The organism is Variovorax sp. GW823-FHT04B03, from assembly GCF_058796495.1.
In genome coordinates this window covers 745558-801637 of record NZ_JBXAIT010000001.1, presented here as the reverse complement: position 1 = coordinate 801637, position 56080 = coordinate 745558, and the positions used below count along the sequence as shown (strand labels likewise).

Annotated in this window: 51 protein-coding genes (2 of these 51 running past the window's edge); 11 read left to right on the top strand and 40 right to left on the bottom strand. The window is 69.2% G+C overall.

Translation table 11 applies throughout. The features are described 5' to 3' along the window. The 4 genes in view from tldD to AC1RAD_RS03570 are tightly spaced (at most 48 nt apart) and all read right to left on the bottom strand, a layout consistent with a single transcriptional unit that may run on beyond the window. Positions 1-512, bottom strand: partial view of a metalloprotease TldD gene (tldD, locus tag AC1RAD_RS03585; RefSeq protein ID WP_139703016.1) — the start only. Its footprint begins 949 nt before the window's first position; 512 of the gene's 1461 nt are visible here — the first part of the coding sequence; it begins with the start codon at positions 510-512; the stop codon falls past the left edge of the window. 48 nt (positions 513-560) lie between these two features. Next, positions 561-1715, bottom strand: a complete 1155-nt coding sequence (gene rodA / locus AC1RAD_RS03580) for a rod shape-determining protein RodA (RefSeq protein ID WP_492733934.1) — start codon at positions 1713-1715, stop codon at positions 561-563. Positions 1716-1750: 35 nt separating this feature from the next. Further along, positions 1751-3586 (bottom strand): sensor histidine kinase, encoded by a 1836-nt coding sequence (locus AC1RAD_RS03575; RefSeq protein ID WP_492733933.1) that lies wholly within the window; start codon positions 3584-3586, stop codon positions 1751-1753. Between the two features lie 6 nt (positions 3587-3592). Next, positions 3593-4336, bottom strand: a complete 744-nt coding sequence (locus AC1RAD_RS03570) for a response regulator (protein WP_062481220.1) — start codon at positions 4334-4336, stop codon at positions 3593-3595. Positions 4337-4626: 290 nt separating this feature from the next. Here AC1RAD_RS03570 and AC1RAD_RS03565 point away from each other — a divergent pair, with 290 nt between their 5' ends. The 5 genes from AC1RAD_RS03565 to mtgA are packed head-to-tail and all read left to right on the top strand — an operon-like array spanning position 4627 to position 9875. After that, positions 4627-5220 (top strand): YqiA/YcfP family alpha/beta fold hydrolase, encoded by a 594-nt coding sequence (locus AC1RAD_RS03565; RefSeq protein ID WP_159273879.1) that lies wholly within the window; start codon positions 4627-4629, stop codon positions 5218-5220. 52 nt (positions 5221-5272) lie between these two features. Continuing rightward, positions 5273-7342 (top strand): ribonuclease catalytic domain-containing protein, encoded by a 2070-nt coding sequence (locus AC1RAD_RS03560; protein WP_492733932.1) that lies wholly within the window; start codon positions 5273-5275, stop codon positions 7340-7342. Positions 7343-7391: 49 nt separating this feature from the next. Next, complete coding sequence (locus AC1RAD_RS03555) at positions 7392-8243, top strand: energy transducer TonB (RefSeq protein ID WP_062481214.1); 852 nt, start codon at positions 7392-7394, stop codon at positions 8241-8243. Positions 8244-8277: 34 nt separating this feature from the next. Then, positions 8278-9135 (top strand): shikimate dehydrogenase, encoded by an 858-nt coding sequence (aroE, locus tag AC1RAD_RS03550; RefSeq protein WP_307583035.1) that lies wholly within the window; start codon positions 8278-8280, stop codon positions 9133-9135. Next, on the top strand, positions 9132-9875 hold the full coding sequence (gene mtgA, locus AC1RAD_RS03545) for a monofunctional biosynthetic peptidoglycan transglycosylase (protein ID WP_307583033.1): 744 nt from the start codon (positions 9132-9134) through the stop codon (positions 9873-9875). The genes aroE and mtgA overlap by 4 nt, the downstream gene beginning before the upstream one ends. Here mtgA and AC1RAD_RS03540 read toward each other — a convergent pair. Then, a complete protein-coding gene (locus tag AC1RAD_RS03540) occupies positions 9820-10257 on the bottom strand; it encodes a ribosomal maturation YjgA family protein (protein WP_492733930.1) in 438 nt (145 codons plus the stop codon). The two genes, mtgA and AC1RAD_RS03540, sit on opposite strands and share 56 nt — an antisense overlap. 9 nt (positions 10258-10266) lie before the next feature. Here AC1RAD_RS03540 and AC1RAD_RS03535 point away from each other — a divergent pair, with 9 nt between their 5' ends. Together AC1RAD_RS03535 and AC1RAD_RS03530 are read left to right on the top strand one after the other, a co-directional pair. Further along, entirely contained in the window at positions 10267-11127 is an 861-nt protein-coding gene (locus tag AC1RAD_RS03535) for a lysophospholipid acyltransferase family protein (protein ID WP_492733928.1), read from the top strand. Between the two features lie 4 nt (positions 11128-11131). Further along, positions 11132-12121, top strand: coding sequence for a phosphatidate cytidylyltransferase (locus AC1RAD_RS03530; protein ID WP_095948182.1), 990 nt, complete (start codon positions 11132-11134; stop codon positions 12119-12121). 19 nt (positions 12122-12140) lie between these two features. On the opposite strand, the gene AC1RAD_RS03525 is transcribed toward AC1RAD_RS03530, so the two are convergent. Further along, positions 12141-14225, bottom strand: coding sequence for a tetratricopeptide repeat protein (locus AC1RAD_RS03525; RefSeq protein WP_492733926.1), 2085 nt, complete (start codon positions 14223-14225; stop codon positions 12141-12143). A gap of 148 nt (positions 14226-14373) precedes the next feature. Here AC1RAD_RS03525 and ruvC point away from each other — a divergent pair, with 148 nt between their 5' ends. Next, a complete protein-coding gene (gene ruvC / locus AC1RAD_RS03520; protein WP_062474210.1) occupies positions 14374-14922 on the top strand; it encodes a crossover junction endodeoxyribonuclease RuvC in 549 nt (182 codons plus the stop codon). Between the two features lie 7 nt (positions 14923-14929). Here ruvC and AC1RAD_RS03515 read toward each other — a convergent pair whose 3' ends face one another. Then, a complete protein-coding gene (locus AC1RAD_RS03515; RefSeq protein WP_492733925.1) occupies positions 14930-16252 on the bottom strand; it encodes an alpha-methylserine aldolase in 1323 nt (440 codons plus the stop codon). A gap of 107 nt (positions 16253-16359) precedes the next feature. On the opposite strand from AC1RAD_RS03515, the gene AC1RAD_RS03510 reads away from it, so the two are divergent. After that, on the top strand, positions 16360-17307 hold the full coding sequence (locus AC1RAD_RS03510; protein ID WP_492733923.1) for a LysR family transcriptional regulator: 948 nt from the start codon (positions 16360-16362) through the stop codon (positions 17305-17307). 10 nt (positions 17308-17317) lie between these two features. On the opposite strand, the gene AC1RAD_RS03505 is transcribed toward AC1RAD_RS03510, so the two are convergent. From AC1RAD_RS03505 to dksA, 21 genes are all read right to left on the bottom strand, one after another. Beyond that, a complete protein-coding gene (locus tag AC1RAD_RS03505; RefSeq protein ID WP_167394968.1) occupies positions 17318-17494 on the bottom strand; it encodes a hypothetical protein in 177 nt (58 codons plus the stop codon). Positions 17495-17519: 25 nt separating this feature from the next. Then, complete coding sequence (gene lpxC / locus AC1RAD_RS03500) at positions 17520-18443, bottom strand: UDP-3-O-acyl-N-acetylglucosamine deacetylase (RefSeq protein WP_056575680.1); 924 nt, start codon at positions 18441-18443, stop codon at positions 17520-17522. A 227-nt stretch (positions 18444-18670) separates the two neighbouring features. After that, positions 18671-19885: a cell division protein FtsZ gene (gene ftsZ, locus AC1RAD_RS03495; RefSeq protein ID WP_062474218.1), complete on the bottom strand. Its 1215-nt coding sequence runs from the start codon at positions 19883-19885 to the stop codon at positions 18671-18673. A gap of 170 nt (positions 19886-20055) precedes the next feature. Next, positions 20056-21285: a cell division protein FtsA gene (ftsA, locus tag AC1RAD_RS03490; protein ID WP_056575685.1), complete on the bottom strand. Its 1230-nt coding sequence runs from the start codon at positions 21283-21285 to the stop codon at positions 20056-20058. Positions 21286-21305: 20 nt separating this feature from the next. Next, a complete protein-coding gene (locus AC1RAD_RS03485; RefSeq protein ID WP_492733922.1) occupies positions 21306-22094 on the bottom strand; it encodes a cell division protein FtsQ/DivIB in 789 nt (262 codons plus the stop codon). A gap of 3 nt (positions 22095-22097) precedes the next feature. Continuing rightward, on the bottom strand, positions 22098-23069 hold the full coding sequence (locus tag AC1RAD_RS03480) for a D-alanine--D-alanine ligase (RefSeq protein ID WP_062474222.1): 972 nt from the start codon (positions 23067-23069) through the stop codon (positions 22098-22100). Continuing rightward, positions 23066-24529: a UDP-N-acetylmuramate--L-alanine ligase gene (gene murC, locus AC1RAD_RS03475; RefSeq protein WP_492733920.1), complete on the bottom strand. Its 1464-nt coding sequence runs from the start codon at positions 24527-24529 to the stop codon at positions 23066-23068. The genes AC1RAD_RS03480 and murC overlap by 4 nt, the downstream gene beginning before the upstream one ends. Further along, positions 24526-25590, bottom strand: a complete 1065-nt coding sequence (murG, locus tag AC1RAD_RS03470; protein WP_159273871.1) for an undecaprenyldiphospho-muramoylpentapeptide beta-N-acetylglucosaminyltransferase — start codon at positions 25588-25590, stop codon at positions 24526-24528. The genes murC and murG overlap by 4 nt, the downstream gene beginning before the upstream one ends. Before the next feature lie 76 nt (positions 25591-25666). Then, on the bottom strand, positions 25667-26962 hold the full coding sequence (gene ftsW / locus AC1RAD_RS03465; protein ID WP_062474228.1) for a putative lipid II flippase FtsW: 1296 nt from the start codon (positions 26960-26962) through the stop codon (positions 25667-25669). Further along, a complete protein-coding gene (gene murD, locus AC1RAD_RS03460; protein ID WP_492733918.1) occupies positions 26959-29244 on the bottom strand; it encodes a UDP-N-acetylmuramoyl-L-alanine--D-glutamate ligase in 2286 nt (761 codons plus the stop codon). The genes ftsW and murD overlap by 4 nt, the downstream gene beginning before the upstream one ends. 10 nt (positions 29245-29254) lie before the next feature. After that, the gene (gene mraY, locus AC1RAD_RS03455; protein WP_062474230.1) at positions 29255-30433 is read right to left on the bottom strand and encodes a phospho-N-acetylmuramoyl-pentapeptide-transferase; all 1179 of its coding nucleotides are present in this window, start codon (positions 30431-30433) and stop codon (positions 29255-29257) included. A 15-nt stretch (positions 30434-30448) separates the two neighbouring features. After that, positions 30449-31897, bottom strand: coding sequence for a UDP-N-acetylmuramoyl-tripeptide--D-alanyl-D-alanine ligase (locus AC1RAD_RS03450; RefSeq protein WP_492733916.1), 1449 nt, complete (start codon positions 31895-31897; stop codon positions 30449-30451). Beyond that, on the bottom strand, positions 31894-33450 hold the full coding sequence (locus AC1RAD_RS03445) for a UDP-N-acetylmuramoyl-L-alanyl-D-glutamate--2,6-diaminopimelate ligase (protein WP_492733914.1): 1557 nt from the start codon (positions 33448-33450) through the stop codon (positions 31894-31896). The genes AC1RAD_RS03450 and AC1RAD_RS03445 overlap by 4 nt, the downstream gene beginning before the upstream one ends. Before the next feature lies 1 nt (position 33451). After that, a complete protein-coding gene (locus tag AC1RAD_RS03440; RefSeq protein WP_095743607.1) occupies positions 33452-35206 on the bottom strand; it encodes a peptidoglycan D,D-transpeptidase FtsI family protein in 1755 nt (584 codons plus the stop codon). Further along, on the bottom strand, positions 35203-35547 hold the full coding sequence (ftsL, locus tag AC1RAD_RS03435; RefSeq protein ID WP_159273867.1) for a cell division protein FtsL: 345 nt from the start codon (positions 35545-35547) through the stop codon (positions 35203-35205). Before ftsL ends, AC1RAD_RS03440 begins: the two co-directional genes overlap by 4 nt. A 2-nt stretch (positions 35548-35549) precedes the next feature. Beyond that, a complete protein-coding gene (rsmH, locus tag AC1RAD_RS03430; RefSeq protein ID WP_492733912.1) occupies positions 35550-36473 on the bottom strand; it encodes a 16S rRNA (cytosine(1402)-N(4))-methyltransferase RsmH in 924 nt (307 codons plus the stop codon). Between the two features lie 8 nt (positions 36474-36481). Continuing rightward, on the bottom strand, positions 36482-36910 hold the full coding sequence (gene mraZ, locus AC1RAD_RS03425) for a division/cell wall cluster transcriptional repressor MraZ (protein WP_056576192.1): 429 nt from the start codon (positions 36908-36910) through the stop codon (positions 36482-36484). A gap of 273 nt (positions 36911-37183) precedes the next feature. Beyond that, the gene (gene hslU / locus AC1RAD_RS03420) at positions 37184-38512 is read right to left on the bottom strand and encodes an ATP-dependent protease ATPase subunit HslU (protein WP_492686301.1); all 1329 of its coding nucleotides are present in this window, start codon (positions 38510-38512) and stop codon (positions 37184-37186) included. A gap of 2 nt (positions 38513-38514) precedes the next feature. Further along, positions 38515-39060, bottom strand: coding sequence for an ATP-dependent protease subunit HslV (hslV, locus tag AC1RAD_RS03415; RefSeq protein WP_042578379.1), 546 nt, complete (start codon positions 39058-39060; stop codon positions 38515-38517). A gap of 104 nt (positions 39061-39164) precedes the next feature. Then, a complete protein-coding gene (locus AC1RAD_RS03410) occupies positions 39165-40814 on the bottom strand; it encodes an STAS domain-containing protein (RefSeq protein WP_492733910.1) in 1650 nt (549 codons plus the stop codon). A 48-nt stretch (positions 40815-40862) separates the two neighbouring features. Continuing rightward, a complete protein-coding gene (gene dksA, locus AC1RAD_RS03405) occupies positions 40863-41753 on the bottom strand; it encodes an RNA polymerase-binding protein DksA (RefSeq protein WP_409574652.1) in 891 nt (296 codons plus the stop codon). 442 nt (positions 41754-42195) lie between these two features. Between dksA and AC1RAD_RS03400 the strand changes: the two genes are divergently transcribed. Further along, entirely contained in the window at positions 42196-43734 is a 1539-nt protein-coding gene (locus AC1RAD_RS03400; RefSeq protein WP_492733908.1) for a YdgA family protein, read from the top strand. A gap of 81 nt (positions 43735-43815) precedes the next feature. Here the strand turns inward: AC1RAD_RS03400 and AC1RAD_RS03395 are convergent, their stop codons facing one another. The 12 genes from AC1RAD_RS03395 to AC1RAD_RS03340 all read right to left on the bottom strand — a co-directional run bounded on the left by AC1RAD_RS03395 (position 43816) and on the right by AC1RAD_RS03340 (position 55326). Continuing rightward, positions 43816-44868 (bottom strand): CobW family GTP-binding protein, encoded by a 1053-nt coding sequence (locus AC1RAD_RS03395; RefSeq protein WP_159273864.1) that lies wholly within the window; start codon positions 44866-44868, stop codon positions 43816-43818. 101 nt (positions 44869-44969) lie between these two features. After that, positions 44970-46184 (bottom strand): class I SAM-dependent rRNA methyltransferase, encoded by a 1215-nt coding sequence (locus tag AC1RAD_RS03390; protein ID WP_492733906.1) that lies wholly within the window; start codon positions 46182-46184, stop codon positions 44970-44972. 63 nt (positions 46185-46247) lie between these two features. Continuing rightward, positions 46248-47168, bottom strand: a complete 921-nt coding sequence (locus tag AC1RAD_RS03385; protein ID WP_070060138.1) for a tyrosine recombinase XerC — start codon at positions 47166-47168, stop codon at positions 46248-46250. Between the two features lie 40 nt (positions 47169-47208). Next, positions 47209-47853 carry a YdcF family protein gene (locus AC1RAD_RS03380; RefSeq protein ID WP_492733904.1) on the bottom strand — a complete coding sequence of 215 codons (645 nt, stop codon included), beginning with the start codon at positions 47851-47853 and terminating at the stop codon, positions 47209-47211. Then, positions 47850-48545 carry a DUF484 family protein gene (locus AC1RAD_RS03375; protein ID WP_095948166.1) on the bottom strand — a complete coding sequence of 232 codons (696 nt, stop codon included), beginning with the start codon at positions 48543-48545 and terminating at the stop codon, positions 47850-47852. Before AC1RAD_RS03375 ends, AC1RAD_RS03380 begins: the two co-directional genes overlap by 4 nt. Continuing rightward, positions 48542-49426, bottom strand: coding sequence for a diaminopimelate epimerase (dapF, locus tag AC1RAD_RS03370; protein ID WP_492733902.1), 885 nt, complete (start codon positions 49424-49426; stop codon positions 48542-48544). The genes AC1RAD_RS03375 and dapF overlap by 4 nt, the downstream gene beginning before the upstream one ends. Before the next feature lie 76 nt (positions 49427-49502). After that, positions 49503-50324, bottom strand: coding sequence for an alpha/beta fold hydrolase (locus AC1RAD_RS03365; RefSeq protein ID WP_492733900.1), 822 nt, complete (start codon positions 50322-50324; stop codon positions 49503-49505). A gap of 60 nt (positions 50325-50384) precedes the next feature. Beyond that, entirely contained in the window at positions 50385-51968 is a 1584-nt protein-coding gene (locus AC1RAD_RS03360) for an MFS transporter (protein ID WP_070060141.1), read from the bottom strand. Continuing rightward, on the bottom strand, positions 51961-52359 hold the full coding sequence (locus AC1RAD_RS03355) for a DoxX family protein (RefSeq protein WP_492733898.1): 399 nt from the start codon (positions 52357-52359) through the stop codon (positions 51961-51963). The genes AC1RAD_RS03360 and AC1RAD_RS03355 overlap by 8 nt, the downstream gene beginning before the upstream one ends. An 8-nt stretch (positions 52360-52367) precedes the next feature. Then, positions 52368-54269 (bottom strand): amidohydrolase, encoded by a 1902-nt coding sequence (locus AC1RAD_RS03350; RefSeq protein ID WP_492734543.1) that lies wholly within the window; start codon positions 54267-54269, stop codon positions 52368-52370. A gap of 80 nt (positions 54270-54349) precedes the next feature. Continuing rightward, positions 54350-54643 carry a DUF1427 family protein gene (locus tag AC1RAD_RS03345; protein WP_492733896.1) on the bottom strand — a complete coding sequence of 98 codons (294 nt, stop codon included), beginning with the start codon at positions 54641-54643 and terminating at the stop codon, positions 54350-54352. Between the two features lie 29 nt (positions 54644-54672). Continuing rightward, entirely contained in the window at positions 54673-55326 is a 654-nt protein-coding gene (locus AC1RAD_RS03340) for a hydrolase (RefSeq protein WP_062474264.1), read from the bottom strand. Between the two features lie 181 nt (positions 55327-55507). On the opposite strand from AC1RAD_RS03340, the gene AC1RAD_RS03335 reads away from it, so the two are divergent. After that, positions 55508-56080, top strand: partial view of a LysR family transcriptional regulator gene (locus AC1RAD_RS03335; protein ID WP_062474265.1) — the 5' portion only. It continues 339 nt past the right edge of the window; only the first 573 of its 912 coding nucleotides appear in the window; the start codon lies at positions 55508-55510; the stop codon falls past the right edge of the window.

Here is a 56080-nt window from a genome sequence, read left to right as displayed (position 1 = left end):
CTGGCCAGGCCGGCCATGACCTGCGCCACGCGCGGGTCGCGCGAGCGGGCGAGCTGCTCGACCTTCTCGAGCAGCTTCACCTTGGCCGTGCTGTCGAGCGTGGCAATGGGGTCGATGCCGCCGTAGAGCGAGCGGCTGGAGGCGATCTTGCGCGGCACCGTCTTCACGCGCGCCGTGCGCCCGGCGGAGGAAATGGAACGGACCGTGCGCGCCGCGTCGAGCAGCGAGGCCTCGGAGATGTCGTCCGAATAGGCAAAGGCGGTTTTCTCGCCGCTCACGGCGCGCACGCCGACGCCCTGGTCGATGCTGAAGCTGCCCGTCTTGACGATGCCTTCCTCGAGGCTCCAGCCCTCGCTGCGGGTGTACTGGAAGTACAGGTCGGCATCGTCCACGCGGTGCGCGGTGATCTCGGCCAGGGCCTTGCTCAGGTGCGATTCGTCCAAGCCGAACGGCGTGAGCAGGAGCTGTTGCGCCGTGGCGAGGCGCTCGATGGTGGGTTCGCGAGAGATCATGGCTGCCATTCTAGGCAGCCGCCCCCGTCCGTGCCGCCCCGGGGGACTCTAGTTCTGGGCGAGTTTGCGGGCCCGCGCGATCGACATCAGGATGCCCAGCCCCAGCCCCAGCGTGACCATGGCGGTGCCGCCGTAGCTGATGAACGGCAGCGGCACGCCCACCACGGGCAGGATGCCGCTGACCATGCCCATGTTCACGAAGGCGTAGGTGAAGAAGATCATGGTCACCGCCCCGGCCAGCAGGCGCGAGAACAGCGTGGGCGCGTTCAGCGCGATGGTCAGCCCGCGGAAGATCAGCAGGATGAAGGCCGCGATCAGCGCCAAGTTGCCGATCAGGCCGAACTCCTCGGAGTACGCCGCGAAGATGAAGTCGGTGGTGCGCTCGGGAATGAATTCGAGGTGCGTCTGCGTGCCCTGCATGAAGCCCTTGCCGCCCACGCCGCCCGAGCCGATGGCGATCATCCCCTGGATGATGTGGAAGCCCTTGCCCAGCGGGTCCTTGCTGGGGTCGAGCAGCGTGCACACGCGCTGCTTCTGGTAGTCGTGCAGCACGCGCCAGTCGACGCCGTCGACGCACAGCTGCGACTCGAAACCCACGATCAGCGTGATCGCCACCGCGCCGAGCACCACCGGCGGCACGATCAGCTTCCACGGCAGCCCGGCAAAGAAGATCACCGCGAGCCCGGCCGCCAGCACCAGCAGCGAGGTGCCCAGGTCGGGCTGCTTCATGATGAGCCCGACCGGCACCGCCAGCAGCAACGTCGCCACCACGAAGTCGAGCGGGCGCAGCTGGCCTTCGCGGCGCTGGAACCACCAGGCCAGCATCAGCGGCATGGCGATCTTGAGGATTTCGCTGGGCTGGATCACCACGCCCACGTTGATCCAGCGCTGGGCGCCCTTCTTGGTGATGCCGAACATCGCCACCGCGATCAGCAGCGCCACCCCGGCCGCATACAGCGGCACGGCGAAGGCCATGAGCCGCTGCGGCGGCACCTGCGCCACCACGAACATGATGCCGCCGGCCAGCAGCATGTTGCGGCCATGGTCGAGAAAGCGCGTGCCATGGTCGTAGCCGGAGGAATACATGGTGAGCAGCCCGGCAAAGGCGAGCAGCATCACGGCAAAGGCCAGGAAGCCGTCGAAGCCCTGGAAGATGGGCGCAATGCGACGCGCCAGGGAGGGCTGGTTGAACACGGCAGACATGATGGGGGCGGATTATCCCCGCCCCGCCCGCCCCTTCAGTCGAAAACGAGCTGAACGACCGTGCGCCCCGGTCGGCTTTCGATCGCCAGCCGGGCCCCGATGGCGGCGGCGCGCTTGGACAGCGCCTCCGGCACCTCGGCGGCGTCGAAGCCCACGCCGTTGTCGATCACCCGCAGGCGCACGGCGCCGTCGCGCGCGTCGGCCTCGATGCGCAGCGCGCTCGCGTGGGCATGCTGCAGCACGTTCGAGATGGCCTCGAACAGCAAGAACTGCAGCTGCCGCGTGGCGTGGGCGTCGAGCTGCGTCACCGGGGGCAGCTCGTCCACGCCCCACTCGAAGGCGATGTCCGCGGCGGCCAGCCGAGGCTCCAGCCGGTAGCGCAGCGCCGCCAGCAGCGCGCCGATGTCGCCGGGCGGCAGGTGGATGGAGTCGATCGACAGCTTGAGCTGGTCGAGCGAGTCGCGCAGGGTGCGCAGCAGTTCCTCGGGGCTGGTCTGGCCCGACTGCAGCTGGCGGATCGCCGAGCTGATGTGCGAGCCCACGCCGTCGTGCATGTCGCGCAGGATGCGCTCGCGCTCGTGGGTGCGCGCCTGGTCGCGCGCCACCTCTTCCAGCTCGGCGTAGGTGGAAGCGAGTTCGCGTTCGCGCTGCGCCACCCGGTCGGCCAGCGTCTTGACCCAGCCGCGCGCCTGCACGCTCGCGAAGTGGAAGCGCCGCAGCACGATGAGCAGCAGCGCCACGCCGAACATCACCGAGGAATAGCGCACCCAGGTGGTCTCGCCGTAGGCGTCGCTCAGGCGGATCACCAGCCAGTCGCGCGTGCCGAAGGCCACCGTGACCAGCGCGGCGCCGGCCACCAGCAGCCGCTCGACGCTGGGTCGGCGCACCGTGGCGACGGCGAAGGCGGCCACGAAGCCGAGGACGATCGTGATCTCGACCGCCAGCCAGGCCGTGAGCCAGCGCGGCTCCTCGCGGTTCAGCGCCAGCCAGGTGAACACCACGGTGCCGACCACCACGGCCGCCGTCGGCCAGCGCACCCAGCGCGTGCGCGGGCTCTGCGCCCAGTCCGCAAGGTGGTAGCAGAACATCATGGCGGACGCGGCCCAGCCCGCGTAGCAGCCGGCCATCAGCACGCCCCATAGCTGCCACGGCAGCGGCGGCTCGGGAATCATGGCGTCGGCCACCCGCAGCGCCCAGCAGAACTCGGCGACCGCGGCCCAGAAGTAGAGCGCGTCGCGCTGGCGGCGGCCGGTCGCGCCGGTGTCGACCTGGGTGAACCACAGCGCCAGCGCGATGCTGCCGACGATCAGGCTGAACGCCGTCAGCAGCACCGACCCCGTGAAGCGCCAGGCGTAGGCGCCTTCGAACAACGCGGTGCGCACCGGCGTCGCCGGCCCGATGGTGACGCGCGACAGGCCGGCGCGCCGTTCGCTGTCGGCGCGGATGCGGATCTGCAGCAGGTTCTCGCCCTCTTTCAGCAGCCGCCCGGGCACCGGCACGTAGACGGGCGCCTTGGCGTAGTCGGCGCGGTTGCCCTGGCCGAGGTCACCATAGGACTGCAGCAGCGCGCCATTGAGCTGTACCTCGAAGACGCTGCCGGCGCGGGGAATGAAGACGCCCCAGGGCACCTCGGGCAGGGCCTCGACCCGGAACGGCAGCTCGAAGCTCGCGAAGCCGGTGCGGCCGCGGTGCCGGCGGTCCCAGTGGTAGGACAGGTCGACCGCTTCGGTCTGCACGACACCGTCGATGGTGGTGGTCACCCTGGCGTGGCGCAGCTCGATCGGCCCCTGTGCCTCCACTGCGGCCGCGCGCCCCGCGGCGAACAGCGCCGCCAGCCCGAGGAGGCACAGGAACGCCAGCCGCCGCAGCATCCGCCCTCAGCCCGGGTGGGATAGCAGGCCGAGGCGCGTGGCCTCGAACACCGCTTCGCTCTTGGAATGCACCGCGAGCTTGCCGTAGAGGTTCTTGATGTGGGTCTGCACCGTGTGCACGCTCAGGCCCTTGAGGCGCGCGATCTCGGCGTACGAGAAGCCGCGCGCGATCAGCGTCAGCACCTCGTGCTCGCGCGCCGAGAGCAGGCCGCGGTCGGCCTCGTCGAGCGCCGTCTCCGCCGGCGCCGCGCCAGTGGTGCCCGGCACGGCCGCCTGCAGGCTGCGGTACTTGGCGAGCACGCGGCGCGCGATCATGGGCGAGATCGGCGAGGCGCCGGCCTTCATCTCGACGATGGTCTGCGCGATGTCTTCCGGTGCGGCGTCCTTGTGGATGTAGCCGACGGCGCCGGCCTCGATGCTGGCGAGCACGTTCTCCTCGTCGCCGAAGACCGACACCACCAGCGGCTCGCAGCCGGGAAAGCGCGCGACGGCGTCGCGGATCACGTCCAGGCCGGTGCCGTCGGGCATGCCGAGGTCGACCAGCAGCACGTCGGGGATGGTCGCGGTCGCGGCCAGCCAGGTGCGCGCTTCCTGCACCGTGCCGGCGCTGCCCAGCCAGAACAGGCGCGGGCTGCGCTGCACGCTGGCCTCGAAGAAGGCGCGTGCGCGGCTGTCGTCCTCGACCACGAGCACGCCCCAGCGGCGTGGCATCCCGTCATCCTGTACCTCGGTATTCATGGGATGAAGCATAAGCCTGGGCACCCACCGCCACGCAGGGCCTGCCTCCCTCGTTCATGGGATGCCCCCTGCCAGATGCGTCACGAAACTTGTCTCTTCTTTCCGCCCTTGCGCCGCACCGCCGCCCCCTGCGCGGCCGCACCGTGAATACTTTCGAATTCCAGCCACGCCCTCGCGGCCTTCTCATGGGCCGATTCGCAGGGATTTGTGGGGTCACCGCGCCGTGGGCGGTGCGGACCTCATGCAAAATTGTCTGAATCCGGCCACGGGGCGCGACCAGCGCACCCCAGTCACCTCCTCCCATGGAACCGCAAACCACCCATCTGTTGTATCTGCACGGCTTCCGTTCGTCGCCCCGCTCGACCAAGGCGCGGCTGGTGGCGAAGCACGTGGCGCGCGAGCACCCGAACCTGGAGTGGTGGTGCCCGCAGCTGCCGCCGTCGCCGCACGATGCGATCGACATGGTGATGAAGGGCATCGCGCACTGGCCGCGCAAATCGATGGCGGTGATCGGTTCGTCGCTGGGCGGTTTCTACGCCACCTACGTCGCCGGCATGACCCGCTGCCGCGCCGTGCTGCTCAACCCCGCGGTGCACCCGGCGCGCGACCTCACGCGCTACATCGGCAGCCAGACCGCCTGGCACGACCCGTCCGAGCACTTCTACTTCCAGCCCGAATTCATCCAGGAGCTGCGCGCCATGGAAATCGGCGCGCTCACGCGGCCCGAGCGCCTGTTCGCGATCATCGCCAAGGGCGACGAAGCGCTCGACTGGCACGAGATGTCGGCGCGCTACCCCGACAGCCGCATCAAGCTGCTCGAGGGCGGCGACCATGCGCTGTCCGATTTCGAAAAAGCGCACCTCGACGACGTGATGGCCTTCATCAACCCCGTCTAGCGTTCGCCCCGGGCCTGGAAGCTCGCCCTATCCCGCGTGGGAGAATCGCCGGATGTTTGTATTGTTTGAAGAAGCCGGCAAATACCTCGGCGGCCGCATCCTGTCGGAAGCCGAAGCCTCGGCACAGGTCGAGCTCGAGACCGGCAAGCGCGTCAAGGTCAAGGGCGCCAACATCGTTCTGCGTTTCGAGAAGCCGGCCCCGGCCGAGCTGATGGCCGAGGCGCGCACGCTCGCCGCCGCCATGGACCTCGACCTCGCCTGGGAATTCGCGGCCGAAGGCGAGTTCGGCTTTGCCGACCTGGCGGCCGACTATTTCAGCGACAAGCCCTCGCTGGCGCAGCAGGCCGCCGCGCTGTTCGCGCTGTTCGAGGCGCCGCACTACTTCCGCCGCGCGGGCAAGGGGCGCTTCAAGAAGGCGCCAGCCGAGATCGTGCAGCAGGCGCTGGCCGCCATCGAGAAGAAGAAGGCCATCCAGGCGCAGATCGTCGAATGGGCGGGCCAGCTGGCCGAGGGCGTGTGCCCGCCGCCGATCCGCGAGCAGCTCTACAAGATCCTGTTCAAGCCCGACAAGAACGCGCCCGAGTACAAGGCCGTGGTCGACGCCGCGCGCGCCACGCAGCGCCCGCCGCTCGACCTGCTGGAGCGTGCCGGCGCCATCGATTCGCCCTACCAGTTCCACTGGCGGCGCTTCCTGTTCGAGAACTTCCCCAAGGGCACCGGCTTTCCCGCGCTCGCGGCACCGGCCGTCGCCGACGACCTGCCGCTGGCCGACGGCGTGCGGGCCTTCTCGATCGACGACTCGCAGACCACCGAAATCGACGACGCGCTGTCCGTGCAGGGCATGGGCAGCGGCACCATCACGGTCGGCATCCACATCGCCGCGCCGGGCCTGGCGCTCACGCCGGGCAGCGCCATCGACGCCGTGGCGCGCGCACGCATGTCCACCGTGTACATGCCGGGCTACAAGATCACCATGCTGCCCGATGAGGTGGTCGACACCTACACGCTGCTCGAAGGCGGTGACCGCCCGGCCGTGTCGCTCTATGCGCGCTTCGACGAAGCCACGCTCGAGCTGCAGGCCACCGAGACCAAGCTCGAACGCGTGCCGATCGTCGCCAACCTGCGCCACGACCAGCTCGACGCCGTCGTCACGCAGCCCTGGCTCGAAGACGCCACCTTCAACTCGGACAACACCCCCGACGCCGCCGCGAAGCTGCGCGCGCCGCTGTCCTTCCTGTTCCGCCTGGCCAAGCACCTGAAGGCGCAGCGCGAAGTGGTGCGCGGCAAGCCTGAGAACTTCAGCCGGCCCGACTACAACTTCCGCCTCGTCGGCAACGACGGCGCCGAGCCCACCGGCAACGAGCAGGTGCAGATCAGCACGCGCCAGCGCGGCGCGCCGCTCGACCTGATCGTGTCCGAGGCCATGATCCTGGCCAACAGCAGCTGGGGCGGCTGGCTCGGCGAGCTCGGCGTGCCGGGCCTGTACCGCAGCCAAGCCAGCCTGGCGCCCGGCATCAAGGTGCGCATGGGCACGCGCGCGCTGCCGCACGCGGGCCTGGGCGTGAAGAGCTACGCGTGGAGCACCTCGCCGCTGCGCCGCTACACCGACCTCGTGAACCAGTGGCAGATCATCGCGGCCGCCCGCCACGGCAAAACCGCCGCACTGGCCGCGCCGTTCAAGCCGAAGGACGCCGACCTGTTCTCCATCCTCTCTGGCTTCGACGCGGCCTACGCCACGTACAACGCCTACCAGGGCGGCATGGAGCGCTTCTGGACGCTGAAGTACCTGCAGCAGCAGGGCATCACCGAGCTCGAGGCCACGGTCATCAAGGACATTCCCAACGGCGCGCTGGTGCGCGCCGACACGCTGCCGCTTGTGTTCCCGGTGGCCGGCCAGCAGGAGCGCGGCGCGCGCGTGCGCGTGAAGCTCGGCGAGATCGACGAGATCGCGCTTGACGTGAGCGGCACCGTGCTCGAACGCTTCGACGTGCCGCAGGCCGATGCCGCAGCCGCTGACGGCGGCGAGGACGACGAGGAAGAAGTCGCCGGCCCGATCGCCATCGCGGTCGACCTGAGCGACACCGAGGCCGCACCCGACCCGGCGACGACCACGCCTGCATGACCCCCGGTCGAACGACCGGAGACACGCGCCCCCTGGAGGAGTTTCGAGAATGAATCTCAAGGACCTCAGCACGCTGCAGATCGCTCTGGGCGTGTCGGTCATCGCGCATGCTGCGTTGCTCGCGGTGCGCTTCGTCGATCCCGAATCGTTCAACCGGGTCTTCAGCGAAACTCCGCTCGAAGTGATCCTGGTCAACAGCAAGACCAACGACAAGCCCGACCCGGCGGCCCGCGTGATGGCGCAGACCACGCTCGCGGGCGGCGGCGACCTCGACAAGGGCCGCGCCACCAGCCCGCTGCCGCCGTCGAGCTTCACCACCATGGGCGACTCGTTCGAGGAATCGCGCCGCCAGGTCGAGGCCATGCAGGCCCAGCAGATGCAGATGCTGGCGCAGCTCAAGCGCGAGCTGGCCGCCATGCCCGTGCCCGATCCGCGCCAGGCGGGCGACCCGACCGAAGCCGCCGCGCGCGAGGAAAAGCGCCGCCAGATGGTCGCGCTGCTCGCCGAGATCGAGCGCCGCGTGAACGAGGAAAACGCGCGCCCCAAGAAGCGCTACCTGAGCCCCGCCACGCGCGAGGCGGCCTACGCGCTGTATGTCGACACGCTGCGCCGGCGCATCGAGGTCAAGGGCACCGAGAACTTCCCGACCGCGGCCGGCAAGAAGCTCTACGGCGAACTCAAGATGACCGTCACCATCAACCACGACGGGCGCGTGCTCGACACCGTGGTCGACGAGAGCTCGGGCAACACCACGCTCGACCGCCGTGCCCAGGCCATCGTGCGCAGCGTCGGCAACTTCGGCAAATTCACCGACGCGATGCGCAAGCAGACCGACCAGATCGTGCTGCAGTCGCGTTTCAAGTTCACGCGCGACGAGACCATCGAGCTGTCGTCCCAATAGCAACAGCACCCCAGCAGAACACGGAGCATCGGCCATGGATCAGTACTGCGTCATGGGCAACCCCGTCGAGCACAGCCGCTCGCCCCGCATCCACGCGCGCTTTGCCGAACTCTGCGGCCAGCCGATGGCCTACGGCCGGCGCCTGGTGCCGATCGGCGCCTTCGCCGAAGGCATCGCCGCCTTCCGCAGCGAGGCTGCCGCGCAGGGCGACACCGCACGCGGCTGCAACGTCACCGTGCCCTTCAAGTTCGACGCCGCCGCGCTCGCGCAACACACCAGCGAGCGCGCCACGCTGGCGCAGGCGGTGAACACGCTGCGCTTCGAGGCCGACGGCAGCATCCACGCCGACAACACCGACGGCATCGGCCTGGTCAACGACATCGTGCGCAACGCCGGCGTGCCGCTGGCGGGCCGGTCGCTGCTGCTGATCGGCGCCGGCGGTGCGGCGGCGGGCGTGCTCGGGCCGCTGCTCGACGCGGGCGCCGCGCACGTCGTGGTGGCCAACCGCACGCTCGACAAGGCCATCGCGCTGGTGCAGCGCCACGCCGCGCTCGCGCTGCGCCACGGCGCCACGCTCGAGGCCTGGGCGCTCGACGAGGTGCCGGGCGACTTCGACGTGGTGGTCAACGCCACCGCCTCCAGCCTCGCGGGCGACGCGGTGCCCGTGCGCGCGCAGGTGCTGCGTCCCGGCGCGCTGGCCGTCGACATGATGTACGGCCCCGCCGCCGCAGGCTTCATGGCCTGGGCCGAGGCGCACGGCGCGGTCGCGCGCGACGGCCTCGGCATGCTGGTGGAACAGGCCGCCGAAGCCTTCGAGTTCTGGCGCGGCGTGCGCCCGCCCTCGGCCCAGGTGCTGGCCGAGCTGCGCGCCTCGCTCGCCGCCGGCGCATGAAGGGCCTGCTGCGCCTGATCGCCTGCCTCGTGGTGGCGGGCCTGGCGCTCGAACTGTTCTTCGTGGTGCGCATCGCGGCCATGGCGGTGATCGATCCGCAGAGCACGGCCTTCCAGCGCTCCGAGGCCTGGCGCGTCGCCCTCTCGCAGGGCCGCGACGGCGGATGGCGTCAGGACTGGGTGCCGTACACGCAGATCAACGACACCCTCAAGCGCGCTGTGATCGCGAGCGAAGACGCCGGCTTCGTCGACCACAACGGCGTCGAGTGGGAAGCCATCGAGCGGGCGCGCCAGCGCAACGCCCGCGCCGAGCAGCTGGCCGCCAAGCGCATGGCGCGCGCAGCGGCGCGCGGCAAGCCGGTGCAGCCGGCCCCGCTGCGCGGCGGCTCCACCATCACGCAGCAGCTCGCGAAGAACCTGCTGCTGTCGGGCGAACGCACCATGCTGCGCAAGGGCCAGGAACTGGTGCTCGCCACGCTGCTCGAAGTGCTGCTCGACAAGCGGCGCATCCTCGAGATCTACCTGAACAACGTCGAATGGGGCGAAGGCGTGTTCGGCGCCGAGGCTGCGGCGCAGTACTACTTCAGGAAACCGGCCGCACGCTTGACTTCGTACGAAGCAGCGCGCCTGGCCGTGATGCTGCCGAGCCCGAAGTTCTTCGAGCGGCGGCCCAACTCCTCGTACATCAACGGACGGGCATCGACGATCGTGGCGCGGATGCCGGCGGTCGACCTGCCCTGAGCTTGCGCACCGCGCCTTCCACCGCCAGCACGGCGACGAAGCCGATCGCGTAGGCCAGCACGTCCCACCAGTCGGCGGTGGCGCCGAGCACGATGCGCAGCGCGCGGTTCGGAATGTGCAGGTGCCAGGTCGCCGCAAGGAACTGCCCCAGTTCCACCAGCAGCCCCACGCCGAAGGCCGCCAGCGCGAGCGGCAGCACGCGCGCGGCGACGAAGGTCTTGAACACCACGTACACCCACGCCACGGCGAGCACGTCGCCGAAGAAGCTTCGCACCCAGCCCCAGCGCGCGCCGACGGTGGCCAGCAGCACGAGCAGTACAAAAAGGGCCACCGCCCACGCCAGGGAAAGAAGATCGAATCGCCATCGCATGGCCCGTATCATCGCCTCCATATGCTGGCAAAGCTCACAGGTTGGTTGCTGCTGGGAATCGTCCGATTGCTCACCGGCGCGCAGGCGCGCTGGTACGGTTGTCCGCCGAAGGCCGAGCAGCGCATCTACTTCGCGAATCACCAGAGCCACGCGGACCTCGTGATGATCTGGGCCGCGCTGCCCGAGGAGCTGCGCAGCATCACGCGGCCCATCGCGGCGCGCGACTACTGGGCCAACACGCCGGTCAAGCGCTGGATCACGACGGAGGTGTTCAACGCGGTGTATGTGGAGCGGGCGGCCACGGGGGCTGCACCGGCTGCGCCACCGCCGCCGGCAGCACCGCCACCCGCCGCGCCCATCGCCCCGGCCGAACGCATCGAGCCTTCGATGGAGCCGCTGCTGCCGATCGAAACTGCGGCTCACGCGCCCGCCGCCGAAGGCCCGCAGGAGATTCAGGGTCAGCTCGATCTTCCCGCGCCCCCTCCCCCACCACCGCCGGTCGCACCGCCGCCCGTCGTCGAACCCGAGGCACCGGCCGCCGCGCCCGAGCCCCCCGTCGCCGACCCACTCGCCCCGCTCATCGACGCGCTGCGCAGCGGCGACTCGATCATCATCTTTCCCGAAGGCACGCGCGGCCACACCGGCGAGCCGCAGAAGTTCAAGTCGGGCCTGTACGCACTGGCCACCATGTTCCCCGACGTGGTCCTCGTGCCGGCCTGGATCGACAACGTGCAGCGCGTGATGCCCAAGGGCGAGATCGTGCCCGTGCCCATCCTGTGCTCCGTCACCTTCGGCGCGCCGATCCGTGTCGAAGAAGGCGAAGAGCGCCGCCCTTTCCTCGACCGCGCCCGCGCCGCCGTGATCGCATTGCGCGACGTCTGAAGGTATGAACCAGTTCCTGCGCAGCCTCAGCCCGACCCAGCAGGTCGCGGCCCTTTTCCTGATCGTCTTCGGCCTGCTCTTCATCGTGAGCACCGCCGTCTTCTTCCTGAGCTTCAAGGAGCGGCGCAACCCGGTGCACGACGAGTCGTGGCAGGCCGAGCTGGCGCATTTCCGCGCGCTGCTGGGCACCACCTGGTTCATGGTGATCGTGTTCTGGATCGGCTGGGCGCTGGGCGAAACGGTGGCCACCGTGCTGTTCGCGCTGATCGCGTTCTTTGCGCTGCGCGAGTTCATCACGCTCTCGCCGACGCGGCGCGGCGACCACCGCAGCCTGATCCTCGCGTTCTTCGTGGTGCTGCCGATCCAGTTCTGGCTGGTGGCCACCGCGCGCTTCGACCTGTTCACGGTGTTCATCCCGGTCTACGTGTTCCTCGCCATTCCGGTGGCGAGCGCGCTGGCGAACGACCCCAGCCATTTCCTCGAGCGCAACGCCAAGCTGCAGTGGGGCATCATGGTCTGCGTCTACGGCATGAGCCACGTGCCCGCGCTGCTGCTGCTGACCTTCCCCGGCTACGAAGGCAAGAGCGCGTTCCTCGTGTTCTTCCTGGTGTTCGTCGTGCAGACCTCGGTGCTGGTGCAGCACCTGATCTCGCGGCGCATGCAGCGCACACCATTCGCGCCAAACGTGAGCCGCAGCTTCAACTGGACCAGCTGGGGCGTCGGCATCGTCGTGGCCAGCCTGGTCGGTGCGCTGTTCTCGTTCATCACGCCGTTCAAATTCGGGCAGGCGCTCGCGGTGTCGATCATTGCCTGCGTCGCGGGCTCCATGGGCCACCTCGTGATGAAGGCGCTCAAGCGCGACCGCGGCATTCCGAACTGGGGCCAGAAAGGCGTGGGCGTGACCGGTGCCAACGGCCTGCTCGACCGCGTCGATGCGCTGTGCTTCGCGGCGCCGATCTTCTTCCATTCGATCCGCTGGTACTTCAACGTCTGAAGCACCGGACGGCGGGCGATCAGGCCTTGCGCCGCACCACCCGATCGAAGGCCTGCTTCGCGCGCCGCCCCAAGGCCTTCGTCTTCAGCGCCTGAAGCTCGCGCTTGAGCCGCGTGCGCTGCTCGGCCGAAAGCGCCGTGCCGAAACGCCCGAGCGCCAGCTCCAACGCCTCGCGCTGCGCCGCCACCCGGCCCTGCCGCCCTTCGGCCTCGGCCAGCCATTCGCAGGCATTGGCCACACGCTCGCGCAAGGCCGCGTCGCCCGACTCGCCGAAGCGCGCGATGAGCACGCGGTAGGCCTTGGCCTGGCCCGGCAGGTCGTCCATCTTGTCGAAGGCCTTGGCCTTGTTGATCATCGACTTGGCGGCCCACAGCTGCAGGGCGCTGTCCCGCGCCATCGCCGTGCGCGCGATCACCTCGTCGTAGCTGGTCACGGCCTCGGCGAACCGGCCCGCGCGGCGCAGCACGGCACCCTTGCGGAACAGTGCACCGGCCACGCGCGCGCGCAGGTCGGGCAGCTCGGAATTGCCCCAGCGCGCAACGATCTCGTCGTGCACGCGCATCTCGTCCGCGGGCCGCGCGAGGCGATCGAGCGCGGTGCTCTTGTATTGCAGGCACAGCGCCACCTGCGACTGCATCTCGGTGGAGGCATCGGCACCGTAGCGCGCGTCCATCGCGTCGGCCGCCTCGACGACCTCGGCGAAGTGCTCCAGCGCCAGCAGGCAGAAGGTCTTGTGCGACAAGGCGCGCGCGCACTGGCGGCGCATGAGCGGGTGCGGCGAGGCGGCATGCGCCGCGAGCACCTCGTCGAACAGCGCAATGGCTTCGCGCGATGCGCCCGCGTCACCGAGCTTGCGGCCTTCGCGGACGGTGTCGCATGCCGCATCGAAGAGCTCGGCCGGCAGCTCGCCGGCGTCGAGCCCGCCGGTCTTGCGCAGGCGCTTCAGGCAGGCCTCGCGCCCGGCCATCGCCTTCACGCGCAGCTCTCGCAATTCGGGCGTGGCGCCGTCACGCGACAACGCGACGAGCGGCTCGTACACCGCAAGCGCTGCCTCGGGCCGCCCCAGCAGGTCGAGCAGCACGAAGCCCTTGTGCAGCAAGGTGGTGGCCACGGTGCGCTGCACCATGGCGTCGCCATCGCGGGCAAAGGTGTCGAGCAGGCGCTCGCAGGCGGCCAGCGCGGCATCGCCGTCGCCCTGGTCGCGCAGCCCCACGGCCCACTCGTGGGCGCGCACGGCCGCGAGGCGGCGCACCTGCGCGGAGGCGTCGTGGCCGTAGCGGTCGAGCAGCCAGCCGACCAGTTCGGCGCGGCGCGCGACCTCGTCGAGCCCGAGGCCGTCGAAGAACAGGGCCAGCGCGCGCACGCCTTCGAGCCGCAGCTCGGGCGCGGCCTCGGCCAGGCCGGTCTCGATCTGGTCGGCCACCTGCAGGCACAGCACCTGCGCCTGCGCGTGCTGCGCCAGCTCGCGCAGGTTGAGCACCGCGGCCAGCCGGGCCCGCGCCACGCGCAGGACCACGCCAGTGTCGGCGGCGCCCTCGAAGCGTTCGATGGCCGCTTCGAGCGTGGCCAATGCGTCCTGCGGCAGGCCGCGATGGTGTTCGATCTCGGCCTTCAGCAGGCGCGCGTCGAGCCGCCACGCATCGAGCGCGGTGTCGGCCTGCGCGTCGAGCTGCTCGCTCATGAAGTCGCAGGCCTCGCAGCGTGCCGCCGCGTCGTCGATGAGCCAGGTGCGCTGGTACAGCGCGTGAGCGATGTGCGCGCGGATCTCGGGCTCGCTGCGCCCGCCGTGCGCGGCCACCAGGCGGTCGAGCGTGGCCAGCGCGTCGGCCGGGCGGTGCAGCTGGCGCAGCACGTGCGCGAGCAGCCGCAGCGCCTGGCAACAGGGCACGACCACGGCGGCGTCGGGCAGCGCACCGAACTCGGCGATCAGCCGGCTGCAGGCGGCGATCGCCTCGCGACGGCGGCCGAGGTCGCTCAACAGCTCCGCCTGACGAAAGCTCGCGGCGGCGCGTTCGGCGGGGGATTGCTGCAGGTGCGCGGACAAGACCGGGGCGTCGTTCGATGGCTTCGGTTGCTGCTGCGCGGAGGACTCGACTACATTCACCTTCGCTTCCTTGTGTGGCGCGCCCCGCGCGGAGCGGGGCGGAATGCAAGAACGGCGGATTCTGCCCGCGATCCCCCACGCATCGCGCGCGAATTCGCACCTTCTTCAACCTTCCTCACCCAGGCTTAGGCCTTTACGCTTCCTTTTCATGCGGATCCTCGGCATCGACCCCGGTTTGCAGACCACCGGCTTCGGCGTGGTCGATGCGGACGGCCATGCGCTGCGCTACGTGGCCAGCGGCACCATCAGCACCCGGCACCTGGGCAGCGGCAACCTGCCGGCGCGCCTGAAGGTGCTGTTCGACGGCATCGGCGAGATCACGGCGCGCTACCAGCCCGAGGCGTCGGCGGTCGAAATCATCTTCGTCAACGTCAACCCGCAGTCGACGCTGCTGCTGGGCCAGGCGCGCGGCGCCTGCGTGACGGCGCTGGTGAGCCACAACCTCTCGGTGGCCGAGTACACGGCGCTGCAGATGAAGAAGGCCGTGGCCGGCCACGGCCAGGCCGCGAAGGCGCAGGTGCAGGAGATGGTGAAGCGCCTGCTCGACCTGCCCGGCCTGCCGGGCGCCGACGCGGCGGATGCGCTGGGCATCGCCATCACGCACGCGCAGGTCGGCCGTTCGATGGCGCGGCTCGCGGAGGCGGCCGAGCTGTCGAAGACCCACGCCGGCACCTACCGACAAGGGCGTTCGCGCTGAGGACGCTTCAGCGCACGATGTAGCGCAGGTCGCCCAGGCGCCGGCGGCGTTCGCGCACCTCGACGGCCACCGACATCGCATCGCCAGCCAATGCCCGCGCGATCCAGTCGGCCAGCTGCGGCATGTCCTCGGGCGTGAAGCCCAGCCGCACGATCTCGGGCACGCCCAGGCGCAGGCCGTTGATGTCGCCGTCGACCGGCGCGATCGGCAGGCCGATGCCGCAGGCCAGCAGGCCGCCCTGGGCCAGCTGCTTCGCGGCACGTTGCCCGCCGCCCCAGCGCGCGGCCTCGAGCGCGAACTGGTGCGACTGCGTGAAGCCGCGCGCCTTGGCGAACACCGGCAGGCCTTGCGCATCGAGCGCGCGTGCGAGCGCCTGCGCGGTGTCGCGCATCGCCGCCGCGTAGGCCGCGCCGTGCACCTTCCAGTCGAGCAGGCCGCGCGCCAGCGCCGCCGCGCGGCCCGCGTCCGAGTTGGCCGTGAGGCCGGGGTAGGCGATGGCGTCGATGCGCTCCATCAGCGCCGCGTCGTTCGACACGATCAGCCCGCCGGCCGGGCCGCCCAGGCTCTTGTAGGTGCTCATGGTGATCGCGTGCGCGCCGTCTTCGAGCGGCTGCGGCCAAGCCTTGCCGGCCACCATGCCCGAGAGATGCGCGGCATCGAAGAGCACCTTGGCGCCCACGCTGTCGGCCACCTCGCGGATCGCGGGCACCGGGTGCGGGAACAGGTTGAGGCTGCCGCCGATGGTGATGAGCTTGGGCTTCAACTCGCGCGCGAGCTTGGCCAGCGCGACCACGTCGACCGAGTAGCCGTCGGCATCGACCGGCGCCGGCACGGTCTTCAGGCCGTAGAGCCCGGCCGCGCCCGCCGCGTGGTGCGTCACGTGGCCGCCGATGGCGGGCGGCGGCGCGATGATCGTGTCGCCGGGCTGGCAGGTCGCCATGAACACGTAGAGGTTCGACAGCGCGCCCGAGTTCACGCGCACCTCGGCGAAGCGCGCGCCGAACACCTCGGCCGCCAGCTCGGCGGCGACGACCTCGATGCGCTCGATGGCTTCCAGCCCCATCTCGTACTTGTCGCCCGGGTAGCCCAGCGACGGGCGCGAGCCCAGCCCGCGCGACAGCAGCGCCTCGGCGGCGGGGTTCATCACGTTGGTGGCGGGGTTGAGGTTCAGCCCGTCGACGTTGTGGATGCGGTGGCTGTCGGCCACGAGGCGTTCGATCTCGGCGGCGACGCCCGCCGCGTCGCGCGCGGCGGCATCGGCGGCAATGGCGAGCACGTGGTCCTCGCTGGCGGCGGGAACCCAGGAACGGCGGTGAAGGGCTGCGGGCATGCGGTGTCTCGCTGAGGAAAGGAATGACCGCATGGTCGCGCCCTGCGCCTGCGCCGGCAACACGGATAAACTGGGCCCGAGCCCTAGAAAAACTTGGCCTGAACATCATGTCTCTCGCCCCACCCCGCCCTCGCCTGCCGCCGCACACGGCCGTGCGCGCCTTCGAGGCCGCGGCGCGCCACGGCAGCTTCGCGCGCGCGGCCGAGGAGCTGTTCGTGACGCCCGCCGCCGTCGCGCAGCAGATCAAGGCCCTCGAGACCTGGGCCGGCGGCGCGCTGTTCGAGCGCCACAGCCAAGGCATCCGGCTCAGCGCGCACGGCCGGCGCGCGCTGCCCGCGCTCAGTGCGGCGGTCGACCAGCTCGGCCTCGCGGTGCAGGCGCTGCGCCAGGAAACGCAGACCGCCGCGCGCCGCAGCACGCTGCAGGTGGCAGCCCTGCCGGCGATGGCGCAGCTGTGGCTGTCGCCGCGGCTCTCGCGGCTGAAGGCCGCGCTGCCCGGCGTGCAGGTGTCGGTGACGGCGCTGGAGCAGCCGCCGAACTTCCGGCGCGAGCCTTTCGATCTCGGGCTGTTCTACGCGCGCGGCGCCGAAGCCGCCGTCGGCGCGACGGGCATCCCGCTCGCGCGCGACCGCCTCGTGCCCGTGTGCAGCCCGCGCGTGCGCGCATCACTGGAGAGCGCACGCCCGCGCCCGCTCGACGACCTCCTCGACGTGCTCGCGCGCTGCGGCGGCCTGCACGACACGGTGTGGCGCGACGACTGGTCGCGCTGGCTGCAAGCCGTGCGCCCCGGCACCACCTCCACCGAAGCCGATGCGCTGGCCGCCGGCCCCGATTTCTCGCTCTACAGCCTCGCGCTGCAGGCCGCGCTCGACGGCGAAGGGGTGCTGATGGGTCGCGAGCGGCTGGTGGCGCCGCTGCTCGAAAAAGGCCGGCTGCACGCGCCCTGGGGGCGGCCGAAGGCGCTGGGAGACACGCTGATGCTGCTGGTGCCCGCGCACCGCAAGGGGCCGCTGCTTGCGCAGCAGGTGCAGGCGCTACAGGCCCTGGTCGATTGAACGGCTCGCGCTACGCGACGCGCTCGGCGATCAGGACCGCGAAGAAGCCGAGCGCCGCGAGCACCGTCCACTTGAACACGATCCAGCCGAAGCGGCGGTACTTGACCTGCCCTGTGCCCGCGTAGAACGCGAAGGACACGCCCGCCACCAGCAGAAGCAGCAGGATGGCCCAGCGAAAGAGAAGCATCGGAAAGAAAAGGCGTGCGCCGGGCTTACCAGGCCCGCGCCACTTCGCCGAAGCCGCGCGGTGCGCGCTTCTCGTCCTCGAAGGTCACGACCTCGTAGGCGTCGCTGTGCGAGAGCAGCTCGCGCAGCAGCTTGTTATTGAGCGCATGGCCCGAGCGGAACGCGGTGTACGCGGCCAGCAGCGGCTTGCCGATGATGTACAGGTCGCCCATGGCGTCGAGGATCTTGTGCTTCACGAACTCGTCGTCGTAGCGCAGGCCGCCGGCATTGAGCACCTTGGTGTCGTCCATGACGATGGCGTTGTCCAGGCCGCCGCCGAGCGCCAGGCCCTTGCTGCGCATGTACTCGACTTCTTTGGTGAAGCCGAAGGTGCGTGCGCGCGCGATGTCGCGGCTGTACGAGTCGGTGCCCAGGTCGAACTCCACGCGCTGGCCGGTGGAGTTGACGACACGGTGGTCGAAGTCGATCTCGAAGCTCAGCTTGAAGCCGTGGTACGGCTCCAGGCTCGCCCACTTCTCGTTGGCGCCCTCGCCTTCGCGCACCTCGACCTTGCGCAGCACGCGGATGAAGCGGCGCGGCGCCTTCTGCAGTTCGATGCCCGCGCTTTGCAGCAGGAACACGAAGGACGAGGCCGACCCGTCGAGGATCGGCACTTCGTCGGCCGTGATGTCGATGTAGAGGTTGTCGATGCCCAGGCCCGCGCAGGCGGACATGATGTGTTCGACGGTCTGCACCTTGGCGCCGCCCGTGGAGACGGTGGACGCCAGGCGCGTGTCGGTGACCGATTCGGCGGTCATGCGGATCTCGACCGGCTCGGGCAGGTCGACGCGGCGGAACACGATGCCCGTGTCGGCCGGGGCCGGTCGCAGGGTCAGCTCCACGCGTTGGCCGCTGTGAAGCCCCACGCCCACGGCGCGGCTGATCGACTTGAGGGTTCGTTGTTGCAGCACGCCCGAGATTTTAGGCGGGCGGCGACCGTGACGCCCTATTCCCTTCGCTATGGCCGCGATAGACATGGACCGGTCAGATAAGAAAGAACAAAAAAGCCGGGGAGCCCCCGGCGATGGACGCAAGGGGCACGAGGTGGACGCAGCGCCTAGAGCCGGGGGGCAGTCCCTTTCAGGTCTTCCCCGTCCCCTTGCGAACCCTCGTGCCCTCTGCGTTCGGTGGCCTGCGGTCAGTCTGCTTGACGGCGCAGGAATGCGGGGATCTCGAAGTCGTCCATGCCACCCGACGACAGTGCGTCGACCTTGGCGGCGGCCATCGTGCGGTTGGTGCGCCACACGCTGGGCACGGCCATGCCGTCGTAGTTGGGCTGGCTGCCCGAACCACCACCCGCGTGGCCCACGCCGCCGAGCGTCGGCACGGTGAACGGGATGTTGTCGGTGCCGGTGCGGATCACTTCGAGCGTCGGGGCCTGGCGGCGTGCGTCGGCACGCGACAGACCCGTGGCCACCACCGTGACGCGCATCTGGTCGCCCAGGCTTTCGTCGTAGGCGGCGCCGTAGATCACGTGCGCGTCCGGCGAGGCGTAGGCGCGGATGGTGTTCATCGCGAGCTTCGACTCATTCAGCTTCAGCGAACCCTTCGATGCCGTCACCAGCACCAGCACGCCCTTGGCACCCGAGAGGTCGATGCCTTCGAGCAGCGGGCAGGCCACGGCCTGTTCGGCGGCGATGCGCGCGCGATCCGGGCCTGCAGCCGCGGCCGTGCCCATCATGGCCTTGCCGGGTTCGCCCATCACGGTGCGCACGTCTTCGAAGTCGACGTTCACGCCGCCGTACTCGTTGATGATTTCCGAGATGCCGCCCACGGCGTTCTTCAGCACGTCGTTGGCGTGCGCGAAGGCTTCGTCCTGCGTGATGTCTTCACCGAGCACGTCCAGCAGCTTCTCGTTGAGCACGACGATCAGCGAGTCGACGTTGGCTTCGAGTTCGGCCAGGCCGGCGTCGGCGTTGGTCATGCGACGGCCGCCTTCCCAGTCGAAGGGCTTGGTCACCACGCCCACCGTCAGGATGCCCATTTCCTTGGCCACGCGCGCGATCACGGGCGCCGCGCCGGTGCCGGTGCCGCCGCCCATGCCGGCCGTGATGAACAGCATGTGCGCGCCGTCGATGGCGGCGCGGATGTCGTCCACTGCGGCTTCGGCCGCGTCACGGCCCTTCTCGGGCTTGCTGCCGGCGCCCAGGCCGCTGATGCCCAGCTGGATGTTCTTGTGCGCGTTGCTGCGTTGCAGGGCTTGCGCGTCGGTGTTGGCGCAAACGAACTGCACGCCTTGCACACCACGCTCCATCATGTGGGCGACCGCATTGCCACCGCCGCCGCCGACACCGATCACCTTGATCTGCGTGCCCTGGTTGAATTCTTCGACTTCGATCATTTCGATGGTCATTTCTAACTCCTTGAATATTGCAGTTGCCGTTATGTGTCTATGAATATTTCTTCTGCCGTGACGTGATCAACGGGATCGCCGTCGCGATGGTGGACCGGTGCGTCGCCATCGCTCGTTGAAATGCAGCGGAGGGCCCGCGCGTGCGAGCCAGAGTGGGGAGTGGTTCATGGTCAGAAGTTCCCCACGATGAAGTCCTTGAAACGTCCGAACGCAGTCTTTACGGACCCGTTCTTCTGTGCGACCTTGAAACCACGCATGCGTGCAAAACGTGCCTCCTCGAGCAGGCCCATCACGGTGGCCGCGCGCGGCTGCGCCACCATGTCCGAGAGCGCGCTCGAGTACTTCGGAATGCCGCGGCGCACGGGCTTGAGGAAGATGTCTTCGCCCAGCTCGACCATGCCGGGCATGACGGCGCTGCCGCCCGTGAGCACCACGCCCGACGACAGCACTTCCTCGTAGCCCGACTCGCGCACCACCTGCTGCACCAGCGAGAAGATTTCTTCGATGCGCGGCTCGATCACGCCGGCAAGCGCCTGCTTGCTCAACATGCGCGGGCCGCGATCGCCAAGGCCGGGGACTTCGACCTGCGATTCAGGGTCGGCCAGCAGCTGCTTGGCATAGCCGTGCTCGACCTTGATGTCCTCCGCGTCCTTGGTGGGCGTGCGCAGGGCCATCGCGATGTCGCTCGTGATGAGGTCGCCCGCGATCGGGATCACGGCCGTGTGGCGGATCGCACCGTTGGTGAAGATCGCCACGTCGGTGGTGCCCGCGCCGATGTCGACCAGCACCACGCCCAGTTCGCGCTCGTCTTCGGTGAGCACCGCCTGGCTGGAGGCCAGCGGGTTCAGCATCAGCTGGTCGACCTCCAGGCCGCAGCGGCGCACGCACTTGATGATGTTCTCGGCCGCGCTCTGCGCGCCGGTCACGATGTGCACCTTGGCCTCCAGGCGCATGCCGCTCATGCCGATCGGCTCCTTCACGTCCTGGCCGTCGATCACGAACTCCTGCGGCTCCACCAGCAGGAGGCGCTGGTCGCTCGAGATGTTGATGGCGCGCGCCGTCTCGACCACGCGGGCCACGTCGGCGGGCGTGACTTCCTTGTCCTTCACCGCCACCATGCCGCTCGAATTGATGCCGCGGATGTGGCTGCCGGTGATGCCGGTGTAGACGCGGCTGATCTTGCAGTCGGCCATCAGCTCGGCTTCTTTCAGCGCCTGCTGAATGCTCTGCACGGTGGCGTCGATGTTCACCACGACGCCGCGCTTGAGGCCGTTGCTGGGCGCGATGCCCAGGCCGGCCAGCTTGAGCTCGCCGCCTTGCAGCACCTCGGCCACGACCACCATCACCTTGGCGGTTCCGATGTCCAGGCCTACGACCAGGTCTTTGTATTCTTTGGGCATGTAGATGTCCTCGGTATTCGCTACTTGATTTTTCTTGGGGCCTCGGGCGAGACCGTGGTGACGCCGCGCAGCCGCAGGGCATACGCGTCGTTGTGGCGCAGATCGGCGCGTTCGACGTCGGCCACCGTGCGGCGGTACTGGCCCGCGACCTGCGTCACGGTCTTCAGGAACCGCTGCAGGCGCGCCGACACCTCGTCGCTCTGGCCGCGGCCGAGCTCGATCTCGGCCCCGCTGTCCAGCAGCACTTTCCAGCTGCCGCGGCTGGACAGCCGCAGCTCGGCAATGTCGAAGTCATAGGGCTCGAACATCGGCGCGAGCACGCGGTACATGCCCAGCACCTGCCCGGCCTGCTCGATCGGGCCGTCCAGACGCGGCAGGTCGGTATCGACCTCGGCCACGTTGGCCTCGAACACGTCGCCAAAACCGTTGATCAGCTTGGAGCCGGCCTCGTCGCCCCACACCGCCACCGGCACCTGCTCGGTCAGCGTCACGCGCAGCTTGTTCGGGAACTCGCGCCGCACCACCGCGCTGCGCACCCACGGCACCGTCTCGAAGGCGGTGCGCGCACGCGCCAGGTCGATGGTGAAGAAGTTGCCCTTGAGCTGCGGCGCCACGTTGGCACGCAGCGTGACCGCGTTGTTGTGCGTGACCTCGCCGTCCACCTTGATGCCCGAGATCGGGAAGAAAGGCTGGCGCAGCACCCACCACGCGCTCGCCGCCAGCAGCATGAGCGCCACCAGCACGAACGCAACGTTCGCGACGATGTTCATCAGCTTGACGTCGAAGGGAGCGGGGATGCTGTCGGCCATGGCTTAGTTCGCGCCTCCCTTGGCATCCAGCGATGCGGACGCGAGCACGCGCACGCACAGCTCTTCGTAGGGAATGCCCGCCGCGCGCGCCGACATCGGCACCAGCGAATGGCTGGTCATGCCGGGCGAGGTGTTCATCTCGAGCAGGAAGGGCTTGCGGTCGCTGGCGCGGATCATCACGTCGGCGCGGCCCCAGCCGCGGCAGCCGAGCGTGTGGTACGCCGCCAGCGTGATGCGCTGGATCTCGCGTTCCTCGGCTTCGGGCAGGCCGCTCGGGCACTGGTACTTCACGTCGTCGGTGAAGTACTTGTTCTGGTAGTCGTAGGCGCCCTCGGGCGCGGCGATGCGCACCACGGGCAGCGCGCGCGCATCGAGCCCCTGGCCGAGCACGGCGCAGGTGACTTCCTCGCCGTCGATGAACTCCTCGCACAGCACGTCGGCATCGAACTTCGCCGACAGCGCCACGGCGTCCTGCATCTGCGAGTAGCCCTCGACCTTGGTCACGCCGATGGACGAGCCCTCGCGCGGCGGCTTCACGATCAGCGGCAGGCCGAGCACGTCGGGCACCACCATGATCTGCTCGCGGCTTTGCTGGTCGAAGGCCAGGCGCACGTACTTGGGCGTGGGCAGGCCGTCGGCCTGCCAGATGCGCTTGGTCATGACCTTGTCCATGGCCACGCTCGAGGCCATCACGCCCGAGCCGGTGTAGGGAATGCCGAGCAGCTCGAGCGCGCCCTGCACCGTGCCGTCTTCGCCGTGGCGACCATGCAGCGCGACGAAGCAGCGCGCGAAGCCTTCGCGCTTCAGGTCGGTGAGTTCGCGCTCCGACGGGTCGAAGGCATGCGCGTCGACGCCGCGCGAACGCAGGGCCTGCAGCACGCCGGCGCCGGACATCAGCGACACCTCGCGTTCGGCGGAACTGCCGCCGAACAGCACGGCGACCTTGCCGAAAAGTTGTGGATCCTGAAGGCTCACGCGGCCCTCCCCTTGCGCACAGTGCGCTCTGAAGTTGTTGATGAGGGTGCGGGCGGCGTGCCGAGTTCGACCACTTTGCCCGGCACCGCGCCGATGGAGCCCGCGCCCATGCACAGCACCACGTCGCCCGCGCGGGCGTTGTCCAGGATGGCCTGCGGCATGGCGACGATGTCGTCCACGAACACCGGCTCGACCTTGCCGGCCACGCGCAGCGCGCGCGCCAGCGTGCGGCCGTCGGCGGCCACGATGGGCGCCTCGCCCGCGGCATAGACATCGCCCAGCAAGACCGAATCGGCCGTGCCGATGACCTTCACGAAGTCTTCGAAGCAGTCGCGCGTGCGGGTGTAGCGGTGCGGCTGGAAGGCCAGCACCAGCCGGCGCCCCGGGAAGGCGCCGCGCGCGGCCGCGATGGTGGCCGCCATCTCGACCGGGTGGTGGCCGTAGTCGTCGATGACGGTGAAGCGCCCGCCCGCCGTGTCGTTCGGCACGGCCACGTCGCCGTAGCTCTGGAAGCGGCGGCCCACGCCCTTGAAGCCGGCGAGGCCGCGCTGCACCGCTTCGTCGGCAATGCCGAGTTCGACCGCCATGGCGATCACCGACAGCGCGTTGCGCACGTTGTGCTCGCCCGGCAGGTTCAGCACGATGGGCAGGTCGGGCAGCGTCACGCCGTTGCGACGCTGCGCGGTGAAATGCATCTGGCCGCCGACGGCGCGCACGTCGATGGCGCGCACCTGGGCGTCCTCGCCGAAGCCGTAGCTGGTAACGGGGCAGGTCACGTCGGCCACGATCTCGCGCACCGCCGGATCGTCGGTGCACAGGATGGCCACGCCGTAGAACGGCATGCGGTGCAGGAAATCGACAAAGGCTTTCTTCAGCTTCGCGAAGTCGTGCCCGTAGGTCTCCATGTGGTCGGCGTCGATGTTCGTGACCACCGCCATCACGGGCAGCAGGTTCAGGAACGAGGCGTCCGACTCGTCGGCCTCGACCACGATGTAGTCGCCGCTGCCCAGCTGCGCGTTGGCGCCGGCGCTGTTCAGGCGCCCGCCGATCACGAAGGTCGGGTCGAGCCCGGCGGCCTCGAGCACGCTGGCGGCCAGGCTGGTGGTGGTGGTCTTGCCGTGCGTGCCGGCGATGGCGATGCCCTGCTTCAGGCGCATCAGCTCCGCGAGCATCAGCGCGCGCGGCACGACCGGAATGCGCTTTTCGCGCGCGGCCAGCACCTCGGGGTTGTCCGACTGCACGGCGGTGGAGGTGACGACCGCATCCGCGCCGTCGATGTGCGCGGCGGCATGGCCCACGAAGGTGCCGATGCCCAGGCCCGCGAGGCGGCGCAGCGTGGCGCTGTCCGACAGGTCGGAGCCCGTGATCTTGTAGCCCAGGTTCAGCAGCACCTCGGCGATGCCGCTCATGCCCGAGCCGCCGACGCCGACGAAGTGGATGTGACGGATCGCGTGCTTCATTTCGCAAGCTCCTCGCAGGCGCGGACGACCGCGTCCACTGCTTCGGTCTTCTGCAGGGTCTTGGCCTTGGTGGCCCGGTCGATCAAGGTCGCGCGTTCGGTTTTCTGTAGCAAATCAGCCAGCAATTCAGGAGTGAGATCGGTCTGTTGCACCAGCCAGCCGCCGCCCGCGTCCACGAGGAAGCGCGCGTTGGTGGTCTGGTGGTCGTCGACCGCCGAGGGGAAAGGCACGAACAGCGCTGCTGCGCCGACGGCCGCGATTTCGGTGACGGTGCTGGCGCCCGCGCGCGCGACGATGAGGTCGGCCTCGGCGTACGCCTGCGCGGTGTCGTCGATGAAGGGCGTGAGTTCGCCCTCGACGCCGGCCGCCGCATAGTTGGCGCGCAGCTCGTCGATCTGCTTGGCGCCGCTCTGGTGCAGCACCTGCGGGCGTTCGGCGGGCGCGATGCGCGCCAGCGCCTGCGGCACGACGGCGTTGAGCGCACGCGCGCCCAGGCTGCCGCCGACCACCAGCAACTTGAGCGGCCCCGTGCGGCCCGCGAAGCGCGTGGCCGGATCGGGCTGCGACGTGAACGCCGCGCGCAGCGGATTGCCCACCCACTGCGCCTTCTTCAGCACGTTCGGGAAGGCCGTGAACACGCGGTCGGCCACGCCCGCCAGCACCTTGTTGGCGAGGCCGGCGACCGAGTTCTGCTCGTGCAGCACCAGCGGCTTGCCCATCAGCACGCCCATCATCCCTCCCGGGAAGGTGATGTAGCCGCCCAGGCCCACCACCACGTCGGGCTTCACGCGGCGCACCACGGCCAGGCTCTGCCAGAAGGCGCGCAGCAGCTTCAGCGGCAACAGGAACAGCGTGAGCGGACCCTTGCCGCGCACGCCGCCGAACTGCACCGGCTCGAAGGCGAAGCCGCGCGGGGGCACGAGCTTTTCTTCCATGCTGCCGGGCGCGCCCAGCCAGTGCACGCGCCAGCCGCGCTCGCGCAGGGCCTCGGCCACTGCGAGACCCGGGAAGATGTGGCCGCCCGTGCCGCCTGCCATGACGAGTGCCGTACGGCCGGTCATACGCGACCTCCCCGCATGAGCGGCGCATTCGCGCCGCAGCGCTGCGCGCTGACGCGGTTGTAGCGAAACCACGTTCTCATACGCGGCCTCCGCGCATGAGAACGCGGTTTTCGTAGTCGATGCGCAGCACCACGGCCAGCGCCACGAGGTTCATCAAGATCGCCGAGCCGCCGAAGCTCATCAGCGGCAAGGTCAGGCCCTTGGTCGGCAGTGCGCCCAGGTTCACGCCCATGTTGATGAAGGCCTGGAAGCCGATCCACACGCCCACGCCCTGGGCCACGAGGCCCGAGAACACGCGGTCCAGCGCGATCGCCTGGCGGCCGATGTGCATGATGCGACGCGTGAGCCAGAGGAACAGGCCGATGATCAGCAGCACGCCGATCAGGCCGAACTCTTCGCCGATCACGGCCAGCAGGAAGTCGGTGTGCGCCTCGGGCAGCCAGTGCAGCTTCTCGACGCTGCCGCCCAGGCCCACGCCGAAGACCTCGCCGCGGCCGATGGCGATCAGCGAGTGCGACAGCTGGTAGCCCTTGCCCAGCGCGTGCTCCTCGCTCCAGGGATCGAGGTACGCAAAGATGCGCTCGCGGCGCCACGGGCTGCTCGCCACGATGGAGCCGAAGGCCACCACCACCAGCGTCGCGATCACGAAGAACATGCGCGCGTTCACGCCGCCCAAAAACAGGATGCCCATGGCGATCACGGCGATCACCATGAAGGCGCCCATGTCGGGCTCGGCCATCACCAGCATGCCGACCACCACCACCGCGATGCCCATCGGCAGCACGGCGCGGAAGAACCGCTCCTTGATCTCCATCTTGCGCACCATGTAGCTGGCGGCATAGAGCACCATCGCGAACTTGGCCAGCTCCGACGGCTGGAAGCGCATGAAGCCCATCGGCAGCCAGCGGCGCGCGCCGTTCACGTTGATGCCGATGTGCGGAATGAGCACCGCCACCAGCAGCAGCAGCGAAGCCACGAAGAGCCAGGGCGCGGCGCGCTCCCAGGTCTTCATCGGGACCTGGAAGGTCAGCAGCGCGGCGATGAAGGCGATGACCAGCGAGGCCGCATGCCGCGTGAGGAAGTACGAGGCGCTGTAGCCGGCGCGCGCGAAGCGCGGGTTGTCGGGCAGCGCGATCGAGGCCGAATACACCATGATCAGGCCCCAGGTCATCAGCGCGACCGTGACCCAGACCAGCGCCTGGTCGAAGCCCAGCACGCGCATCGGCGTGGCCTTGGTTTGCGCGACGCCAGCGCCGCCCAGCCGCACGGGCAGGTGCACGGGCAGCGAATCCATGCCGCTGCGGGCGCGCCGGAACCAGCCGCCGAAACGGCTGCCGGTGCTGGTTTCCTGGCCTGCGGCTGCGGAGTTCAAATCGGGTCCTCCATCGATCCGGCGGTGGACAACGACGCGCCAGGCACGTACGACACCACCGCATCGTCGCCACCCACGGCTTCGCGCGGGCTGTCGGCGTAAGCCTCGACGGCCTCGCAGAACACCTCGGCGCGGTGCGCGTAGTCCTTGAACATGTCGAAGCTCGCACAGGCCGGTGACAGCAGCACGGCATCGCCGGGGTGGGCGCGCGCGGCGGCAAGCTTCACCGCTTCTTCCATTGAGCCCGCGTGCTTCAGCGAGACGCCGGTGGAGGCCAGCGCGGCCTCGATCAGCGGGGCGTCGCGGCCGATGAGCACGACGGCGCGCGCGTACTGGCGCACGGGATCGGCCAGCGGCTCGAAGTCCTGGCCCTTGCCTTCGCCGCCGAGGATCACGACCACGCGGCGCTCCTCGCCGAGGCCGCTCAGTGCGGCCACGGTGGCGCCGACGTTGGTGCCCTTGCTGTCGTCGAAGAACTCGACCTCGTCCACGATGGCGATCGGCTCGACGCGGTGCGGCTCGCCGCGGTACTCGCGCAGGCCGTAGAGCATCGGGCCCAGCGGGCAGTCGGCGGCGCTGGCGAGCGCGAGCGCGGCCAGCGCGTTCATCGCGTTGTGACGGCCGCGGATGCGCAGCGCGTCGGCGGGCATGAGGCGCTGGAAGAAGAGCTCTTCTTCCACCACCGCGCCGCGCTTGCGCTTCTGCGTTTCGTCGGCTTCCAGCGCGCGCACCAGCCAGGCCACGCCGTTGATGCGCTCGATGCCGTAGTCGCCGGGACGCAGCGGCATCGCACCGCCGAAGGTGACGTGGGCGCGGATCTGCGGACGCTGCAGCTTCACGCGGACGGGCGGCGGCAGCATGGCCATCACGCCGGCGTCGTCGCGGTTGAGGATCATCAGGCCCTTGGCGCCGAAGATGCGCGCCTTCGCGGCCGCGTAGGCCGGCATGTCGCCGTGCCAGTCGAGATGGTCCTGCGTGAGGTTGAGCACGGTGGCGGCCGTGGGCTCGAAGCCCTGCACGCCGTCGAGCTGGAAGCTCGAGAGTTCGAGCACCCACACGTCGGGCAGCGTGCCGGCGTCGAGGTGCGCAGCCAGCGTGTCGAGCAGTGTCGGGCCGATGTTGCCGGCCACGGCCACGGTCTTGCCCGCGCGCTCGACCAGCTGGCCGGTGAGCGAGGTGACGGTGGTCTTGCCGTTGGTGCCGGTGATAGCGAGCACGGCGGGCGTGTAGCCCTTGGGCGCTTCAGGCTCGGGTTCGGGCACGAGTTCGAGCTGCGGCGTGGCCTCTTCCTCGACCGCGGCCGACGCCGGGTTGGTGGCGGACAGCTCGGCGATCTTGGCGACGAACTCGGCGGCCTCGCGCGCCGCGGTGGGCACGTAGGGCTTGCCGGGGGTGGGCAGGCGGGAGACGGTGGCGGCGGGCGCGGGCGACTCGGCGGGCGTTTCGGCGGCGGCTGGTGCTGCGCCGTCTTCCGTGGCGGCGTCTTCCGTCGTGGCGCCTTCGGCGACGACGTCTTCGGTGGGCGGCGTCACCGGCACGCTCAGCGATGCATCGCGCGGCATGGCTTCGGCCATGGCGGGCGGTGTGGGTTCGGTGGCTTCGGTCGGTTCGACGGGAGCGGCGGGCTCGGCTTCTGCGGCAGGCGCATCGACTGGCAGTGCGGCCTCGGTCGGTTCTGCCGCCGGCTCAGGAGCCACAGCGTCAGTGAGTGCAACAACGTCAGTTGCTTCAACAGGCGCAGCCGCTTCGGCTTCGCCTTCGACAACCGCAGCAGCCTCCGGCGCAGGCACTTCCGGCGTCTCGACCACCGCAGCCTCCGCCACAGGGGCTTCTTCGCTCAAGGCCAGCTCGGCCTGGGCCGGCGTTTCGACGACAGGCTCGACCACGGCGGTTTCGACCGGCACTTCAGCTTCGGCTTCCACCACCGGCACCTCGACCGTCTGCAGATCGAGCAGCGCGCGCGCGAACAGGTCCAGCTCGCCGCCGACCACGAGGCCCACGGCCTTGGCGGCGTCGACGACCGGCGCCAGCGTCGCGGGCGACAGGCCCGGCGAGCGGTACACGGCGCGGATCGGCGTGCCCTCGACCAGCGCGGCCGTGAACGGCCCGCCGATGAAGGTCGCGTCGGGCAACTCGGCCTGCAGCGTCGCGAGCGAGGCGGGCGCCTCGCGCGTGTCGGCCACGGTCACGACCGCGCCGTGGCGCGCGCACCAGCGCGCCATCGCCAGCCCGGACGCGCCGAGGCCGAGGATGAGAACGGGGAGGTCTTTCAGGTGCCGCATGGTTGTGTGGTTACCGCAGCTTCAGCGTCGACAGGCCGATGAGGCACAGCAGCATCGTGATGATCCAGAAGCGCACGACGACCTGCGTCTCGCGCCAGCCACTCTTCTCGAAGTGGTGGTGCAGCGGCGCCATCTTGAGCACGCGCCGACCCTCGCCGAAGCGCTTCTTCGTGTACTTGAAGTACGTGACCTGGGCCATCACCGAGATCGCCTCGACCACGAAGATGCCGCCCATGATGAAGAACACGATCTCCTGGCGCACGATGACCGCGATGGTGCCCAGCGCGCCGCCGAGCGCCAGCGCGCCCACGTCGCCCATGAAGACCTGCGCCGGATGGGTGTTGAACCAGAGGAACGCGAGCCCCGCGCCGGCCATGGCCGAGCAGAACACCAGCAGCTCGCCCGAGCCCGGGATGTTGGGGAACAGCAGGTACTTGGAGTACACCGCGCTGCCCGTGACGTAGGCGAACACGCCCAGCGCCGAGCCCACCATCACCACCGGCATGATCGCCAGGCCGTCGAGGCCGTCGGTCAGGTTGACGGCGTTGCTCGCGCCCACGATCACGAGGTACGTGAGGATCACGAAGCCGATGCCGCCCAGCGGGTAGCTCACTTCCTTGAAGAAGGGCACCAGCAGGTTGATCTTGGGCGGAAAGTCGAGGTCGAAGCCCGAGCGCACCCAGGCGTAGAACAGCTCGAGCACGCGCCAGTTGGAGCTCTCGGAAATGCTGAACAGCAGGTAGAAGCCCGCGAGCAGGCCGACCAGCGATTGCCAGAAGTACTTTTCGCGCGAGCGCATGCCTTCGGGGTCCTTGCGCACCACCTTGCGCCAGTCGTCCACCCAGCCGATGGCGCCGAAGCCCATCGTGACCCACAGCACGATCCACACGAAGCGGTTCGAGAGGTCGAACCACAGCAAGGTGGCGAACGCGATGGCGAACAGCACCAGCACGCCGCCCATGGTGGGCGTGCCGCTCTTGGTCAGGTGCGTTTCCATGCCGTAGCCGCGGATCGGCTGGCCGATCTTGAGCGCGGCGAGGCGACGAATGACGTACGGGCCGGCCACCAGGCCGACCACGAGCGCGGTCAGCGCGGCCATCAGGGCGCGGAACGTGAGGTAGTTGAAAACGCGCAAGAACCCGAACTCGGGCGACAGCGTCTGCAGCCATTGGGCCAGGGACATCAGCATGGTGTGTTGCGCGGCTCATGCGTCATGACCGGCCTCCTTTTTTTGTTGTGCTTCGATCGCCTGCACCACGCGCTCCATCTTCATGAAGCGCGACCCCTTGACCAGCACGCTGCCCAGCTGCGGCAGGCGGGCGAGCACGGCCGCGCGGAGCGTGTCGAAATCGTCGAAATGGCGTCCATCGACACCATCGTTGTTGTTGAAAGCCGTCGCCGCATGCACGGTCTCACCGCCCAGCGTGTAGACGGCGTCGAGGCCGCGCTGGCGCGCCCAGGCGCCGACCTCGGCGTGGAATTCCGGCGAGCGGTCGCCGACCTCGCCCATCTCGCCGAGCACCAGCAGGCGCGGGGCGGGCAGGCCCGTGAGCACGTCGATGGCGGCGATCACGGAATCGGGGTTGGCGTTGTAGCTGTCGTCGACCAGCGTGAGCGCGTGCCCGCCGGGCAGCACGACCTCGCTGGCGCGCGAACGGCCCTTGACCGGTTCGAAGGCCGACAGGCCCGCGGCGATGGTGTCGAGCGACACGCCGGCGGCCAGCGCGCAGGCGGTGGCGGCGAGCGCGTTGCCCACGTTGTGACGGCCCGCGATGTGCAGGCGCGCCTCGAAGGCACCCAGCGGCGTGCGCACGCGCACGCGCCAGGCGCCCTGCAGCCATTCGGCGCTGTCGAGCGAGATGTCGGCGTCGGCGTGCTCGCCGAAGGTCAGGCAGCGGCGCGAACCGCTCTGGCGCGCCAGGTCGGTCCACAGCGAGGTGAAGGTGTCGCCGTAGGGGAACACGGCCGTGCCGTCGTCGGGCAGTTCGGCGAACACGGCGGCGTTCTCGATGGCGACCGCCTCGACGCTGGCCATGAACTCCTGGTGCTCGCGCTGCGCGTTGTTGACCAGCGCGATGGTCGGGCGCGACATGGCGGCCAGCCGCGCGATCTCGCCCGGGTGGTTCATGCCCAGTTCGAGCACCGCCAGCTGGTGCTGCGCACGCAGGCGCAGCAGCGTGAGCGGCACGCCGATCTCGTTGTTGAAGTTGCCGGCCGTAGCCAGCGCACGGTCGGCACGGAAGGCCGCGAGCACGGCCGCGATCATCTGCGTGACCGTGGTCTTGCCGTTGCTGCCGGTGACGGCGATCAGCGGCAGCTGGAACTGCGCGCGCCAGCCAGCGCCCAGCGCACCGAGCGCGATGAGCGAATCGGGCACCTCGAGGCCCGCAAGCCCCGCGGCTTCGAGGCCGCCGTGCGCAATGGCGGCGACGGCGCCCTGCTTCTTCGCATCGGCCAGGAAGTCGTTGGCGTCGAAGCGCTCACCCTTGAGCGCAACGAACAGGTCGCCGGCGGCCAGGGTGCGGGTGTCGGTGTGGACGCGGGCGATCACGGTGGCCGGATCGCCCACGAGGCGCGACCCCGGCACCCATTGCTGCGCCTGCGCCAGCGTGAGATTGAGCGGTGTGGAGACGGGCGTGGCCATGGCGGTCATGCGGCACCCCGCTTCGCGAGCGCTTCGAGCGCGTGGGTCTTGTCGGAGAACGGCAGGCGCTGGCCCGCGATCTCCTGCCACTCTTCGTGGCCCTTGCCGGCGATCAGCACCACGTCTTGCGGTGCCGCCTGGGCGATGGTTTCGGCGATGGCGCGCGCGCGGTCGACCTGCACGCGGGCCGCCTCGACGCGCGTGAAGCCGCGCAGCGCCTGGCTGATGATCGCGTCGGGGTTCTCGTTGCGCGGGTTGTCGCTGGTGAGCACCACATGGTCGGCCTGCCGTTCGGCGACAGCCGCCATCAGCGGGCGCTTGATCGGGTCGCGGTTGCCGCCGCAGCCGAACACGCACCAGAGCGCGCCGCCGCGTTGCTTGGCCAACGGGCGCAGGCCCGCGAGGGCCTTGTCGAGCGCGTCGGGCGTGTGGGCGTAGTCGACCACGGCCAGCGGCGCGCCGTCGGTGGGTTGCACGCGGTCCATGCGGCCCGGCACGCTGCTGAGGTGGGCGCAGGCGGCCACGGCCTGCGCGAGCGTGAGGCCCAGCGCGCGCAGGGTGCCGAGCACGCCGAGCAGGTTGGCGACGTTGTACTGGCCGATGAGCCCGGTCGCGAGCCGCTCGGCCGGCGCCGTGCTGCCGTGCTCGGCCACGGTGAACTGCAGGCCCTGCGCGTCGTAGCCGATGTCGCGCGCCATGAGCCGCGCGGGCTTGCCGGCGGCCGAGACGGTCCAGACGTCGAGCGCGCCGATGCCGGCGTCGAGCAGGTTGGCGCACAGGCTGGCACCGTGCATGTCGTCGATGTTGATCACCGCGGCGCGCAGGCCGGGCCAGCGGAACAGCTCGGCCTTGGCCTGCCAGTAGGCGTCCATGCTGCCGTGGTAGTCGAGGTGGTCCTGCGTGAAATTGGTGAACACGGCGACCGCGATGCGGCAGCCGTCGAGCCGGCGCTCGGCGATGCCGATGGACGAAGCCTCGATCGCGCAGGCGCCGAAGCCTTCGGTGACGAAGTCGCGCAGCGCGCGCTGCAGCATCACGGGGTCGGGCGTGGTCAGGCCGGTGTAGGTGAGTTCGGGCGGCACGCCGATGCCCAGGGTGCCGACCACGGCGCAGGGCGACGGGGCGCCGCGCTCGGTGGTGCCGTCGGGGCGCATCGCGCGCACGCCGCCGGCCGCGCGCAGCGTGGACAGCGATTCGGCCAGCCACCACGCGGTGGAAGTCTTGCCGTTGGTGCCGGTCACGGCCAGCAGGTCGAGCTGCGCCGAGGGGTTGTCGTAGAAGGCGGCGGCGATCGGGCCGGTGGCGGCCTTGAGGCCCGGGTAGCTCACGATGCGCTCGTCGCCATCGAAACCGAAGGCGTCCACGCCCTCGTGCTCGACCAGGCAGGCCACGGCGCCCTGCGCCAGCGCGGCCGCCACGTGCTGGCGGCCGTCGGTGGCGGCACCGGGCCAGGCGATGAAGGCATCGCCCGGGGCGACCGCGCGGCTGTCGGCCTGCAGCGCGCCCTGCACGCGCTCCTTGAGCCAGAACGCGGCGGTGGTGGGGGAAGTGAGTGTCAGCATGTCAGAAGCTCTCGGGGACGTCTTGCGTCTGCACGAGGGGTTTGACCGCCAGGTCGGGCGGGACGTTCATCATGCGCAGGGTCTGCTGCACAACTTCGCTGAACACCGGCGCCGCGGCGAGGCCGCCGAAGTACTGGCCGTCGGTCGGCTCGTCGATCATCACCGCGACGATGATGCGCGGCTTCTCGATGGGCGCCATGCCGGTGAACCAGGCGCGGTACTTGTTGCTGGCGTAGCCCTTGCCGACCTGCTTGTGGGCCGTGCCCGACTTGCCGCCGACCGAGTAGCCCACCGTTTGCGCGCGCGTACCGGTGCCGCCCGGGCCTGCGGCCATCTGCAGCATCTTGCGCACCGCGAGCGCGTTGGACGGCGAGAACACCCGCACGCCGACCGGCGGCTCGGTGTTCTTCAGGATGGTGACCGGGATGATGGAGCCGTCGTGCGCGAACGAGGTGTACGAATGCGCCATCTGGAACAGCGACGCCGACAGGCCGTAGCCGTAGGCCATGGTGGCCTGCTCGACCGGCTTCCAGGTCTTCCACGGACGCAGCCGGCCCGTCACGGCGCCGGGGAACTGGATCTGCGGCTTCTGGCCGTAGCCCAGCGCGGTGTAGGTGTCCCACATCTCGTGGGGCGTCATCTTCTGGGCGATCTTGAGCGCGCCCACGTTGCTCGACTTCTGGATCACGCCCTCCACCGTCAGCGAGCCGTAGTTGTGGGTGTCGCTGATGGTGAAGCCGCCCAGCTGGTAGCGCCCGGGCGCGGTGTCGATGATGGTCGAGGGCTTGACGCGGCCGGCCTCCAGCGCCATCGCCACGGTGATGGGCTTCATGGTCGAGCCGGGCTCGAAGGTGTCGGTGAGCGCGCGGTTGCGCAGCTGCTCGCCGGTGAGGTTCTGGCGCTTGTCGGGCACGTAGCTCGGGTAGTTGGCCAGCGCCAGCACCTCGCCGGTGGTGCTGTCGAGCACCACCACGCTGCCGGCCTTGGCGCGGCGTGCGGTGACGGCGTCGCGCAGCTTCTGGTAGGCGAAGAACTGCACCTTGCTGTCGACGCTGAGCTGGATGTCGCGGCCCTCGACCGGCGGCACCTGCTCGCCCACGCCCTCGACCACGCGGCCCAGCCGGTCCTTGATGACGCGGCGCGAGCCGGCCTTGCCGGCCAGCTCCTTGTTGAACGCCAGCTCGATGCCTTCCTGGCCGTTGTCTTCCACGTTGGTGAAGCCCACCACGTGCGCGGCGGCCTCGCCCTCGGGGTACTGGCGCTTGTATTCCTTGCGCTGGTAGATGCCCTTGAGGTTGAGCGCGGCGATCTGCTTGGCGATGGGCTCGTCGACCTGGCGCTTGATCCAGACGAAGGTCTTGTCCTCGTCTTCGAGCTTCTTGTCGAAGTCCTTTTGCGGCATGCCGAGCAGCTTGGCCACCTGCTTGAGCTTGGCGCGCACCTCGGGGTCGTCGCGCTCCACGTCTTCGGGAATGGCCCAGATGCTGGGCGCCACCACGCTGGACGCCAGGATGAGCCCGTTGCGGTCCAGGATGCGCCCACGGTTGGCCGGCAGCTCCAGCGTGCGCGCGAAGCGCACTTCGCCCTGACGCTGGAAGAAGCTGTTGTTGAAGACCTGCACGTACGCAGCCCGGCCCGCCAGCATGACGAAGCCGAAGGCGATGCCGGCGACGATGAACTTGCTGCGCCACACCGGCGTCTTGCTCGCGAGCAAGGGGCTGGTGGTGTAGCGCACGCTGCGGTTGCCGCGGCTCATCGGGCGGGCCTCGCGGTGGCGGTGCCGGGCTTGGCCGGCGTGGTCGGCGGCAGCGGCGCGACGGCCGGGATCACCGAGCCGTCGGGGCGCACGTACTGCGTGATGGCCGGCGAGGCCGTGCGCATCTGCAACTGTTCCTTGGCCAGCTTCTCCACGCGCAGCGGCGTGGCCTGGGCGCGCTTCTCGACCTGCAGGCGGTCATGCTCGGTTTCGAGCTTGCGCGTCTCCTGCAGGGCGCGGTCGAACTCCGTGTAGAGCTGGCGCGACTGGTACTGGGTGTGCACAAGGTACAAAGCCGTCGCAATGACGGCCAGCAGAAGAAGCAGGTTGATGCGCGCCATGGCTACCCGGCCTCCGTGCGTTCGGCCACCCGGAGGATGGCGCTGCGCGAGCGCGGGTTGCCGCGCACTTCTTCTTCGGACGGCTTGATGCGCTCGAGCGCGTGCAGCTTCATCGCCTTGGGCGCAGCGAAGGGCGCGCGGCGGTCGTAGACCTCCTTCGAGTGCTTGGCGATGAACTGCTTGACGATGCGGTCTTCGAGCGAATGGAAGCTGATCACCGCGAGGCGGCCGCCGGGCGCGAGCACCGACAGGCTGGCTTCTAGCGCTTGTTGCAGCTCCTCAAGCTCGGCGTTGATGAAAATCCGAAAAGCCTGAAATGTGCGCGTTGCAGGGTTCTGGCCCTGCTCGCGGGTTTTGACCGTGCCAGCCACGAGCTCGGCCAGTTCGGTGGTGGTTGAAATTGCGCCCCGTTCTTGTCTGCGAGCAACAATCGCCTTTGCAATCTGAACAGCAAACCGTTCTTCGCCATAGTCACGGATCACCTCTGCAATTTGTTGAAGTTCGGCCGTTGCCAGCCATTCGGCCACGCTCTCGCCGCGCGTGGTGTCCATGCGCATGTCGAGCGGACCGTCGAAACGGAAACTGAAACCGCGCACCGGGTTGTCGATCTGCGGCGAACTCACGCCCAGGTCCATCAGCAAGCCGTTGACGCTGGCGTCGGGCAATTCGCCCAGCGAGCGGAATCCCTGGTGGCGGATAGAAAAACGCGCATCCGAGATGCGCGCTGCTTCGGCCACCGCTTCTGCATCCTTGTCGAATGCGATGAGCCTGCCTTCCGGCGCCAGCCGCGCGAGGATGGCGCGCGCATGTCCTCCGCGGCCGAAGGTGGCGTCCACGTACGTGCCCGTGGCTGCCGCGCTACCGGAAAGAAGGGCTTCCACCGCCTCGTTCAACAAGACGGTCGTGTGGGTCAGGGGGGTGTTCACGGGGCTCCTCAGAACGCGAAGTCCTGAAACACATCCGGCATCTCGCCCTGGGTGGCCTCGGCCTCCTTGGCCTCGTAGGTCGCCTTGTCCCAGAGTTCGAAGTGGTTGCCCATGCCCAGCAACAGCGTCTCGCGGTTGATGCCGGTGGCGGCGCGCAGCTCGGGCGACACCAGCACGCGGCCGGTACCGTCCATCTCGACGTCCATCGCGTTACCGAGGAAGACGCGCTTCCACCACTGCGCCGACATCGGCAGCGCAGCAATGCGTTCGCGGAATTTTTCCCATTCAGGACGGGGGAACACCATCAGGCATCCGTGCGGATGCTTGGTGATCGTGAGCTGGCCGCCTGCCGTGGCGCTCAGGACGTCGCGATGCCGGGTCGGCACGGAGAGCCGCCCCTTGGCATCCAGACTGAGCGATGAAGCGCCTTGAAACACGACCACGAAACCCCTGTGGTGGGAGGTGCCGCGACACCCGGAAGGGGCGTTGCCCGCACTTTTTCCCACTTAACTGCACTTTTTTCCACTGTAGCAGGAAACACTTGCGACGCAACTGGGGCTCGGGGGTATTTTTTGTAATGGAATCAACGACTTAGCGCCGATTTCCAAACCTGGAAATCGGCGAATTGTGTTGAAAATGAAGTACTTAGCTCACGCAGTGAAAGTGATGCGTGAAGGACGCCCCCGTTACAGGGGCCGAGGGAGGCGGCTTCAGAGGATGAAGCGCGAAAGGTCTTCGTCGTGACTTAGTGCCGCGAGGCGCTCGTCGACATAAGCGGCATCGATGCGGACCGTCTGGCCCTCGATGCGGGTGGCATCGAAGCTTACCTCATCGAGCAGGCGCTCCATCACGGTCGACAAACGGCGTGCGCCGATGTTCTCGGTGCGCTCGTTCACCTCGAAGGCGATGGCCGCCAGCCGCGTGATGCCGTCGGGCGCGAAATCGAGCGTCACGCCTTCGGTGGCCAGCAGCGCCTGGTACTGCTTCACGAGCGAGGCGCGGGTCTGCGTGAGGATGCTCTCGAAGTCCGACACCGAGAGCGACTGCAGCTCGACGCGGATCGGAAAGCGCCCCTGCAACTCCGGAATGAGGTCGCTCGGCTTGCTCAGGTGGAAGGCGCCGCTCGCGATGAACAGCATGTGGTCGGTGCGCACCACGCCGTACTTGGTGGACACGGCCGTGCCCTCCACGAGCGGCAGCAGGTCGCGCTGCACGCCCTGGCGCGAGACGTCGGAGCCCTGCGCTTCGCTGCGCGTGGCGACCTTGTCGATCTCGTCGATGAAGACGATGCCGTTCTGCTCGGCATTGGCAATGGCCTGCGCGCGGATCTCGTCCTCGTTGACCAGCTTGGCGGCCTCCTCGTCGATCAAGAGGCGCATCGCCTCGGCGATCTTGAGCTTGCGCGTCTTGCGCTTGCCGCCGCCGAGCTGGCCGAACATGCCGCGCAGTTGCTCGGTCATTTCCTCCATGCCGGCCGGGCCCATGATCTCCAGCGGCGCACGGGTTTCGGCGAGGTCGAGCTCGATTTCCTTGTCGTCGAGCTGGTGCTCGCGCAGCTTCTTGCGGAAGGCCTGGCGCGTCGGATTGGGGCTGTCGAGTGCGGGGGCAGCGCCATCGGCACCACGCGCCGGCGGCAGCAGCGCGTCGAGGATGCGCTCCTCGGCCGCGTCTTCGGCGCGGGCACGCACCTTCACGCTTTCGGATTCGCGTGTCTGCTTGACGGCGATTTCGGCGAGGTCGCGAATGATCGAGTCGACGTCCTTGCCCACGTAGCCCACCTCGGTGAACTTGGTGGCCTCGACCTTGATGAACGGCGCATCGGCCAGGCGGGCCAGGCGGCGGGCGATCTCGGTCTTGCCGACACCCGTCGGGCCGATCATGAGGATGTTCTTGGGCGTGATCTCGTGGCGCAGCTTCTCGTCGACCTTCTGGCGGCGCCAGCGGTTGCGCAGCGCAATGGCCACGGCGCGCTTGGCGGCGGGCTGGCCGACGATGTGGTTGTCCAGCTCGGAGACGATTTCCTGGGGGGTCATGGACATGGTCAGAGCGCTTCCACCGTGTGGTTCATGTTCGTGTAAATGCAGATTTCTCCGGCGATCGCCAGCGATTTGCGCACGATCTGCTCGGCCGAAAGGTCGGTGTTGTCGATCAGCGCCTTGGCCGCCGACTGGGCGTAGGCACCGCCCGAACCGATGGCGATCACGCCGTCTTCAGGCTCCAACACGTCGCCATTGCCGGTGATGATGAGCGAAGTCGTGGCGTCGGCCACGGCCAGCATGGCCTCGAGCTTGCGCAGCACGCGGTCGGTGCGCCAGTCCTTGGTGAGCTCGACCGCCGCGCGGGTCAGGTGGCCCTGGTGCTTCTCGAGCTTGGCCTCGAAGCGCTCGAAGAGCGTGAAGGCATCGGCTGTGGCGCCGGCGAAACCCGCCAGGACCTTGCCGTGATAGAGCCGCCGCACCTTGCGCGCCGTGCCCTTGATGACGATGTTGCCGAGAGTGACCTGCCCGTCCCCGCCGATGGCGACCTGATCGCCTTGGGGGGTCTTGCGGCGCACGCTCACGATGGTGGTGCCGTGAAACTGTTCCATCGCAGCCATCTGGGGATGGGCCCCGCCAATGCAACCCTTGCGGTCGGACAAACTGCTGGCGGAAAACACGGCCCCGCAGGGGCCGTGGAACCCCTGTGACGGGGTCAGTTCTTGCGGACCGCGACCGTGGCGTGGTCGGTGATGCCGATCAGCCCGAACAGCGCGGCAATCAGCCGGTGGGCGTCGACGAACTGCACCCGCTCGCCGTTCGCATCGCGCTCGCGGACCCAGCTCAGCAGCGTGCCGGCCGCCGTCAGGTCCATGCGCAGCAGGGCCGCGCACGAGATGACCGGCGCCGTCGTGTGGCGCAGGTCGTGGTCCAGGCGCTGCCAGCACGACAGCGAATCGCCGCGCAGGTCGCCCGCCAGCGCGGCAAAGCCGCTGTCGGTGGACGGGAAGCTCTCGGAATCGCCCCCGACCGACAGCAGCGACCAGACCGAACTCGGCCGGCTCGCCGGCGGCGCGGCCAGCGAGGTGCACTCACCCTTCGGGTCCTGCCAGGACGGCGGCGACACCTCGTAGGTGATGCAGTAGTTGAGCGCCACCAGCTCGAAGTCGTCGGGCAGGTGCATCATGCGCAGCGCCGCGAGGCGCAGCTGCCACCAGGCGTCGTCGGGATGGCGCTCGTTGTTGGGCGTGGCCGCGGCCAGCACGGCCATGAGCTGCGAGGCGCCGAAGAAGCGCAGTTGCACCGGCGAATCGGACCAGTGCGCGAACAGGATGCGCAGCGGCGCGGCGGCGGGCGGATCGATCTCGGTGAGCGCGCGCCAGTCGAGCGTCCAGACCATGCCGGCCTGCGAGAGCGCGCGCGTGAGCGACATGAGCCCCTCGCGCGTCAGGTGCGCGGGGCTGGCCCAGTCGGCGGCGCCCGTCGTGTCGGAGGCCGCCTCGGCGTCTTCGCTGGCGGTGACGGCCTTCACGCTGCGCGCGAGTTCGTCGAGCGAGACCCAGTCGGGGCCCATGCGCTTCATGCGCTGCGCATAGCGCATGCGGGCGGCCGCGAACTTGGCGGCGTCGCCGGTGGCGCGGTACAGGTCGAACAGCGCGCGCCAGCGGGCGTCGTCGCGCTCCAGCGTGACGGCTGCGGTGGCGTCGTCGGCGGAGAACGCACTTTCGGCGGCCAGTGCCTGCAGCAGGATGGCCTCGGCGCCGGTGTCGTCGCCGTGCGCGAAGCGGATCACCGCTTCTTCGAGCGCGCCGTCGTGTGCGAGCCGGGACGGCTGCGGCGCGGGAACGGCTGCCGCAGCGGCAACCGCCGGCGCTGCGGCCACGGGCGCAGAAGCAGCTGGCTCGGCCGGCAACTGGTCGCCGCCGCTGTCAACCGGCGGCAGCGTTTCAGCGCCCGCGTCGGGCGGCGGATTGACCAGCGTCTCGCCGTTCGGCCCGCGGCCCTTCCACCACTGCTGCGACATCTGCTCTTCGATCTCGTCGATCTTCTTGAGCGTGAGTGCGCGGCCTTCGGATTTTTCGGAGGTGCTGTTGAGGTTGAACGACGAGGGCGTGACCGTCGCCTCGAAGGCATGGGCCGCCGCCTCGCGCTGGCGCAGCTTGCGCAGCATGTCGAACTCGCGGCGGCGCACGAAGTCGTTGCGCTGGCGTCGCTCGATCATTTCCTTCAGCATCTCGCGGCTGTAGGTCTGCTCGGGCAGCGACGAGTCGGAGGACGGCGTGTCCAGCTCCGACCAGTCTTTCAGGGGATTTCGAACGAACTTGGCCACCTTCGAGAAAAGGCGGCCTGACTCTTCCTTTGGCATTCAGAGAAGGTTATCGAAAGCGCGGGTTCCGTTCTACCTTGCTGCCGTTCAATCCCCGAACATTTTCTGCTTCAGCTCGCGGCGCTGCTGCGCTTCGAGCGAAAGCGTGGCGGTCGGGCGGGCCAGCAGGCGGCCGACGCCGATGGGCTCGCCGGTTTCGTCGCAGTAGCCGTAGTCGCCGGCGTCGATGCGCTGGATCGACTGCTCGATCTTCTTGAGCAGCTTGCGTTCGCGGTCGCGCGTGCGCAGTTCGAGCGCGTGCTCTTCCTCGATGGTGGCGCGGTCGGCCGGGTCGGGCACGACCACGGTGTCCTCGCGCAGGTGCTCGGTGGTTTCACCGGCGTTCTCGAGGATGCCGCGCTTGAGTTCTTCGAGCTTCAGGCGGAAGAACGCCATCTGCTTGTCGTTCATGTACTCGTCGTCGGGCATCGCGATGACCTCGGCGTCGCTCAGCTCGGCGGGCGTCTTGGTCTTCCAGTTGTTGGCCAGCTTCGGGTCTTTCTTGACGGCCAGGGGCGGCGGCGGCACCAGCGCGGTGGAAGGCGCCTGCGAGAAGCTGGATTTGGCGGCGGTCGAGGCCACGGATTGCGGCATCGAAGGCACGGTCAGTTGCGACAGCCGGGACACGCGGCCACCACGCGCAGCGGGAGCGGGCGTAGCGGGGATCGAGGGTGTCGCCGGGGCGGAAGAAGAGGCGGCAGCCGTTTTTTTCATGGGGGTCGGGGGAGCAGAAAGGGCGGCCGCAGGACGGCCGACCGGTTGGGATGACGTAGGCGCCGCGCCCGCGGACTTGGTTGCGGGCTTGGCGGACTTCTTGGCAGCCGCGGTCCCGGTCTTGGCCGGGGTTGCCGCAGGCTTCTTGGCAGCGCTTTTCTCTTTCGCGGCAGAGGCAGCAGCAGCGGTGGCAGAAACCTTCTTCGTCGCGGGTACAGCCTTCACAGCCGTCGCCTTCTTTGCGGCGGGCTTGGTGGCTGGCGTGGCCTTGGCGGCGGGTTTCTTCACGGTGACTGGCTCCTTGTACGAACTGGAACGCGCTTTCACTGGGTGTCTCCTCCCAAGGGAACCGTTGCGGGTGTCAGGCCGCGTCGGCTCACGTTGTCGGGGGCGTCCTCAAGTGGTGAACCCCGGGGTTATACCCCCGAAAGCCCGCCAAAAACCCTTGGCGCCCCGTGCCGTAAGTCATATCTCGCCCCTGTGGACGAAGCATGGCTCCCGGAACAGGCGCGCGATTGTATAGAGAACTCGAAACGCAAGGCCATCGGGTGACGCAGTGCCCTGCTCCGTTAGCATCGCCCGGCGCCGCCACAGGGGGTGGCGCAGGCACGCCGCGGGTCGGGGAGACACCGCGGCGGCCCTTCAAACAACCGATCGGAAAATAATCTTGAGCAAAAAAGCAGTATTGGGAGTCCTGGCCGCGGCCATCGCCGTCGCCTACGGCGGCAGCACCTGGTGGGCCGGCACGCAAATCAAATCGAGCTACGACGTCGCCCTGGGCGAACTGCCCAAGCAGACCGCGCTGGTGCGCGTGATCGAGCGCAGCTACGAACGCAATTTCTTCGGCGCCGTGAGCACCGTGACGCTCGAACTGGGTTGCCCGGCCGAGGCCGAAGCCGCCACCACCCCTGCCGCGTCGGCACCCGCCGCCGCGCCGGCCGCCGCCACGACCGACGTCGCCGAGGCCGCGACCGAAGGCGACGAAGAAGAACCCGCCGAAGACGACAGCGACGCCGCGGCCACCCCGCCCAAGCCCGTGCGCATCACCATCCGCGACACCATCCGCCACGGCCCGATCGCCGGCGCCACGCTGGCCGCGGCCGTTATCGACAGCGAACTGGTGCTCGACGCCAAGGCGCAGGCCGAGGCCGAGAAGCTGTTCGGCAAGACCAAGCCGCTGACCGCGCGCACCCAGGTCGGCTTCGGCGGCGGCTTCACCAGCGACTTCACCGTCGCGCCCGCCAAGCTGGCCGAAGAAGGCAAGGGCGAGTTCGCCTGGCAAGGCGCGCAGGCCCGCCTGGACATGAACGCGGCCCGCACCCATGTGCGCTACGACATGACGATGCCCGGCCTGGACGTCAGCACCGCCTCCAAGGGCGTGCAGCTGAAGATGGGCAAGTTCACCGCCAAGGCCGACATGGACGGCAGCGCCGGCTGGATGCTCGCCACCGGCAAGTCCGAAGGCCGCCTCGACAGCTTCGAGCTGAACGCGCCCAAGGGACTGGGCCTGGGCGCGGGCACCGAGGCCGCCCCCGCCAAGGCGATCAAGGTGCTGCTGCAAAGCATCGACCTGACCGGCGAAGCCACCATCAAGGACGGCCTGTACGCCTCCGAAGGCGCCTTCAAGGGCAAGGGCAAGGTCAACGAGACCGCCATCGACAAGTTCGAGATCGCCAGCAGCGCACGCCGCATCCAGGCGGCCGGCTACAAGAAGCTGGCCGACGCCTGGCTGCAATCGACCGCCGGTGCCGGCTGCGGCCAGCGCAGCAAGGCCCAGAAGGACGCGATGCAGGCGCTCATCGAGCAGCTCGCGCCCGACCTCAAGGCCATGGCCAAGCACAGCCCCGAAGCCGGCCTGGACCGCATGCTGGTCGAGATCGGCGGCCACAGCGCCGAGCTCAGCTACTCGGTGGCCCTCGCCGGCGTGACCGACGAAGACCTGCAGCTGCCCGGCAACGCGCTGGTGCTCAAGCGCGGCGTGCTCAAGGCCAACGCGCGCCTGCCCGTGAAGTGGATCGAGAAGCTGGCCGAAACCGGCGCCGAGAGCGGCCGCACGCCGCCGCCTGAAATGCTCGCCGGCCTGATCGAACAGGGCGAAGCCAACGGCTACGTGAAGCGCACGGGCGACGATCTGGTCAGCCAGGTCGAGTTCAGCGAAGGCCAGCTCAAGCTCCTGGGCAAGCCGATGGGGAATTTCGGCAAGTAGGCACGGCCCGCCCATGAAAAACGGCGCTGACCGCAAGGCCAGCGCCGTTTTTACTTGTTTGTCCGACTCAGGCGAACGTGTTCAGACCAGGCACTGCTCCAGACCCTGCTCCAGGATCTCGCGCGGCAGCTCGATGCCGATGAACACCATGCGGCTCTGGCGCGCCTCGTCCTTGCCCCACTCCGGGCCCAGGTCGCTGCCCATGAGCTGGTGCACGCCCTGGAAGATCACCTTGCGCTCGGTGCCCTTCATGTTCAGCACGCCCTTGTAGCGCAGCATGCGCGGGCCGTAGATGTTCACGATGGCGCCCAGGAAGTCTTCCAGCTTGGCCGGGTCGAAGGCGCGGTCGGCCTTGTAGACGAAGCTCTTCACGTCGTCATCGGTGTGGTGATGGTGACCGTGCCCTTCGTGCTTGTGCGAGGGGTGGTCGCACGCCTCGCCATGCGCGTGGTCATGGTCGTGATGGTCGTGGTCGTCTTCCTTCAGGAAGTCGGGGTCGATGTCCAGCTTGGCGTTCAGGTTGAAGCCGCGCAGGTCGAAGATGTCCTTCAGCGGCACGTCGCCGAAGTGCGCCTTCTGCTGCGGCGCGCGCGGGTTCATGTGCTTCAAGCGATGGATCAGCGCCTCGGTCTCTTCGGCCGACACCAGCTCGCTCTTGCTGATGAAGATCTGGTCGGCAAAGCCCACCTGGCGGCGCGCCTCCTGGCGGTCGTTGAGCTGCTGCGGCGCATGCTTGGCATCGACCAGCGTCAGGATCGAGTCGAGCAGGTAGCTCTCGGCGATCTCGTCGTCCATGAAGAAGGTCTGCGCCACGGGGCCGGGGTCGGCCAGGCCGGTGGTCTCGATCACCACGCGGTCGAAATCGAGCAGGCCCTGGCGCTTCTTGGCAGCCAGCAGCTGCAGCGCTTCGCGCAGGTCTTCGCGGATGGTGCAGCAGACGCAGCCGTTGCTCATCTGCACGATCTGCTCCTTCGACTCGGTCACGAGGATGTCGCTGTCGATGTTCTCCTCGCCGAACTCGTTCTCGATGACCGCGATCTTCTGGCCATGGGCCTCGGTCAGGATGCGCTTGAGCAGCGTGGTTTTGCCCGAGCCGAGAAAGCCGGTCAGGATGGTCGCGGGAATGAGGGCCATGGAAAAGTGCTCCGGAAACGGAAAACAGAAAAAGGCGGGGGATTGGCGGGCAGTTTAGCCAATGCCACTGAGTTGCGTTGCCGACGGGGTCAAGCCCTCGTTCACAGGGGCTTTCTCACCACCACCAGCCCCTTCAGGTACTCCCCTTCCGGGAACTCGATGGTCATCGGGTGGTCGGGCGCGGCGCCCAGGCGTTCGGCGATGTAGCCGTCCACGCCGGCGTCCAGCCCGGCCGAGGCCACGATCTTGTGGAACAGGTCGGCGCTGATGCCGCCCGAGCAGGAAAAGGTGAGCAGCACGCCGCCGGGCTCCAGCAGCTTGAGCGCCAGGCGGTTGATGTCCTTGTAGGCACGCGCGGCGCGCTCGGCGTGCGCCACCGTGGGCGCGAACTTGGGCGGGTCGAGCACGATGGCGTCGAAGGTGCGGCCCTGGTCGATGAACTCGCGCAGCACCGTGTTCACGTTGGCGTCGAGAAACTCCGTGGCAATGCCCTGCCCTTCGAAACCGTTGAGCGCCAGGTGCGCGCGCGCCCGCTCGAGCGCGGGCTGCGACGAATCGACCGACACCAACGAAGTACCCTCGAGCGCCCCGGCCGCCTTCAAGCCCGCGAGCGCCGCCACGGTGAAGCCGCCCGTGTAGCAGAAGCAGTTGAGCACGCGCCGAAAGCGCCGGTGCTGCGCCAGCTCGGCAAAGCGCTGGCGGCTGTCGCGCTGGTCGAGGTAGAAGCCGGTCTTGTGGCCGGTGGCGATGTCCAGCGACAGCTGCCAGCCGTGCTCGCGGATGGTGATCTGGGTGGGGCCCTCGCCGCGCAGCCAGCCCGTGACCGGCTTCAGGCCCTCGCGCTCGCGGCCGCTGGCGTCCGAGCGCTCATACAGTCTGGTGAGCCCCGTGGCCTTGAGCAGCGCATCGGCCAGCACGTCTTTCCAGCGCTCCACGCCAGCCGACAGGAACTGCGCCACCAACGTGTCGCCATAGCGGTCGACGATCAGCCCCGGCAGGCCGTCGGCCTCGCCGTGCACCAGCCGCACGCCGTCGCTCTGCAGGTCGAAGAGGCCCCGCGCATGCACCGCGCGCGCACAGACCGTGGAAAAAAAAGCAGCGTCGATGCGCTGCTTCTCGTCAAAGCTCCAGGCCCGCGCCCGGATCTTGGAGGTGGGGCCGAAAGCCGCCCACGCGAGGAAGTGGCCGTCGTGCGACTCCACGCGCACTGTTTCCCCCGAGTCCGCGCCGCCGCGCGCAATGGCGGATTCGAAGACCCAGGGATGGCGGCGTTGGAGCGAGCGCTCCTTGCCCGGCTTGAGGCGGAGGGTTTTCATGGGAGATGAATGAAAGAAGAAATGAAAGACGAAAGAAAACGATGCAGGCGACGGGTGTGGCGGCTACTTGCCGTCCTTGTCCGGCCGGGCCTTGGCGCGCGGATGCGCCGCGTCGTAGACCTTGGCCAGGTGCTGGAAGTCCAGCCGCGTGTAGACCTGCGTGGTCGCGATGTTGGCATGGCCCAGCAGCTCCTGCACCGCGCGCAGGTCGCTGCTCGACTGCAGCACGTGGCTCGCGAACGAGTGGCGCAGCATGTGCGGATGCACCGGCGCGGCCAGGCCGGCCTTCAGGCTGCGCTCGCGCAGCAGCTTCCACACCGCCTGCGACGACATGCGCGCACCGCGCGCGCTGACGAACAGCGCCGGCTCCTGGCGCTCGCCGCGCACCGCGAGCCAGTCGCGCAGCGCCTCGGCCGCCTTGCTGCCCACTGGCACGCTGCGCCGCTTGCTGCCCTTGCCGAGCACGTGGGCTTCCATGGCGTCGAGATCGACCCAGCCGAGCGCCGTGGCGCTGGCCTGGGCGTCGAGCCCCGTGAGCTCGCTCACGCGCAGGCCGCAGCCGTAAAGCATTTCGACGATGGCGCCGTCGCGCGCTTCGGTCCAGGGGTCGGCCTCGGGGTCGTACAGCTCGGCCAGGCGCACCGCGTCGTCCACGCCCAGCGCCTTCGGCAGCGGCCGGCCCGCCTTGGGCGCGTGCACGTCCTGCACCGGGTTGAAGCCGATCAGCCCTTCATGGCCGAGCCAGCGGTAGAAGCTGCGCCAGCACGACAGCACCAGCGCAATGCCGCGCGGCTCGCGCCCGGCGCTGTGCAGCTGCGCCATCCAGCGGCGGATGTGCGCCGTCTGCACGCGGTCCAGCGGCAGGTTGGCCTCGGCGGCATGGTCGGTCAGCGCGCGCAGGTGGAAGGCATACAGCTCGACCGTGCGCGGCGCGAGCCGACGCTCCACGCGCACGTGTTCGAGGTATTTGTCGATCCATTCCATGGTGTCGTCGTGCTCCGTGCGCCGCGCGGGGCCGCGCTAGCTAGAACAGATAACCGAGCGATGCATTGTTCACGATGGCCGCCGGCTCACGCAATGCGCCCTTGAACAGCATGCCCCAGCGGCGCCAGCACGAGGTGGGCGCGGCGGCGTACTGCACGTCGAAGGCCTGGTCGAAGCCGCTGGCACGCACCAGCCGCTCGATGCGCCACAGGTGGTACGGCTCCGACACGATGATCACGCTGCGCACGCCCTTGGCCTCCAGCACCGTGCGCGACAGCGACAGGTTGGCGCGCGTGGACGACGACACCGACTCCAGCACCATCGGCCCCGTGTAGCCCTCGGCCGTGGCGTGGTCGCGCATCACCTCGGCTTCGATGCGGCCGTCTTCCACGTCGACACCGCCCGAGAACACCAGCGTCTGCGCGCGACCGGCACGCGCCAGCACGATGCCCTGGTCGACCCGGCCCGTGAGGCAGGGATTGGGCTTGCCGTCGAGGTAGGCGCGGTTGCCCAGCACCAGCGCCACGTCGGCCGCGCGCGGCATCGGGCCGGCCAGGGAGGCCTCGGCACGCTGCCAGATCACGCCCGCGATGGCGGCGTAGGTGAGCACACCGGCCAGCAAGACCACGCACAGGCCGGTCAGCCAAGGCCGGCGGCGCCACCCGCTTCGCGCGGAACGGCTCAAGGGCGCAGCCGCGACAGCGCGCCCGACGACAGCTCGGCGATGCGCTCGAGAAAGTCCGTGCCCATTTCGGCATTGAAGCGCTGCGCGTCCGGCGAGGCCAGCACCAGCAGGCCGAAGGCCGGCGACTCGGCGTCGGGGCGCAGCGGAATCAGCGCGATCGACGCGGCGCCCTGCGGCTCGGGCAGCCAGTTGGCCGCCTCGAAGCCCGCGTTGAGCCCGCAATAAGGCGAGGTGAGCGAGGTGGCCAGCGCCTTCACGTCGTCGCTCACCCACTGGGCATAGGCTTCGTTGAGGTACTCGGTGCCGCAGTCCCACACCTTGATGGCCGTTTGCGGCACCAGGAACAGCGACTGCAGGTCGACCGCGATGCGGTACGGCAGGCTGCGCGGGTCGCGCGTGGTCAACAGGCCCTTGGTCCAGCGCTGCAGGCGGTCGGCGATGACGACGTTTTCGGTGCCGTGGCGCACCATGTCCATCAGGCGGTGCTCCAGCGCCTTGATCTTCTCGCGCAGCATCTCGGCCTGGCGCTCCTGCAGGCTCACGGCGCGGTTGCCGTGCGGGCTGGTCAGCTGCACCTGTGCCAGCAGCTGGGCGTGGCGCTCGAAGAAGTCGGGCGTGTTCGACAGGTAGTTCGCGATGTCGTCTTCGGTGATCGGGTTCATGGCGTTGTTGTCGTGGGTGAATGGGGTCATGGCTGTTCCGAAATGTCGGGCACGTCGATCTCGCCCTCGAACACCGTCGTGGCCGGTCCTGTCATGAGCACCGGCCGGCCGTCGCCCTGCCACTCGATCGTGAGAATGCCGCCGTGCGTCTGCACGTCGACGCGGGAATCCAGCAGCCCGAGGCGAATGCCTGCCACCACGGCCGCGCAGGCGCCCGTGCCGCAGGCCAGCGTTTCGCCGGCGCCGCGCTCGAACACGCGCAGCTTGATGTTCGTGCGGTCGACCACCTGCATGAAACCGGCGTTCACGCGCTGCGGAAAGCGCGGGTGGTGCTCGATCTGCGGGCCCTGCTCGGCCACCGGCGCGGTGTCGACGTTGTCGACCACCTGCACCGCGTGCGGGTTGCCCATGGACAGCACCGCTACCGAAACGATAGCACTGCCGGCCCGGGTGCCCAGCGCCAGGTGCCAGGTCTGCCACGCGCCTTCGTGCTGCGGGTCGAGCCCGGCCGTGTCGAAGGGCACGCGCGCCGGCTCGAAGACCGGGGCGCCCATGTCGACCGTCACGCGGCCGTCGTCGCCCATGCGGGGTTCGATCACGCCGGCCAGCGTCTGCACGCGCACGTCTTTCTTCTCGGTCAGGCCGTGCTCGCTCACGAAGCGCATGAAGCAGCGCGCCCCGTTGCCGCACTGCTCCACCTCGCCGCCGTCGGCGTTGTGGATCACGTACTGGAAGTCGATGCCTTCGGCGGGCGACGGGCGCACCGTGAGAATCTGGTCGGCGCCGACGCCGAAATGGCGGTCGGCCAGGAAGCGGTACTGCGCGGCCGTGAGGCCCAGCGTGCCGCGCGTTTCGTCCAGCACGACGAAATCGTTGCCGGCTCCCTGCATCTTGGTAAAGCGGATTCGCATCGCCGGATTATCGCCACCGGCGCCGCCCTTCGCGCCGAAAGGGCCGCAGGGCGCGGCCCTTTCGACACACCCGGCCTCAGCCCTGGATGAACGCCAGCAGGTCGGCGTTCACCTGCGCCGCGTGCGTGGTGCAGGTGGCGTGCGGCGCGCCGGCGTACAGCTTGAGCTGGCTGCCCTGGATCATTTCGGCCGCCAGCTTGCCGGTGGCCTCGAAGGGCACGACCTGGTCGTCGCCGCCGTGGATCACCAGCGTGGGCACGTCGATCTTCGCCATATCGGGGCGGAAGTCGGTCTCGGAGAACGCCGTCACGCAGTCGATGGTGGCCTTGATCGAGGCCTGCAGCGCGATCTGCAGCGTTTGCTTGAACACGCCCTGCGACACCTTCGCGCCCGGGCGGTTGGTGCCGTAGAACAGCGTGCTGAAGTCGTCGATGAACTGCGCCCGGTCGGCGGCCAGCCCGGCGCGGATGCCCGCGAACAGCGGGGCCTCGGGGCCCACGGGATGGTCGGCGGTCTTCATGAACAGCGGCGTCACCGCGCTGATGAGCGCCAGCTTCGCCACGCGCGCGCTGCCCTTGCGCGCGATGTAGCGCGTGACGTCGCCGCCGCCCATCGAGAAGCCCGCCAGGATCACGTTTTTCAGGTCGAGCGTTTCGATCAGCTCGGCGATGTCGTCGGCGAAGGTGTCGTAGTCGTAGCCGGTCCAGGGCTGGCTGGAGCGGCCGAAGCCGCGGCGGTCGAACGCGATGACGCGGTAGCCGCGCTCGGCGAAGAACAGCATCTGGGCGTCCCACATGTCGGCGCTCAGCGGCCAGCCGTGGCTGAAGACGATGGGCTGGCCGCTGCCCCAGTCCTTGTAATAGAGCTCGGTGCCGTCGCGAAGGGTCAGTGTGGTCATGGTTTTTCCTTGAGATGGGCGAAAGGGTGAAAGGGAAAGAGAAAGAAGAATCCGCGCCGCTCAGAGCGCCAGGAAGTGATGCACCTCGGGCTTGCCCGGGCCGATGTGAAAGCGCAGCGCCTCGGCCTGCAGGTCGGCATCGGCGTGCGACACGCGGTGGTGCTGGCGCAGGTGCTCGGCCCACGACTCCACGAGGAACCACTCCATCACGCGCTCGGCGTCGGCCGTGTGCTCGTGCACGCCCCAGGCGTAGGCGCCGTCGCGGCGGCGCTCCAGCGACAGGCGCTTCATCGCATCGAGGAACGCCGGCCGGTCTTCCTTGCGGATGCGGTACTCGACCTGGATCATCACGGGCCCGCGGTCGTGCGCCACCGGCTCGGCCAGCAGCGGCTCGGGCCAGTGGTTCGAGGCCTGCAAGTCGGCCTCGCCGGCGGGCAGCCGCACGCGGTGGAACACCAGCCCCATCACCACCAGCCCCACCGCGCCCGCCACCAGCGTGGCCGGCACGCCGATCTGCTGCGCGACCAGGCCCCAGCCCAAGCTGCCGGCGGCCATGGCGCCGTTGAACACCGTGAGGTACACGGCCAGCCCGCGCCCACGCACCCAGTTCGGCAGGATCGACTGCGCCACCCCGTTGAGCGTGGTCAGCGCAATGATCCAGCCCAGCCCCAGCACGCCGAGCATCGGCACCGCCAGCCATTGCGGCGGCGCGAACACCAGCGCGCCCATCACCGCGGCCGTGAGCAGCGAGGCCAGCAGCAGCATGCCGTCGGCATCGAGCCGGGCACGCAGCCGCGGCATCACCAGCGCGCCGCCGATGGCGCCCGCGCCCACCGCGCCGAGCAGGATGCCGTAGAAGCTCGCCGTGCCGCCGAGCATCTGGCGCGCCACCAGCGGCAGCAGCGCCCACACCGAGCTGGCGAACAGGAAGAACACCGCCGCGCGCAGCAGCACCACGTGCAGCTCCTTGCTGGCCCGCGTGTAGCGCAGGCCGGCGCGGAAGGCACCGAAGAAGTTCTCGGACAGCCCGCTGTCCACCGCCGCCGGGCGCTTCCACCACAAGAGCGCCGCGATCACGAACACATAGCTCAGCACGTCCAGCCCGTAGGTGGCGGCCGCGCCGAAGCTCGCCAGGATCAGCCCGCCCGCCGCGGGCCCGATGGAGCGCGCGATGTTGATGCCCAGGGAGTTCAGCGCCACCGCGCCCTTGAGCTCGCTGCGCGGCACCAGCTCCGGCACGATCGACTGCCAGGTCGGCCCCATGAGCGCCGCGCCGATGCCGCCCACGAAGGTCAGCGCAATCAGGTACTCGACCGTGAGCGTGCCCGTGTGCGAGAGCACCAGCAGCGTGCCGCTCACCGCGGCCAGCAGCACCTGCACGAAGATCAGGAAGCGCCGGCGGTCGAGGATGTCCGACAGCACGCCGGCCGGAATCGCCAGCAGAAAGATCGGCAGCGTCGCCGCCGTCTGGATCAACGCCACCGCCGTCGGGCTGGCCGACAGGTCGGTCACCAGCCACGAGCTGGCCACGTCGCGCATGAAGCTGCCGATGTTGCCCAGCACCGTGGCGGCCCACAGCACGGCGAAGACCGGCTGGCGCAGCGGCGCGAAGGCGCCGGCGGCTTTGGCTTGGGGCTCAGTCATCGTGGCGCTCCTTGAGGTCGAGCCAGGCAACGAGCACGAAGCCGCCGACCAGGCCCAGGTGTTCGAAGAAGGAGTTGGCCGCCATGAAGCGTTCCTGCCCGAGCGGCATCTCCCAGAAACGCAGCGCGACGAAGGTCGCCATGAGCGTGAAGCCGCCCAGCGCGAGCGCGCCGAGCCAGCGCCAGAAGCCGGTGAGGATGAGCGCCGCGGCGCCCAGCTCCAGCACGATCACCGCCACGGCCAGCGGGCCGGCCGGCGACAGGCCGAAGTGGTTCATCTCGGCGAGGGCGGCGTTGAAGTCCAGCGCCTTGTTCAGGCCGCCCTGCAGGTAGGCCGCGCACAGCAGCAGCAAGGCGATCCAGCGCACGGCGGGCGACAGGGTCCAGTGCATGGCCTTCATCACACCGCCCAGCAGGCGCAACCCAGCGCGCCCCAGAAGCTCTTCAGGTCGGCAATGGGCAGCTTGCTGCTCCAGGCCGTCGCGTGGCTGTGGCCGTGCACATTGCAGTCGTTGGCGCAGGCGCACGACATCGCGGCGTTGCGCATCACCTTCTGCAGCGGTGCGCCTTCCGCGGACCGCGCCGTGTCGGCCCAGCCGGCATAGCCGCCGAAGGTGCGCGCGGGCGACCAGTCGGGCATGGCGGGCGGCAGGCCGCCTTCGTCGTGCGCGGCGAACGGGCCGGCGCCGTAGACCACCTTGCCGCCCACCATCGTGAGCAGCGCCGTGGTGTCGGCAATCTCCGATTCGGCGCAGGCGAAGAAGTCGCGGTCGGGCACCACCAGGTCGGCCAGCTGGCCTTCCTGGATGCGGCCCTTCTTGCCCTCTTCATTCGAGAACCAGGTGACGTTCTCGGTCCACATGCGCAGCGCGGCCTCGCGGTCCAGGCAGTTGCGCTGCGGGTACAGCTGCATGCCGCCCACCGTCTTGCCCGTGACCAGCCACGACAGCGACACCCACGGGTTGTACGAGGCCACGCGCGTCGCGTCGGTGCCGGCCGACACCTTCAGGCCGCGCTCCAGCATCTTCTTGACCGGCGGCGTGGCCTCGGCCGCGCCGGAGCCGTAGCGCTCCACGAAATACTCGCCCTGGTAGGCCATGCGGTGCTGCACCGCCACGCCGCCGCCGAGCGCGGCGATGCGGTCCATCGACTTCTCGGAAATCGTCTCGGCATGGTCGAAGAACCAGTTCAGGCCGGCCAGCGGCGTGTCCTTGTTGACCTTCTCGAACACGTCGAGCGAGCGGCTGATGGTTTCGTCGTAGGTCGCGTGCATGCGCCACGGCCAGCGGTTCTGCGCCAGGATGCGCACCACGCCTTCGAGGTCGCCTTCCATCTCAGGCGCCATGTCGGGGCGCGGCTGGCGGAAGTCCTCGAAGTCGGCCGCCGAGAACACCAGCATCTCGCCCGCGCCGTTGTGGCGGAAGTAGTCGTCGCCCTGCTTGTACCTGGAGTTCGCGGTCCAGTTCAGGAAGTCGTCCTTCTCGGCCTTGGGCTTCTGCGTGAAGAGGTTGTAGGCCAGGCGGATCGTGAGCTGCCCGTCGTCGTGCAGCTTCTGGATCACTTCATAGTCGTCGGGGTAGTTCTGGTTGCCGCCGCCCGCGTCGATGGCGCCGGTCACGCCCAGGCGGTTGAGCTCGCGCATGAAGTGGCGCGTGGAGTTGAGCTGGTAGTCGAAGGGCAGCTTCGGCCCCTTGGCCAGCGTGGCGTAGAGGATGGCCGCGTTCGGCTTGGCCAGCAGCAGGCCGGTGGGGTTGCCGGCGCTGTCGCGCACGATCTCGCCGCCGGGCGGCGCGGGCGTGTCTTTCGTGTAGCCCACGGCGCGCAGCGCGGCGCCGTTGAGCAGCGCACGGTCGTACAGGTGCAGGATGAACACCGGCGTGTCGGGCGCCACCGCGTTCAGCTCGGCCAGGGTCGGCAGGCGCTTCTCGACGAACTGGTGCTCGGTGAAACCGCCCACCACGCGCACCCACTGCGGCGCGGGCGTGATCGCCACCTGGCGCTTGAGCATGCCCATCGCATCGGCCAGGCTCTTCACGCCGTCCCAGCGCAGCTCCATGTTGTAGTTCAGGCCGCCGCGAATGATGTGCAGGTGGTTGTCGATCAGGCCCGGCAGCACGCGCTGGCCCTGCAGGTCGATCACGCGGGTCTGGCTGCCGGCCAGCGGCAGCACGTCTTCGGCGCGGCCCACGCGGGCGAAGCGGCCGTCCTTGATGGCCACCGCGTCGGCCGTGGGGTTGGCACGGTCCAGCGTGGTGAAGCGGCCGTTGCGCAGGATGAGGTCGGGGGTCTGGGTGGTGGCCATGGTGGATGCGGGTGCGAGGGAGGTGGCTGCAAAGGCGCCGAGGGCGCCCAGGAAGTGGCGGCGTTGCGGGTCGGGGGCGTTCATGCGTCGCTCCGCTCGGACGGGCGGCCGGCGGCGGCGGTCTTCACCGCCCCGGGCTGCGCGCAGGTCGGCAGCTTGCCGAACACGTGCGGCTTGACCTGGTCATGCAGCCACGAGGTGGCGGCCGGCCGGTCGAACACCTGCCGCACCAGCGGCGGGATCTGCTCGCCGAGCAGGATGCCCAAGAGGCCCACCAGGGCGATCACCGGCGGCGCCGGCGAGCGCACCTGGAAGAGCGCGTAGATCACGCCGACCAGCAGGCCGAGCGCGAGGGAAACGACATAGGTCTTCATGGTCGGTCGGCCTTCCGGGTGCGCTGCGCTCAACCCTCGTGGGCGCCGAACATGGTCTTGGCGTACGTCACGCCCAGACCGTAGGCGCCGCCCACCTTCTTCGCAATACCGGTCGTCAACTCGTACGTGTCGCCACGCGCCCAGTCGCGCTGCAGCTCCAGCAGGTACTGCAGCGAGGTCATCGGCTGCGCGCCGGCCTGCACCATGCGCTCCATCGCGCGGTTGTGCGCCTCGGTGGACACGTCGCCGCAGGCGTCGGCAATCACGTACACCTCGAAGCCCTGGTCCAGCGCCGACAGCGCCGGGCCCACGATGCACACGCTGGTCCACAGGCCGGCCAGCACGATGCGCGGCTTGCCGATGGCGTTCACGCGCTCGATCACGGCGGCGTCTTCCCAGGTGTTCATCGAGGTGCGGTCGAGCATCTTCTGGCCGGGGAAGGCGTCGGTGATCTCGCTGAACATCGGGCCCGAAAAGCTCTTCTCGGCCACGGTCGTCAGGATGGTCGACACCTTGAAGCCGGCCGCCGCCTGCGCCACCAGCGCGGCGTTGTTGCGCAGGTTCACGGCGTCGATCGAGTGCGTGGCAAAGGCCATCTGCGACTGGAAGTCGATCATCACCAGCGTGTGGTCGGTGGGGGTGAGCAGCTTGGCGCCGGCGGTGGGGGTGGCTTGGACGGTCATGAAAGGCTCCTTCGGCAAAGTTGGGTGCGTGGATATTCGATTTGGTTCACAATCGCTTTCGGAGGGAATCTCCTTGGCGTGGGCTGAATCATCCGGTGCACGCAGGCCTCTATCGACGAAACTTTTCACCATCAATGATCGAAGTTTTCGATCATTCCTTTTTTCCTGCGAGGAACGCCCCGTGCTCAAGCTCACCCTGGAAGCCATCGAGGTCGTCGACGCCATCGCGCGCCACGGCTCCTTTGCCGCCGCCGCCGCGCGGCTGAACAAGGTGCCCTCCACCATCTCCTACGCCGTGGGCAAGCTCGAAGAGCAGCTGGGCATGCTGCTGTTCGAGCGCAACGGCCCGCGCGTGACCCTCACCGCCGCCGGCGAAGAAATGCTCAAGGAAGGCCGCTGGCTGCTCGGCGCCGCGAGCGACCTCGAATCGCGCATGCGGCAGATTGCCACCGGCTATGAATCAGAGCTGCGGCTGGTGCACGACTCGCTCATTCCCACGCAGGCCTTCATGGACGACATCCGCGCCTTCGAAGACCTGCGCTGCGGCACGCGGCTGCGCATCGGCTGCGAGGCGCTCACCGGCAGCTGGGAGGCGCTGCGCGAGGGCCGCGCCGACATCGTCGTGGCCGCGGGCGAAGGCCCGGCCGGCGGCGGCCACCAGGCCGTAGCCGTCGGCAGCCTCGAGTTCGCCTTCTGCGTCGCGCCCACCCACCCGCTCACGCGGCTGAAGCGCCCCGTGCAGCGCGGCGATCTC

Excerpts from the sequence above, each read along its gene's own strand:
- AC1RAD_RS03445 (WP_492733914.1), bottom strand. The coding sequence starts at position 33,450 with ATGCTGACACTCACTTCCCCCACCACCGCCGCGTTCTGGCTCAAGGAG.
- AC1RAD_RS03570 (WP_062481220.1), bottom strand. The coding sequence starts at position 4,336 with ATGCTTCATCCCATGAATACCGAGGTACAGGATGACGGGATGCCACGC.
- AC1RAD_RS03535 (WP_492733928.1), top strand. The coding sequence starts at position 10,267 with ATGCTGGCAAAGCTCACAGGTTGGTTGCTGCTGGGAATCGTCCGATTG.
- murD (WP_492733918.1), bottom strand. The coding sequence starts at position 29,244 with ATGCGGCACCTGAAAGACCTCCCCGTTCTCATCCTCGGCCTCGGCGCG.
- AC1RAD_RS03410 (WP_492733910.1), bottom strand. The coding sequence starts at position 40,814 with ATGCCAAAGGAAGAGTCAGGCCGCCTTTTCTCGAAGGTGGCCAAGTTC.
- AC1RAD_RS03350 (WP_492734543.1), bottom strand. The coding sequence starts at position 54,269 with ATGGCCACCACCCAGACCCCCGACCTCATCCTGCGCAACGGCCGCTTC.
- murG (WP_159273871.1), bottom strand. The coding sequence starts at position 25,590 with ATGACCGGCCGTACGGCACTCGTCATGGCAGGCGGCACGGGCGGCCAC.
- AC1RAD_RS03505 (WP_167394968.1), bottom strand. The coding sequence starts at position 17,494 with ATGCTTCTCTTTCGCTGGGCCATCCTGCTGCTTCTGCTGGTGGCGGGC.
- AC1RAD_RS03440 (WP_095743607.1), bottom strand. The coding sequence starts at position 35,206 with ATGAGCCGCGGCAACCGCAGCGTGCGCTACACCACCAGCCCCTTGCTC.
- AC1RAD_RS03385 (WP_070060138.1), bottom strand. The coding sequence starts at position 47,168 with ATGGAATGGATCGACAAATACCTCGAACACGTGCGCGTGGAGCGTCGG.
- ruvC (WP_062474210.1), top strand. The coding sequence starts at position 14,374 with ATGCGGATCCTCGGCATCGACCCCGGTTTGCAGACCACCGGCTTCGGC.
- AC1RAD_RS03345 (WP_492733896.1), bottom strand. The coding sequence starts at position 54,643 with ATGAAGACCTATGTCGTTTCCCTCGCGCTCGGCCTGCTGGTCGGCGTG.
- AC1RAD_RS03530 (WP_095948182.1), top strand. The coding sequence starts at position 11,132 with ATGAACCAGTTCCTGCGCAGCCTCAGCCCGACCCAGCAGGTCGCGGCC.
- aroE (WP_307583035.1), top strand. The coding sequence starts at position 8,278 with ATGGATCAGTACTGCGTCATGGGCAACCCCGTCGAGCACAGCCGCTCG.
- ftsL (WP_159273867.1), bottom strand. The coding sequence starts at position 35,547 with ATGGCGCGCATCAACCTGCTTCTTCTGCTGGCCGTCATTGCGACGGCT.
- ftsZ (WP_062474218.1), bottom strand. The coding sequence starts at position 19,885 with ATGACCATCGAAATGATCGAAGTCGAAGAATTCAACCAGGGCACGCAG.
- hslV (WP_042578379.1), bottom strand. The coding sequence starts at position 39,060 with ATGGAACAGTTTCACGGCACCACCATCGTGAGCGTGCGCCGCAAGACC.
- AC1RAD_RS03390 (WP_492733906.1), bottom strand. The coding sequence starts at position 46,184 with ATGAAAACCCTCCGCCTCAAGCCGGGCAAGGAGCGCTCGCTCCAACGC.
- rodA (WP_492733934.1), bottom strand. The coding sequence starts at position 1,715 with ATGTCTGCCGTGTTCAACCAGCCCTCCCTGGCGCGTCGCATTGCGCCC.
- AC1RAD_RS03555 (WP_062481214.1), top strand. The coding sequence starts at position 7,392 with ATGAATCTCAAGGACCTCAGCACGCTGCAGATCGCTCTGGGCGTGTCG.
- AC1RAD_RS03395 (WP_159273864.1), bottom strand. The coding sequence starts at position 44,868 with ATGGCCCTCATTCCCGCGACCATCCTGACCGGCTTTCTCGGCTCGGGC.
- dapF (WP_492733902.1), bottom strand. The coding sequence starts at position 49,426 with ATGCGAATCCGCTTTACCAAGATGCAGGGAGCCGGCAACGATTTCGTC.
- ftsA (WP_056575685.1), bottom strand. The coding sequence starts at position 21,285 with ATGCCCAAAGAATACAAAGACCTGGTCGTAGGCCTGGACATCGGAACC.
- AC1RAD_RS03575 (WP_492733933.1), bottom strand. The coding sequence starts at position 3,586 with ATGCTGCGGCGGCTGGCGTTCCTGTGCCTCCTCGGGCTGGCGGCGCTG.
- AC1RAD_RS03340 (WP_062474264.1), bottom strand. The coding sequence starts at position 55,326 with ATGACCGTCCAAGCCACCCCCACCGCCGGCGCCAAGCTGCTCACCCCC.
- mtgA (WP_307583033.1), top strand. The coding sequence starts at position 9,132 with ATGAAGGGCCTGCTGCGCCTGATCGCCTGCCTCGTGGTGGCGGGCCTG.
- AC1RAD_RS03510 (WP_492733923.1), top strand. The coding sequence starts at position 16,360 with ATGTCTCTCGCCCCACCCCGCCCTCGCCTGCCGCCGCACACGGCCGTG.
- murC (WP_492733920.1), bottom strand. The coding sequence starts at position 24,529 with ATGAAGCACGCGATCCGTCACATCCACTTCGTCGGCGTCGGCGGCTCG.
- mraY (WP_062474230.1), bottom strand. The coding sequence starts at position 30,433 with ATGCTGATGTCCCTGGCCCAATGGCTGCAGACGCTGTCGCCCGAGTTC.
- AC1RAD_RS03450 (WP_492733916.1), bottom strand. The coding sequence starts at position 31,897 with ATGACCGCCATGGCCACGCCCGTCTCCACACCGCTCAATCTCACGCTG.
- AC1RAD_RS03540 (WP_492733930.1), bottom strand. The coding sequence starts at position 10,257 with ATGATACGGGCCATGCGATGGCGATTCGATCTTCTTTCCCTGGCGTGG.
- AC1RAD_RS03515 (WP_492733925.1), bottom strand. The coding sequence starts at position 16,252 with ATGCCCGCAGCCCTTCACCGCCGTTCCTGGGTTCCCGCCGCCAGCGAG.
- AC1RAD_RS03365 (WP_492733900.1), bottom strand. The coding sequence starts at position 50,324 with ATGACCACACTGACCCTTCGCGACGGCACCGAGCTCTATTACAAGGAC.
- hslU (WP_492686301.1), bottom strand. The coding sequence starts at position 38,512 with ATGTCCATGACCCCCCAGGAAATCGTCTCCGAGCTGGACAACCACATC.
- AC1RAD_RS03375 (WP_095948166.1), bottom strand. The coding sequence starts at position 48,545 with ATGACCCCATTCACCCACGACAACAACGCCATGAACCCGATCACCGAA.
- AC1RAD_RS03360 (WP_070060141.1), bottom strand. The coding sequence starts at position 51,968 with ATGACTGAGCCCCAAGCCAAAGCCGCCGGCGCCTTCGCGCCGCTGCGC.
- AC1RAD_RS03560 (WP_492733932.1), top strand. The coding sequence starts at position 5,273 with ATGTTTGTATTGTTTGAAGAAGCCGGCAAATACCTCGGCGGCCGCATC.
- AC1RAD_RS03565 (WP_159273879.1), top strand. The coding sequence starts at position 4,627 with ATGGAACCGCAAACCACCCATCTGTTGTATCTGCACGGCTTCCGTTCG.
- AC1RAD_RS03355 (WP_492733898.1), bottom strand. The coding sequence starts at position 52,359 with ATGCACTGGACCCTGTCGCCCGCCGTGCGCTGGATCGCCTTGCTGCTG.
- AC1RAD_RS03485 (WP_492733922.1), bottom strand. The coding sequence starts at position 22,094 with ATGGCCGACAGCATCCCCGCTCCCTTCGACGTCAAGCTGATGAACATC.